The organism is Nocardiopsis prasina DSM 43845, from assembly GCF_000341265.1.
Taxonomy (GTDB): Bacteria; Actinomycetota; Actinomycetes; order Streptosporangiales; family Streptosporangiaceae; genus Nocardiopsis; species Nocardiopsis prasina.
The window spans coordinates 1-57,501 of the sequence record NZ_ANAE01000105.1 but is presented as its reverse complement, the minus strand read 5'-3'; the positions used below and the strand labels follow the sequence as shown (position 1 = coordinate 57,501).

50 protein-coding genes and 1 tRNA gene (1 of these 51 only partly in view) are annotated in these 57,501 nt (G+C 70.7%); 26 read left to right on the top strand and 25 right to left on the bottom strand.

Going from position 1 to position 57,501, the window contains the following annotated elements; all coding sequences use genetic code 11:
• The 5 genes from sepX to D452_RS30855 form a co-directional block, all read left to right on the top strand.
• A protein-coding gene (sepX, locus tag D452_RS0109540; protein WP_017543922.1) for a divisome protein SepX/GlpR crosses the window boundary here: on the top strand, positions 1 to 146 show its final stretch. It extends 523 nt beyond the left edge of the window; only the last 146 of its 669 coding nucleotides appear in the window; the start codon falls outside the window, past its left edge; its stop codon occupies positions 144 to 146.
• Between the two features lie 58 nt (positions 147 to 204).
• A tRNA-Ala gene (locus D452_RS0109535) sits at positions 205 to 278 on the top strand.
• Between the two features lie 433 nt (positions 279 to 711).
• Positions 712 to 1,329 carry a TetR/AcrR family transcriptional regulator gene (locus D452_RS0109530; RefSeq protein WP_017543921.1) on the top strand — a complete coding sequence of 206 codons (618 nt, stop codon included), beginning with the start codon at positions 712 to 714 and terminating at the stop codon, positions 1,327 to 1,329.
• Positions 1,330 to 1,331: 2 nt separating this feature from the next.
• Positions 1,332 to 1,745: a hypothetical protein gene (locus tag D452_RS0109525; protein WP_017543920.1), complete on the top strand. Its 414-nt coding sequence runs from the start codon at positions 1,332 to 1,334 to the stop codon at positions 1,743 to 1,745.
• Positions 1,746 to 2,635: 890 nt separating this feature from the next.
• Positions 2,636 to 3,172, top strand: coding sequence for a hypothetical protein (locus D452_RS30855; protein ID WP_017543919.1), 537 nt, complete (start codon positions 2,636 to 2,638; stop codon positions 3,170 to 3,172).
• A gap of 19 nt (positions 3,173 to 3,191) precedes the next feature.
• Here the strand turns inward: D452_RS30855 and D452_RS0109515 are convergent, their stop codons facing one another.
• The 3 genes from D452_RS0109515 to D452_RS0109505 all read right to left on the bottom strand — a co-directional run bounded on the left by D452_RS0109515 (position 3,192) and on the right by D452_RS0109505 (position 5,865).
• Positions 3,192 to 3,503 (bottom strand): sec-independent translocase, encoded by a 312-nt coding sequence (locus D452_RS0109515; protein WP_017543918.1) that lies wholly within the window; start codon positions 3,501 to 3,503, stop codon positions 3,192 to 3,194.
• A 202-nt stretch (positions 3,504 to 3,705) separates the two neighbouring features.
• A complete protein-coding gene (locus D452_RS0109510) occupies positions 3,706 to 3,909 on the bottom strand; it encodes a cold-shock protein (RefSeq protein WP_017543917.1) in 204 nt (67 codons plus the stop codon).
• Positions 3,910 to 4,227: 318 nt separating this feature from the next.
• Complete coding sequence (locus D452_RS0109505) at positions 4,228 to 5,865, bottom strand: dolichyl-phosphate-mannose--protein mannosyltransferase (RefSeq protein ID WP_017543916.1); 1,638 nt, start codon at positions 5,863 to 5,865, stop codon at positions 4,228 to 4,230.
• A gap of 111 nt (positions 5,866 to 5,976) precedes the next feature.
• On the opposite strand from D452_RS0109505, the gene rsmI reads away from it, so the two are divergent.
• The gene (rsmI, locus tag D452_RS0109500) at positions 5,977 to 6,852 is read left to right on the top strand and encodes a 16S rRNA (cytidine(1402)-2'-O)-methyltransferase (RefSeq protein WP_040693451.1); all 876 of its coding nucleotides are present in this window, start codon (positions 5,977 to 5,979) and stop codon (positions 6,850 to 6,852) included.
• Positions 6,853 to 6,933: 81 nt separating this feature from the next.
• Positions 6,934 to 7,593, top strand: a complete 660-nt coding sequence (locus D452_RS0109495) for an AIM24 family protein (RefSeq protein ID WP_017543914.1) — start codon at positions 6,934 to 6,936, stop codon at positions 7,591 to 7,593.
• Positions 7,594 to 7,675: 82 nt separating this feature from the next.
• Here D452_RS0109495 and secD read toward each other — a convergent pair whose 3' ends face one another.
• Together secD and D452_RS0109485 are read right to left on the bottom strand one after the other, a co-directional pair.
• Positions 7,676 to 10,327, bottom strand: a complete 2,652-nt coding sequence (gene secD, locus D452_RS0109490; protein ID WP_017543913.1) for a protein translocase subunit SecD — start codon at positions 10,325 to 10,327, stop codon at positions 7,676 to 7,678.
• A gap of 122 nt (positions 10,328 to 10,449) precedes the next feature.
• Positions 10,450 to 10,911, bottom strand: a complete 462-nt coding sequence (locus tag D452_RS0109485; RefSeq protein WP_152498550.1) for a hypothetical protein — start codon at positions 10,909 to 10,911, stop codon at positions 10,450 to 10,452.
• 196 nt (positions 10,912 to 11,107) lie between these two features.
• On the opposite strand from D452_RS0109485, the gene metG reads away from it, so the two are divergent.
• Positions 11,108 to 12,922, top strand: coding sequence for a methionine--tRNA ligase (metG, locus tag D452_RS0109480; protein ID WP_017543911.1), 1,815 nt, complete (start codon positions 11,108 to 11,110; stop codon positions 12,920 to 12,922).
• 164 nt (positions 12,923 to 13,086) lie between these two features.
• Positions 13,087 to 14,010: a TatD family hydrolase gene (locus D452_RS0109475; protein ID WP_017543910.1), complete on the top strand. Its 924-nt coding sequence runs from the start codon at positions 13,087 to 13,089 to the stop codon at positions 14,008 to 14,010.
• Between the two features lie 49 nt (positions 14,011 to 14,059).
• Here D452_RS0109475 and rsgA read toward each other — a convergent pair whose 3' ends face one another.
• From rsgA to D452_RS0109460, 3 genes are all read right to left on the bottom strand, one after another.
• Entirely contained in the window at positions 14,060 to 15,181 is a 1,122-nt protein-coding gene (gene rsgA / locus D452_RS0109470; protein WP_017543909.1) for a ribosome small subunit-dependent GTPase A, read from the bottom strand.
• Between the two features lie 196 nt (positions 15,182 to 15,377).
• Positions 15,378 to 16,235, bottom strand: coding sequence for an MHYT domain-containing protein (locus D452_RS0109465; protein WP_017543908.1), 858 nt, complete (start codon positions 16,233 to 16,235; stop codon positions 15,378 to 15,380).
• Between the two features lie 145 nt (positions 16,236 to 16,380).
• Positions 16,381 to 16,923 carry a TetR/AcrR family transcriptional regulator gene (locus D452_RS0109460; RefSeq protein ID WP_026129138.1) on the bottom strand — a complete coding sequence of 181 codons (543 nt, stop codon included), beginning with the start codon at positions 16,921 to 16,923 and terminating at the stop codon, positions 16,381 to 16,383.
• Between the two features lie 246 nt (positions 16,924 to 17,169).
• Here D452_RS0109460 and paaN point away from each other — a divergent pair, with 246 nt between their 5' ends.
• The 3 genes from paaN (at position 17,170) to D452_RS0109445 (ending at position 20,005) form a co-directional block, all read left to right on the top strand.
• Entirely contained in the window at positions 17,170 to 18,843 is a 1,674-nt protein-coding gene (gene paaN, locus D452_RS0109455; protein ID WP_017543906.1) for a phenylacetic acid degradation protein PaaN, read from the top strand.
• A 137-nt stretch (positions 18,844 to 18,980) separates the two neighbouring features.
• On the top strand, positions 18,981 to 19,685 hold the full coding sequence (locus tag D452_RS0109450; protein ID WP_017543905.1) for a carbonic anhydrase: 705 nt from the start codon (positions 18,981 to 18,983) through the stop codon (positions 19,683 to 19,685).
• A gap of 74 nt (positions 19,686 to 19,759) precedes the next feature.
• On the top strand, positions 19,760 to 20,005 hold the full coding sequence (locus D452_RS0109445) for a hypothetical protein (RefSeq protein WP_017543904.1): 246 nt from the start codon (positions 19,760 to 19,762) through the stop codon (positions 20,003 to 20,005).
• A 54-nt stretch (positions 20,006 to 20,059) separates the two neighbouring features.
• Here D452_RS0109445 and D452_RS0109440 read toward each other — a convergent pair whose 3' ends face one another.
• The 11 genes from D452_RS0109440 to D452_RS0109390 form a co-directional block, all read right to left on the bottom strand.
• Positions 20,060 to 21,064, bottom strand: coding sequence for a sugar phosphate isomerase/epimerase family protein (locus tag D452_RS0109440; protein WP_017543903.1), 1,005 nt, complete (start codon positions 21,062 to 21,064; stop codon positions 20,060 to 20,062).
• A 67-nt stretch (positions 21,065 to 21,131) separates the two neighbouring features.
• A complete protein-coding gene (locus D452_RS0109435; RefSeq protein ID WP_017543902.1) occupies positions 21,132 to 22,523 on the bottom strand; it encodes an alkaline phosphatase family protein in 1,392 nt (463 codons plus the stop codon).
• A 38-nt stretch (positions 22,524 to 22,561) separates the two neighbouring features.
• Positions 22,562 to 23,725, bottom strand: a complete 1,164-nt coding sequence (gene eboE, locus D452_RS0109430) for a metabolite traffic protein EboE (protein ID WP_017543901.1) — start codon at positions 23,723 to 23,725, stop codon at positions 22,562 to 22,564.
• Entirely contained in the window at positions 23,722 to 24,633 is a 912-nt protein-coding gene (locus D452_RS0109425) for a TatD family hydrolase (protein ID WP_017543900.1), read from the bottom strand. Before D452_RS0109425 ends, eboE begins: the two co-directional genes overlap by 4 nt.
• Positions 24,634 to 24,641: 8 nt before the next feature.
• Positions 24,642 to 25,313: an EboA domain-containing protein gene (locus D452_RS28015; protein WP_083927480.1), complete on the bottom strand. Its 672-nt coding sequence runs from the start codon at positions 25,311 to 25,313 to the stop codon at positions 24,642 to 24,644.
• A gap of 38 nt (positions 25,314 to 25,351) precedes the next feature.
• Positions 25,352 to 26,221, bottom strand: a complete 870-nt coding sequence (locus D452_RS0109415) for a sugar phosphate isomerase/epimerase family protein (RefSeq protein WP_026129137.1) — start codon at positions 26,219 to 26,221, stop codon at positions 25,352 to 25,354.
• Positions 26,218 to 27,099 carry an SCO3242 family prenyltransferase gene (locus D452_RS0109410; RefSeq protein ID WP_026129136.1) on the bottom strand — a complete coding sequence of 294 codons (882 nt, stop codon included), beginning with the start codon at positions 27,097 to 27,099 and terminating at the stop codon, positions 26,218 to 26,220. The genes D452_RS0109415 and D452_RS0109410 overlap by 4 nt, the downstream gene beginning before the upstream one ends.
• Positions 27,096 to 28,259: an inositol-3-phosphate synthase gene (locus D452_RS0109405; RefSeq protein WP_017543898.1), complete on the bottom strand. Its 1,164-nt coding sequence runs from the start codon at positions 28,257 to 28,259 to the stop codon at positions 27,096 to 27,098. Before D452_RS0109405 ends, D452_RS0109410 begins: the two co-directional genes overlap by 4 nt.
• 46 nt (positions 28,260 to 28,305) lie before the next feature.
• A complete protein-coding gene (locus D452_RS0109400) occupies positions 28,306 to 29,088 on the bottom strand; it encodes a hypothetical protein (RefSeq protein WP_017543897.1) in 783 nt (260 codons plus the stop codon).
• Between the two features lie 128 nt (positions 29,089 to 29,216).
• Positions 29,217 to 33,560, bottom strand: coding sequence for a ThuA domain-containing protein (locus tag D452_RS0109395; protein ID WP_026129134.1), 4,344 nt, complete (start codon positions 33,558 to 33,560; stop codon positions 29,217 to 29,219).
• A 446-nt stretch (positions 33,561 to 34,006) separates the two neighbouring features.
• Positions 34,007 to 35,167 (bottom strand): Gfo/Idh/MocA family protein, encoded by a 1,161-nt coding sequence (locus D452_RS0109390; RefSeq protein WP_026129133.1) that lies wholly within the window; start codon positions 35,165 to 35,167, stop codon positions 34,007 to 34,009.
• Positions 35,168 to 35,282: 115 nt separating this feature from the next.
• On the opposite strand from D452_RS0109390, the gene D452_RS0109385 reads away from it, so the two are divergent.
• Positions 35,283 to 36,512 carry an ROK family transcriptional regulator gene (locus D452_RS0109385; RefSeq protein WP_017543894.1) on the top strand — a complete coding sequence of 410 codons (1,230 nt, stop codon included), beginning with the start codon at positions 35,283 to 35,285 and terminating at the stop codon, positions 36,510 to 36,512.
• 42 nt (positions 36,513 to 36,554) lie between these two features.
• Here the strand turns inward: D452_RS0109385 and D452_RS0109380 are convergent, their stop codons facing one another.
• From D452_RS0109380 to D452_RS0109370, 4 genes are all read right to left on the bottom strand, one after another.
• Complete coding sequence (locus D452_RS0109380; RefSeq protein ID WP_239646358.1) at positions 36,555 to 37,373, bottom strand: hypothetical protein; 819 nt, start codon at positions 37,371 to 37,373, stop codon at positions 36,555 to 36,557.
• A gap of 83 nt (positions 37,374 to 37,456) precedes the next feature.
• Entirely contained in the window at positions 37,457 to 38,014 is a 558-nt protein-coding gene (locus D452_RS29220) for a hypothetical protein (RefSeq protein ID WP_017543892.1), read from the bottom strand.
• Positions 38,001 to 38,921 carry a hypothetical protein gene (locus D452_RS30290; RefSeq protein ID WP_152498549.1) on the bottom strand — a complete coding sequence of 307 codons (921 nt, stop codon included), beginning with the start codon at positions 38,919 to 38,921 and terminating at the stop codon, positions 38,001 to 38,003. The genes D452_RS29220 and D452_RS30290 overlap by 14 nt, the downstream gene beginning before the upstream one ends.
• A gap of 169 nt (positions 38,922 to 39,090) precedes the next feature.
• Entirely contained in the window at positions 39,091 to 39,723 is a 633-nt protein-coding gene (locus D452_RS0109370; protein WP_017543891.1) for a DUF6069 family protein, read from the bottom strand.
• A 90-nt stretch (positions 39,724 to 39,813) separates the two neighbouring features.
• Here D452_RS0109370 and alr point away from each other — a divergent pair, with 90 nt between their 5' ends.
• The 8 genes from alr to D452_RS0109330 all read left to right on the top strand — a co-directional run bounded on the left by alr (position 39,814) and on the right by D452_RS0109330 (position 47,800).
• Complete coding sequence (gene alr / locus D452_RS0109365) at positions 39,814 to 40,941, top strand: alanine racemase (protein ID WP_026129132.1); 1,128 nt, start codon at positions 39,814 to 39,816, stop codon at positions 40,939 to 40,941.
• Positions 40,942 to 41,052: 111 nt separating this feature from the next.
• Positions 41,053 to 41,559 carry a tRNA (adenosine(37)-N6)-threonylcarbamoyltransferase complex ATPase subunit type 1 TsaE gene (gene tsaE / locus D452_RS0109360; RefSeq protein WP_017543889.1) on the top strand — a complete coding sequence of 169 codons (507 nt, stop codon included), beginning with the start codon at positions 41,053 to 41,055 and terminating at the stop codon, positions 41,557 to 41,559.
• Positions 41,560 to 41,571: 12 nt separating this feature from the next.
• Positions 41,572 to 42,258, top strand: coding sequence for a tRNA (adenosine(37)-N6)-threonylcarbamoyltransferase complex dimerization subunit type 1 TsaB (tsaB, locus tag D452_RS0109355; RefSeq protein ID WP_017543888.1), 687 nt, complete (start codon positions 41,572 to 41,574; stop codon positions 42,256 to 42,258).
• A gap of 23 nt (positions 42,259 to 42,281) precedes the next feature.
• On the top strand, positions 42,282 to 42,719 hold the full coding sequence (gene rimI, locus D452_RS0109350) for a ribosomal protein S18-alanine N-acetyltransferase (RefSeq protein WP_051061280.1): 438 nt from the start codon (positions 42,282 to 42,284) through the stop codon (positions 42,717 to 42,719).
• The gene (gene tsaD, locus D452_RS0109345; RefSeq protein ID WP_026129131.1) at positions 42,712 to 43,743 is read left to right on the top strand and encodes a tRNA (adenosine(37)-N6)-threonylcarbamoyltransferase complex transferase subunit TsaD; all 1,032 of its coding nucleotides are present in this window, start codon (positions 42,712 to 42,714) and stop codon (positions 43,741 to 43,743) included. Before rimI ends, tsaD begins: the two co-directional genes overlap by 8 nt.
• Before the next feature lie 129 nt (positions 43,744 to 43,872).
• Positions 43,873 to 44,829 carry a zinc-binding dehydrogenase gene (locus D452_RS0109340; RefSeq protein ID WP_017543885.1) on the top strand — a complete coding sequence of 319 codons (957 nt, stop codon included), beginning with the start codon at positions 43,873 to 43,875 and terminating at the stop codon, positions 44,827 to 44,829.
• Positions 44,830 to 44,948: 119 nt separating this feature from the next.
• The gene (locus D452_RS0109335; RefSeq protein WP_026129130.1) at positions 44,949 to 45,308 is read left to right on the top strand and encodes a hypothetical protein; all 360 of its coding nucleotides are present in this window, start codon (positions 44,949 to 44,951) and stop codon (positions 45,306 to 45,308) included.
• Positions 45,309 to 45,343: 35 nt separating this feature from the next.
• Positions 45,344 to 47,800, top strand: a complete 2,457-nt coding sequence (locus tag D452_RS0109330; protein ID WP_017543883.1) for a TPR repeat region-containing protein — start codon at positions 45,344 to 45,346, stop codon at positions 47,798 to 47,800.
• Between the two features lie 81 nt (positions 47,801 to 47,881).
• Here the strand turns inward: D452_RS0109330 and D452_RS0109325 are convergent, their stop codons facing one another.
• Positions 47,882 to 50,008, bottom strand: coding sequence for a coiled-coil domain-containing protein (locus D452_RS0109325; RefSeq protein WP_017543882.1), 2,127 nt, complete (start codon positions 50,006 to 50,008; stop codon positions 47,882 to 47,884).
• 383 nt (positions 50,009 to 50,391) lie between these two features.
• Positions 50,392 to 51,663 carry a class I SAM-dependent methyltransferase gene (locus D452_RS0109320; protein ID WP_017543881.1) on the bottom strand — a complete coding sequence of 424 codons (1,272 nt, stop codon included), beginning with the start codon at positions 51,661 to 51,663 and terminating at the stop codon, positions 50,392 to 50,394.
• A gap of 227 nt (positions 51,664 to 51,890) precedes the next feature.
• On the opposite strand from D452_RS0109320, the gene groES reads away from it, so the two are divergent.
• From groES to D452_RS0109295, 5 genes are all read left to right on the top strand, one after another.
• Positions 51,891 to 52,199, top strand: coding sequence for a co-chaperone GroES (groES, locus tag D452_RS0109315; protein WP_017543880.1), 309 nt, complete (start codon positions 51,891 to 51,893; stop codon positions 52,197 to 52,199).
• A 103-nt stretch (positions 52,200 to 52,302) separates the two neighbouring features.
• Positions 52,303 to 53,907 (top strand): chaperonin GroEL, encoded by a 1,605-nt coding sequence (groL, locus tag D452_RS0109310; protein ID WP_017543879.1) that lies wholly within the window; start codon positions 52,303 to 52,305, stop codon positions 53,905 to 53,907.
• Between the two features lie 290 nt (positions 53,908 to 54,197).
• On the top strand, positions 54,198 to 54,752 hold the full coding sequence (locus D452_RS0109305; RefSeq protein WP_017543878.1) for a sigma-70 family RNA polymerase sigma factor: 555 nt from the start codon (positions 54,198 to 54,200) through the stop codon (positions 54,750 to 54,752).
• 414 nt (positions 54,753 to 55,166) lie between these two features.
• On the top strand, positions 55,167 to 56,657 hold the full coding sequence (gene guaB / locus D452_RS0109300; RefSeq protein WP_017543877.1) for an IMP dehydrogenase: 1,491 nt from the start codon (positions 55,167 to 55,169) through the stop codon (positions 56,655 to 56,657).
• A gap of 120 nt (positions 56,658 to 56,777) precedes the next feature.
• Positions 56,778 to 57,501, top strand: a 724-nt coding sequence (locus D452_RS0109295) for a GuaB3 family IMP dehydrogenase-related protein (protein WP_017543876.1), incomplete at its 3' end; no start/stop codon positions are given.

Genomic DNA, 57,501 nt, shown 5'->3' with positions numbered 1-57,501 from the left:
GCCAGGCGGTCCTGAGGGCTCGCCGAGCCGAGGTGGAGCAGGCTCGCGAGGCCGAGCGCGAGGCCGAGATCATCGCCTTCATCGAGCGCCGCAGCCAGGTCTACGACCAGTACGCGGACGCCCGACTGCGGGCCGCCGGAGACTGAGCCCGAAGATCCGGTTCGGACCACCCGCAATCTCCTGATAGTCTTTCAAACGTCTTCAGGGGCTATGGCGCAGTCCGGTAGCGCACCTCGTTCGCATCGAGGGGGTCTGGGGTTCAAATCCCCATAGCTCCACTTCACTCTGAAACGACCCTGCTCGGGGGCTTCCGGCCTCCTCGCGGGGTCGTTTCGTCTTTCCCCAAGGGGGGCGACCCCCTTGGACCCCCGGGGCTGTGAAGCGACCCTGTTCGGGGCCTCTGGCCTCCTCGCGGGGTCGTTTCGTCTTTTCCCCAAGGGGAACCCAGACACGTCGAAGGGCCCGGTTCGCTGAACCGGGCCCTTCGACGTGTCCCTGGTCGTTCCGGACGGATGCTGCTGTTCCCTGTGGCGGGCGGTCGTCCGGACCGGAGCCCCGAGTGTCACCGGCGAAGCGTCTATTCCCTGAAGCGGGCGGACCGGTGTGCGTTCCACGATACCTCGGTGGTCCCGGATGTCCTATGGGTCAGGGCGTGCGGATCTTCGCAACCGAATCTATACGATGGAAACTTTCCGGTGTATAGTCGCCCGCATGACAGACGGATACCACCATGGGAACCTGCGGGCCGCCGTGCTCGCGCGGGCGGCGGAGGTCATCGAACGGGAGGGCCCCTACGCCTTCAGCCTGCGATCGCTCGCGGCCGACCTCGGAGTGAGCCACACGGCCCCGAGGTACCACTTCGGCAGCCGGGAGGGCGTCCTCAACGCCCTGGCCACCGAGGGCTTCTCCGAGCTGGCCGACCGGTTGGGCGCCAACAGGGAAGCGGGCGGCGGATTCCTGGAGTCCGGGGTCGAGTACGTGCGCTTCGCCACTGAGCGCCCGGCCCACTTCCAGGTGATGTTCGCGCCGACCCTGCTCGACGAGGCCGACCCCGCGCTCTCCGCCGCTCGGGGCGCCGCCTTCGACGAACTCCGTTCCGGTGCGGCCTCGGTGTCCGACGAGGGGAACCGGGTCGACGACCCCGCCGCCGGGGTGGTGGCGGGATGGGCGATCGTGCACGGCATCGCCACGCTGGCGCTCACCGGGAACCTCGACAGCTCCGGGGTGCGGGCCCTGCTCGGGGACGCCGATCTGGTGACCATCACCCGCCGCAGCGCCGGGCTCCTCTTCGGCCCCTCCGGGCAACCCCCCTCACCAGCACAGGAGTGACCATGTCAGCCGCGACACTCATCACGTCCGGTGCCGTTCTGCTCACCGTGGTCGGCATCGCCTACGGGGGCACGTTCCTGCTCCGGGTGGTCAACGGCGCCTTCCCCGCCAACGAACTCCAGCGCTCCTACTTCCGCGCGGGGCACGCGCACGCCGGAGTCCTGGTGATCCTCGGCCTGGTCGTCCGGCTCCTGTTGGACCAGCCGACCGTCCCGGACTGGGGGCGGTTGCTCGGGGACCTGGTTCTCCTGGCCGCCATCCTGATGCCCGCCGGGTTCTTCCTGTCGGTGGTCGGCCGCGATCCCCAGGCCCCTAACCGGCTGAGGGTGCTCATCCCGTTGGGGGCGGCGAGTCTGGTGACCGGCCTGGTCGCCGCAGGTGTCGCGCTCATCGTGGGTGGCCTGGCGATCGGCTGAGGCCCCACCTTTTCCGGTCGTGAACGGCCTCCGGCCCCGGTGCGGACGGGGGAGCCGTTCACGGCGTAAATCGGCGGAGAATACTGCCGTTAGTGAATGGCCGAAACCCGGTCCCGGCGCGTGGGGCGGGACCGTCTTCCATGGGGAGGCGCGTTCCGCTTCCAACACGAAGCGTGATCGTCCGTCTTCTGGTGATACGCCCTGGAAGCCATGTTCTGTGCTGTTTTCTTCCGGCTTGTCCCCCTACTGGTACGCGTTGCCGCGACGGGACCCGCCCCGACGTGGCCGATTGTGCGGTTTCCCAGCGTCCAAACCACAATAGCGATACCATCACACTCTGTTATGTTCACCCTCGGGGATTTTGCCCCGCGCCGGTCTTGTCTTTGCAGGTCATCGGGGAGGGTCCGTTTGGCATGGGGCAAAGGGAACTCGTCTGAACTGCGACGACAGTGACTTCGTTGGGCTTTCCTGTGCCGCTGCTGCAATCTTCGGTCGAGGGCTGACCACGGAATGACGATTATTCGAGCATGGGTCTTGTGAAGCCCGTCCGGATGGGACATCTTGGTTGCGGGATGGGCCGGAGACATCGATGGAAAGGTGGATGCCATGACCATGCACGCGAAGGCCTCTCGCAAGAGCAACGGCTGGAGCTGGTGGTAACCAGCAGACGCTGAAAGTTCTCTCGGGAACTCACGTGTACGGGGGCCTGTCCGACCGCGTCGGCTGGCCCCTTTCGCGTGCCCGGAACGGGTGCGTTCGCGGTGCGGGGCGGCCGCCCCGCGGGCGACCGACTCCGGAAGGGGGATTCGACCCCCGACCGCAACGGGTAGGAGCCCGGTACGACAACAGGACAGTCAGGTCCGGACCGACCGTGAAGGGGCGGAACCTCCGTGTCCGACTCCCCCCAGTACCCAGGCGGATACCAGCAGCCAGAGGAACCAGAACCGCAGGGCGGGTACGTCCGCCCCACCGAATCCGAACAGGCGCCGCGCCGAGCCGCGCCCCGGCCGGAACCGAGACCGGGGGAGCACGAACCACCGGTCGCCGCCGAACGGTTCCGACGCACCACCCCGGCCAGGAGCAAGGTCATCCCGGTGGAACGGAGCCGGGGATTCTGGCGCCTGGCCACCGGCACCGTCTTCTACGTCATGATCGTCGGCGGCATGGCCGACTACGTCGATCCGGGGGTGCGCATCGCCGCCCACCTGGGCTTCTGGCTCCTGATCGGGCTGGCGTTCCTGGTCGCGACGGCCCGCGAGCGGCGTCACGACTGGGCGCCCCGACCCCGGTGGCCGTGGATCGCCGCAGCGCTGGGCGGTGCCGTGACGGCGGAGGTGCTGATCGTGCTCCTGGGCTCGCCCGCGATCATCATCGGGGGGGTGGTGCTGCTCGCCCTGGGATCGTTCTTCCTGATGCTCGTCGGCTGAGGGGCCGACGGCAGGAGCGCTACGTGGCCTCGTCGTCGAAGGGCGGGCGCTTGCCGTTGAGCTGGGAGGCGGGCCTGCGCTCCGCCTCCTCCTCTTCCTCCCAGAAGTGCTTCTGGATGAAGCGCTTGGGGTTGAGGTCCTGGACGTCGAAGTCCTTGTACTCCGGGCCGAGCCCCTCCTTGATGTCGTTGGAGGCGGAGTTGGCCATGGTACGGAGCTGGCGCAGGACCCGGCCGACCTGCTGGGCGGCCTTGGGGAGCTGGTCGGGGCCGAAGATCAGCAGCGCGATCAGCAGCAGGATGACGAACTCTGCCCCACTGATGCCGAACATGTTCAGTCCTCGCTCCTGGTGTACCTACCGGCTTCAAGCAGGTTAACCGGTATCGCCGGGCTTGGGTAACCGCGTACCCCCTTGTTGGGGATCGGCGCGGCGCGGACCTCCCGACCACCCGGCGGGCCCCCGGTCCGCCGCCCGAAAGCGGTCCAGCCCCCCGCTCACCGAGCGGAGGGCTGGGAAGACGCACGTGTGACGGTCAGACCGCGCGAACGTCCGCCGCCTGCGGGCCCTTCGGGCCCTGGATGATGTCGAACTCGACCTTCTGGTCCTCTTCCAGGTTCCGGAAGCCGGTACCCGCGATCGCCGAGTAGTGCACGAACACGTCGGGCTGACCACCCTCGACGGCGATGAACCCGAAACCCTTCTCAGAGTTGAACCACTTCACGGTGCCCTGAGCCATGTGCTCTCCCTTGGGGACTACGGCGGGACCGCACCCTGCTGGTCCCGGGTCGCCGGGCGCCAGCCGACGAACGGTAATCCCGAATCGACGAGCGCCCACGTGCAGTTCCGCGAGGCGCCTCGGGCATCCATGGAAACAACAACAGCAACCAGTTGCAGACAGTACCAGGGGGAGTGGGGCTTTGCCGAGGCTTTTCCGGCGCGAATCCGCGATTCCGGAGTGTCCTCTTTCGGCAACTCGAAACTGTTGCTTTCCTGCCCTTCTGCCACTAATGGAGATGTGTTCCGGGGAACGGTTTTCACCGTTCCCCGGAGAGTGTCAGGAAGCGTCCCTGCCGTAGACCCACACGTCGAACCAGAGTCGGTCGCGCCAGGTCTCCTCAGGTATCGGATAGGCGGACAAGACCGGATACAGATAGGCGAAGTGGGCGATGATCAGCAGGACCACCACACCGAAGACCACCCCGCCCAGCGCCCGCAGGTACGGGGCGAACCGGGGACTGTCCTCGCCAGCGCCCATCACGAGTCCCAGCGCCAGCACGATCGCTAGGATCAGGAAGGGCAGGATCGGCAGCGCGTAGAAGAGGAACATGGGGCGTTCGGGGTAGGCGAACCACGGCAGCCAGCCGGCGGCGACCGCGAGGAGCACCGCGCCCGCGCGCCAGTCCCGGAAGGTGATCCACCAGCCGAACATCACGGTCACGGCGATGATGCTGAGCCACCAGACGACCGGGGTGCCGATGGAGACCACCGAGGTCACGCAGTTCCCGGTGTCGCACCCCACGGCCTGGCCGTTGTAGTGGAACAGCACCGGGGTGCGCATGACCAGCCACTCCCACGGCGCCGAGATGTAGGAGTGGTCGCTGCTCAGGTTGGAGTGGAAGTTCATCATGCGGCCGTGGTAGTCCCACAGGCTCCACAGGGCCTCCAGCGGCGTGCGCAGGAACCCCGGAACCCAGCCGGGGACCAGGCCCTCCGCGAAGTCCCTGTTGTAGCCGCCCCGGGTGAGGAGCCAGCCCGACCACGAGACGAGGTAGACGACACCCGCCACCACCACGGTCTGCACGAACGCCGGGACGGCGTCGAAGCCGAACCACCGGCCCAGCGGACGCCGCTGACCGGCACTGCGCCGAGCCCCGTAGTCCCAGGCGACGGTGAGCAGGCCGAAGGCGGCCACGAAGAACAGAGCGGACCACTTGGTGCCGATCGCCAGGCCGAAACACAATCCCGCTGCCAGGCGCCACCAGCGCATCCCCAGCCAGCCCACCGCGGTGACGTCGGCACCGGCCTCCGCGATCCGGGCCAGCCGCTCCCGTGTCCGGTCCCGGTCGATCACCAGGCAGGCGAACCCGGCCAGGATCCACAGGGTGAGGAAGATGTCCACCATGGCGATGCGGCTGAGCGTGAAGTGCAGGCCGTCCAGCGCCATGATGAGCCCGGCCGTGCAGCCGAGCAGCACCGAGCGGGTCATCCGGGTGGCGAGCCGTACCAGGATGAGCACCGAGAGGACCCCGGCCACGGCCGAGGCCACCCGCCAGCCCTCGGGGGTCACGGCCGAGCCGAACGGCATGATCGAGTACAGCCAGTCACCGAGCGCGATCATCCACTTGCCGACCGGCGGATGGACGATGAAGTCGCCCCCGCCGGTCCAGATGTTCGCGTCCCCCTGGCTCAGCAGGTCGTCGGAGTGGTCCAGCGCGTCGTGCTCGTACCCGAACTCCCAGAGGGCGTGGGCGTCCGTGGCGTAGTAGGTCTCGTCGAAGTAGATGCGGTCGGGCTGGCCGAGGTTGAAGAACCTCAGCGCCCCCGCGAAGCCCGCGACGACGAGGGCGCCCAGCCACCCCAGCCACCACGGGCTGGGCAGGCGGGGCGAGAAACGGGAACGGAGCGTGGGCGGCTGGGCCGCGGCCGGGGGGTTCGAGGGCGGTACCTCGCTGTGAAGTGCGGTGCTGGTCATCTCGGCTCGTAGGTTGGGGTCAGAGATGGGGGTCCGTTGCGGACGGGCCGCGAAACCGGGTTTCGGGTGGCGCGATAGAGCCAACCGTAGCGCGACAGAACGGGGATCACAGTGGTTGAGGTCGTTGACGGGACGCGGCGAGTCGGGAGGCTCGTACTGGCGGGTCTTCCCATCGGAAACCAGGAGGACGCGCCGCCCCGACTCCTCCACGCGCTCGAGGAGGCACGCGTGATCGCGGCCGAGGACACCCGTCGCCTGAGGCAGTTCGCCTCCCGTACCGGTATTCGGTTGGGCGGGGCGACCGGTGCCCGGATCGTCTCCTACTACGACCAGAACGAGAGCCGCCGGGGCGAGGAACTCCTCGCCGACCTCCGCCGTGGAGAGGAGGTGCTGGTCGTCACCGACGCCGGGATGCCCGGGGTGTCCGACCCCGGATACCGCCTGGCAGCCGCCTGCGCCGACGAGGGGATTCCGGTCACCGCCATTCCGGGTCCGTCCGCGGTGACCACGGCCCTGGTGGTGTCCGGGCTGCCCACCGACCGATTCTGCTTCGAGGGCTTCCCGCCGCGCAAGGGCCTGAAGGGGTATCTCAGCGAACTGGCCGAAGAGCGCCGCACGATGGTGTTCTTCGAGAGCCCGCACCGCATCGCCGCCACCCTGGAGGCGATGTCCGGGGCCTTCGGCGCGGACCGCCGCGCGGCGGTGTGCCGTGAGCTCACCAAGACCTACGAGGAGGTGCGCCGGGGTGGCCTCGGGGAGTTGGCCGCGTGGGCGGCGGAGGGGGTGCGGGGCGAGATCTCCGTGGTCGTGGAGGGCGCCCGGCCCCGGGCGGAGCGCACCAGCGACACCGACCTGGTGGAGGCCGTGGCGGTCCTGGAGGAGGAGGGTGTGCGCCGCAAGGAGGCGATCACCCGGGTCGCCAAGGAGACCGGCGTGCCCAAGCGCCGCGTGTACGACCTGGTCCACGGGGTCGTCGAGGCTGAGTGAGACCCGCGTCGCCTTCCGGAACCTTTTCGGGCGGGCGGCGTCGAACCTGGCAGTAACGGCGACAGGAACGAGGATCCGACCATGCGCAGCGAGCTCTTCCAGCAGGCCCAGGAGACCCAGCGTCCGGGCATGCACCTACAGAACCACAAGATGCTGAGGGTGGGCCTGAACGGCGAGTTCCTCGCCCGGCAGGGCTCCATGGTCGCCTACCAGGGCAACATCGACTTCGCCTACCAGGGCTCCGGCAGCGTCGGGAAGTTCTTCAAGAAGGCCTTCACCGGTGAGGGCCTGCCGCTGATGCGCGTCTCCGGGCAGGGCGACGTGTTCCTGGCCAGGGACGCATGGGACGTCCACCTGATCGACCTGGAGGGCGACTCCATCACGGTCAGCGGGGAGAACGTGCTCGCCTTCGAGCCGGGCCTCGAATGGGACATCCGCCGTGTCCAGGGCGCCGGAATGGCGGCCGGGGGCCTGTTCAACACCGTGTTCACCGGGCACGGCCGCGTGGCGGTCGCCTGCCACGGGACGCCCGTACTGCTCAACGTCGACCAACCCACCTTCGTCGACACCGACGCGGCCGTGGCGTGGTCGAGCACGCTCCGTGCCGGTATCCGGAGCACCGTCAGGGCGGGCGCCATCATCGGTCGCGGCAGCGGCGAGGCCTTCCAACTCTCCCTGGAGGGTCAGGGCTTCGTGCTGGTGCAGGCCTCCGAGGGCGCTCCCGCCCCCACGCAGGCCTGACGGAGCGCCCCCGGAAACGGGGAGGGGCCCCGGCCCGCGCGGTGTGCGCGGACCGGGGCCCCTCCTCTGCCGGAGGCCGGGATCAGACGACGGCACCGTCGTCCGCGTCCCGGGCGGCCTTGGCGGCCACCTTCTCCTTGGCCTTGCGCTCCTTCAGCACGTGCGGCGCGGGTGTCCTGTCCCACTTCTGGAGCCAGATGGCGATCGGCACCGCGACGAACACCGTGGAGACCACACCGGTGGTGAGACCGACCAGCATCGCGATGGAGAAGTCCTGGAGCGAGGACCCACCGAGGAAGGTGAGGAAGCCCAGGATGATCCACGCGCCGACGGTCGTGTTGACCGTACGCGGCAGGGTGTTGAGCACCGCGCGGTTGGCGATCTCCTTGAACGAGGACTTCTCGTCCCTCGCCCATTCGTCTCGGACACGGTCGAACACCACCACCGTGTCGTTGACCGTGAAGCCGATGACACTCAGGATCGCGGCGAGGAAGACACCGTCGATCGGCTTGCCCAGCCAGATGAACAGCCCGATGACCAGCACCATGTTGAAGGCCAGCGACAGCATGGTGGAGACACCGAAGGACCAGCGGAAACGCCAGGCCAGGTAGATCATCTGGAGGGCCAGGGCCGCGCCCAGGGCGATCAGCGCCCGGTTGCGCAGCTCGTCGCCCATGCTCGGGCCGATCAGCTCGTCGCTGACCATCTCCACGCCGCCGGTCTCCTCGGTGAGGGCGTCGGCGATGGTGGCGGCCTCGGCGTCGGAGATGTCGCCGGTACGCACGGCGATGTCGCCGTTACCGGACTCCTGCACCACGGCGGTGTCCGAACCCGGGAAGTTCAGCCCGGAGATGACCGAACGGGCCTCGTCGACCGAGAGGGTCTGGTCGCCGGTGATCTCGTACTCCAGGACCCGGCCGCCGGTGAACTCGACACCCAGGTTGGTGTCGCGGACCAGCGGGGCGGCGATCGCGACGAGCACGATCAGCGCCGCGACGATCAGACCGGTCCGGCGGTGGTCCATGAGCTGCGGGTTCTTCTCGACCAGCCAGGTGCGGACCGGGCCGATGCGGTCGAGACCGGTGATCGACGGGTGCTTCTTGATGACCGCGCGCCGCACGGCCCACTCGACGAACACGCGCGCGATGATCAGCGCGGAGATCATCGAGGCGATGGTGCCGATGCTCAGCGTGACGCCGAAGCCCTGCACGGTGCCGGAGGCGAAGAAGAACAGCAGACCGGCGGCGAGGAACGTGGTGACGTTGGTGTCGAGGACCGCGCTCCAGGCCTTCTGCGTGCCCTGGACGAACGCCTTCTCCAGGTTGGGCGCGATGGCCCGGCGGCGACGGCGGGCCAGTGCGCCGCTCTCCGCCTTGGCGACCTCGGAGTCAGCGTCCTTCATCCCCGCGGACTTGTTGGCCTCGTACGTCCGCTGTTGGCGTTGGTACTCCTCACGCGCGCGCTCGAAGATCAGCACGTTCGCGTCGATGGCCATACCGATCGCCAGCACGAAACCGGCCAGACCCGGGAGGGTCAACGTGGCCCCCAAGGCGACCAGCGCTCCGTAGGCGATCAGCGTGTAGAACGCCAACGCGATCGAGGCCAGGAAGCCCACGAGCCGGTACACCACCGTGATGTACAGGGCGGTGAAGGCGATGCCGAGGAGCGCGGCGATGGCGCTGGCCTCGATGGCGGCGGCACCGAGGGTCGGGCCCACGGTCTGGCGCTGGACCTCGGTGACCGGAAGCGGCAGCGAGCCGCCCTCGATCAGCACGGCCAGCTCTTCGGCGCTCTCGCTGGTGAAGTCGTTGCCGCTGATGGTGGTCTGACCGCCGGACATACCGGCTTCGCAACCGATCTCCGGGGACACCTGCGGAGCGGAGATGATCTGGTCGTCCAGCACGATCGCCACGCGGCGGCGGGGGTCGCCCTCGTTGTAGCAGGCGGCCTTGCCGGTCAGTTCGCGCCACTGCTCGCGGCCCTCGCCACGGAAGCCGACGTTGACGACCCACTGGGCGCGGTTGGCGCTGTCCAGCGCGGCGTCGGCCGTGGAGACCCGGTCGCCCTGGATGAAGGTCTCACCCAGCTGGAGCATGGTGCCCTGCTCGTCGGGCAGGGTCTGCGCGACGTCCTCGGGGTTCTCCGCGGAGGGGCCCGCGGGGGCCTGGGGCATGCCGCCCTGGCCGCCGAGCATGTCCTCCAGGCCCTCCATGCCTTCGAGGCCCTCCATGCCCTCCGGCAGTTCGCCGCCGCCCTCGGGGGCGCCGTCCTGGCCGTCGGAGGGGGCGCGGGCCTCGTCCGCGGGCGGGTTGGCGAAGTCGCCGCCTCCGCCCGGGGCCTGCACGCCCTGGCCACCCTGGTCGCCGACGCCCAGGACCTCGTGGAAGGACAGCTGGGCGGTCTGGCCGACGATCTGCGCGGCCTCCGCCGGGTCCTGCACGCCCGGGAGCTCGACGATGATGCGGTTCTCACCGGAGCGGGACATGGTCGCCTCGGCCACACCGAGGCGGTCGATGCGCTGTCGCAGCACCTCGACGACCTTGTCGGTGTTCTCCGAGTTGGCCTGCGTGCCGTCGGTGCCGTCCTGGGTCTCCAGGACGATCTGCGTACCGCCGCTGAGGTCGAGCCCCAGGCGCGGTGGGATGAACCACGCCGCGCCGAACGCGACGAGGATGACGAGGAGGGAGATGAGCGCGCGCGTCCAGCGCGCCCCGGCTCCCGTTTGACTGGACAAGGGGTGAACCTCTCACTGCGGATGGTGGGTACCGGTCGCTTGCCCGGCGGCGCCGGGCAGGGGGGTGCGTGGGGCCGGTCCCGGTGCCGTCGAGGGCTCCGGGAAGCGGCCGACCGGGATGGTCAGACGAGGGTGTGCGCGGTGAGAGGCGGTGCCCGGGTGGGCGGCAGCTCCTCCGCGTCGACCTGTTCGGGAACGGGGTCGTGGTGCGGCAGGGGCAGCGGCCACCAGGGTTGGTCCCACACCGCCAGGCGCAGTGCGCACGTGGGGACGACATCGGGCAGGTCCCGCAGTACCGACCGCTGGTCGCAGACGGAGACGGGCGGCCCGAGGGAGACCGTCTGGGTGCCGCGGTAGGGATGCGCCTCCTCCGACGTCCCCGAGGGGTCGTCGTCGGCGGCCTCCGCGGCGTCGCGCTCGGGGGCGCTCTGCCCTCCGTGCGCGGGCAGGGCGACGGTGTCCCTCTCCCCGGACAGGCCGGAGGCCACCGGGAAGGACAGGATGACCAGCAGGACCACGCTGGTGATCAGCGATCCGGTCCGCAGGGCAGGGCGGGGTAGGGCACGGGTAACCGTGGGGACCACCGCCTCAGAGCCGGGTTGGAGGGTCGTGCTGGCTTCGGCCGGTGCCCCGGGGCACACGGCTCCATCCAGCAGAGCATACGGGTAGGCACCCTTCGGGGGGAATCATGTGAGTCGCCCCTGTGGACGGGGCCCTCCCGGCCGGACACCGGGCGTCCTTTGGTGCTCGGACACCCCGGGCCACCTTTAGTCTTGAGTCATGTCGTCGAATCGCCACATCCTGACCGCGGTCGCCTGGCCCTACACCAACGGCCCGCGCCACATCGGCCACGTCTCCGGTTTCGGGGTCCCCTCCGACGTCTTCTCGCGCTTCCAGCGAATGTCGGGGAACAACGTGCTGATGGTCAGCGGCACCGACGAGCACGGCACCCCGATCCAGGTGCTGGCCGACCAGGAGGGCGTGAGCGCCCGGGAGCTGGCCGACCGCTACAACCGGATCATCGCCGAGGACCTGGTCGCGCTCGGACTGTCCTACGACCTGTTCACCCGCACCACCACCGGCAACCACTACTCCGTCGTCCAGCAGCTGTTCACCACGCTCTACGACAACGGCTACGTCTTCACGCGCACCACCAAGGGCGCGATCTCCCCGTCCACCGGCCGTACGCTGCCCGACCGCTACATCGAGGGCGTCTGCCCGATCTGCGGCTTCGACGGCGCGCGCGGCGACCAGTGCGACAACTGCGGGAACCAGCTCGACCCGATCGACCTGATCTCGCCCCGTTCGCGGATCAACGGCGAGACGCCGGAGTTCGTGGACACCGAGCACTTCATGCTCGACCTGCCCGCCTTCGCCGACGTCCTCACCGACTGGCTCAAGGGCAAGGAGGGCGAGTGGCGCCCCAACGTCCTCAAGTTCTCCCTGAACCTGGTGGAGGACCTCCAGCCGCGCGCGGTCACCCGTGACCTCACCTGGGGCGTGCCGATCCCGCTGGACGGGTGGAGCGACAACGCCGCCAAGCGGATCTACGTCTGGTTCGACGCGGTCATCGGCTACCTGTCGGCCTCCATCGAATGGGCCCGGCGCGTGGGCGAGCCCGAGGCCTGGCGCCGCTGGTGGCAGGGCGACGACAACGAGTCCTTCTACTTCATGGGCAAGGACAACATCGTCTTCCACTCGGTCATCTGGCCGTCCATCCTGCTCGGGGCGAGCGGGAAGGGCGACCGGGACGGGGACGTCGGCCCGCTCGGCGAGCTGAACGTGCCCACCGAGGTGGTCTCCAGCGAGTTCCTCACCATGGAGGGGCAGAAGTTCTCGTCCTCGCGCCGCGTGGTGATCTACGTGCGCGACTTCCTGGAGCGCTACTCCGCGGACGCGCTGCGCTACTACATCATGGCCGCGGGCCCGGAGAACCAGGACACCGACTTCACGTGGGCCGAGTTCGTCCGCCGCAACAACGACGAGCTGGTGGCGGCCTGGGGCAACCTGGTCAACCGCTCCATCTCCATGGCGGCCAAGAACCTCGGCGAGATCCCCGCCGCGGGTGAGCTCACCGACGAGGACCGGGCGGTCCTGGCCGCCTCCCGGGAGGCCTTCGCCACCGTGGGCGCCCGGCTGGAGAGGTCGCAGTTCAAGGCGGCGCTCCAGGAGGCCATGCGCACCGTCGCCGAGGCCAACAAGTACATCTCCGACCAGGCTCCGTGGGCGCTCAAGAAGACCGACCCGGAGCGGATGGCGACCGTCCTGCACGTCGCCCTCCAGCTGGTCAGCGACGCCAACACCCTGCTCACGCCGTTCCTTCCGGAGTCGGCGAACAAGGTGTACGCGATGCTCGGCGGCACCGGCACCTGGACGGGCATGCCGCGCATCGAGTCCGGCCACGACACCATCGGCGGCTCCGAGGAGAAGGTGGACTACCCGGTCATCACCGGTGACTACGCCGACAACGACGCCCGCTGGGAGTCGGTGCCGATCGTCGCGGGCACCCCGCTGGGCCGTCCCACTCCGCTGTTCACCAAGCTCGACCCGTCGGTGGTGGACGAGGAGCTGGCCCGCCTGTCCGGCGACGAGTAGCGCTCGACCCCGCGCCGAGGCGGGCATCGGACCCACGCGGACCGGTGCCCGCCTCCCGCGTTCGGGGCCGTTCGCGCCCCGTGGCGCCCATCGGTGCCGATCCGGGGGGCCGGGCCGCCTAGAATCACCACGGCGCACGCGGTACACGGTGATGGGGGCATGACATGGGCAGACGCAAGGGCAGTGCGGTCAGGGAGCGCAACGCGCAGACCCCGCCCCCCGCACCCGAGGCGCTGCGGGTGCCGGTGGCCGACAGCCACACCCACATGGACATGCAGACGCCCGAGGTCAAGGAGATCATCGCGGCCGCGGAGGCCGTGGGGGTCACCCCGCTCGTGCAGGTGGGGGTCGACCTGTCCTCCTCGCGTTGGGCGGCGGAGGTCGCGGCCGAGCACCCCGGGAAGGTGTGGGCCGCCGTGGCCCTGCACCCGAACGAGGCACCGCGCGTGGTGCACGGTGACGGCGCCGAGGGCGTGGAAGCCGACGACACCGACTGGACCGGGAAGGCCCGCCCCGCCGGGGGGATCGAGGCCCTGGAGGCCGAGCTCGCCGAGATCGACGCGCTGGCGGCGCTGCCGCAGGTGGTGGCGGTCGGTGAGACCGGCATGGACACCTTCCGGACCGGGCCCGAGGGCGCCCGCGCCCAGGAGGCGTCCTTCCGCCGCCACATCGCCATCGCCAAGAGGCACGGCAAGGCGCTCATGATCCACGACCGCGAGGCACACGAGGACGTCCTGCGGATCCTGGAGGAGGAGGGCGCGCCGGAGCGGGTGGTCTTCCACTGCTTCTCCGGTGACGCCGACATGGCCCGGGTGTGCGCCGAGCGGGGCTACTACATGAGCTTCGCGGGCAACGTCACCTTCGCCAGCGCCGAGCCCCTGCGCGAGGCCGCCAAGGTCGCCCCGCCCGAACTGGTGCTCGTGGAGACCGACGCGCCCTTCCTCACCCCCAAGCCCTACCGGGGCCGCCCCAACGCTCCCTATCTCATCCCGCTCACCCTGCGGGTGCTGGCCGAGACCAAGGGCCTGGGCGAGGAGGAGCTGGCCGGGATCGTCGCCGGCAACGCGCGGCGGGCCTTCGGGTTCTGAACGGCGGGTGCCGGGGCGGGTGAACCACCCGCCCCGGCACCGCACCGGGTCAGAGGCCGCGCTTGAGCCTGCCGGCCTCCCGGCCCTCGCGGGTGTTGCGCTTCCCTTGCCGGCGGCGCTCCGCACGCAGGCGGGCGTCGCCCCGGGACCGGTTCCACTCGGACTCGCGGTGCAGCTTGGACCAGCGTTCGAGGCGCCCGGAGTCCAGTTCGCCCTCGTCCACGGCGGCCCTGACCGCGCACCCGGGCTCGGCACCGTGGGAGCAGTCCCGGAACCGGCACCGTTCGGCCAGTTCGTTGACGTCCGCGAAGGTGCGGTCCACGCCGCTCCCGTCACCGGGCACGTCGATGCGGCGCACCCCCGGGATGTCCAGGAACAGCGTGCCCCCGGGCAGGGGGATCAGCTGGCGGTGGGTGGTGGTGTGGCGGCCGCGGCGGTCGTCGCGGATCGCCCCCGTCTCCATGACCGGCCGCCCGGCCAGCGCGTTGAGCAGGCTGGACTTCCCGGCGCCCGAGGTACCGAGCAGGACCCAGGTGGCCCCTGGGCGCAGGCGGGCGGACAGCTCGTCCAGACCGGCGCCCGTGTACGCGCTGACGGTGTGCACATCGGCGCCCGTGGTGACCGACTCGACCAGCTCGACCACCTCGGGGAGGCGGTCACCGGCGAGTTCGGCCTTGGTGACGGCCACGACCGGGGTGGCGCCGCTGGTCCAGGCGAGGCTGAGGAACCGTTCCAGCCGGCCCACGTTGGGGCCCTGGTCGGCGGCCTCACAGATCAGGACGGCGTCGACGTTGGCGGCCAGGACCTGGTCGTGGGAGTCCTTGGCCACGCCCTGGCGGACGAGGGTTCCCGAGCGTTCCAGGACCGCCTCGACCAGCCAGGTGTCGCCGGAGCGGCGCACGGCCACCCAGTCCCCGGTGGTGGGTGCGGTGAAGGGGTCGGCCTCCGCCGCCCTGCGCACCTCGGGTGAGAGCGCGGCGGTCTCGTGCCCGGGCAGACGGACGCCGACGGCGCCCCGTCGGGCCTCGGAGACCCGGGCGGGAAGCAGGACGTGCGGCACGCCGCGGGCGACGGCGTCGAAGGCCGCCTCGACGCGGGCGTTCCAGCCCAGTGCCGAGAGCGGGTGGGCGGGGTGTTCTTCGGATGTGGTGCTCGTGCTGTGGTGACTCACGGTGCTCTCTCTGGGAGCGCGAGCCGCCGATCTGACGCGACCTACGGCTCGCTGACGACGGAAGTTCGGAAACCGGTGCCAGGCATGAGGTGGGCCATGGCGTGCTCCTCTCGTCAGCGGCCGGCGCGGACCGCACGGCACGCACCGACCCTAGGGCAGGGGGCGGGTGCGGTGCCAGTGGTTTTCCCGGCGCCGGTCAGCGGCGCCGGGTCCACACGTCGTCCCCGGGCCGGGGCTCCGCCGGAGCGCCGTGCCGGGGCGTGTAGGTCTCCTCGGAGCCGATCGTGTGCTCCGCCGCCCGGTGCGAGGAGCGGGAGTAGTCCCGCCGTTCGTTCTCGTCGTCGTCGCCGAGCAGAAGGAAGAGGCTACAGATGAGCAGGAGGACGAACAGCCCGGTGATCACCGGGAGCAGGAGGTCCCAGGCCTTGGCTCCGTCGGGTGGGCCGACGGGGGTGAAGTTCGGCGGGACCACGTGCGTCCCGGCCATGCTGGTGTAGTGCGTGGCGGTGACCGCGGCGGCCATCACCAGGGAGGCGAGGAGGGTCGCGGGCGGTCCCTGCACCTGGCGGGCGCACCACAGGGCGACGGTGGAGGCGACCACGGCGATCACGGCGGACAGGGCCGTGAGGAACGGGTCGTGGTGCATGGTCCCGTGCACGTTCATGGCGACCACGCCGACGTGGTGCATGGCGATGATGCCGACGCCGACCAGGAGGCCGCTGGCCAGGAGCCGCATGGCGGTGGCCTCGCGCAGGATCAGGTGCAGGGCGAACACGGTGACCACTACCGGGATCACCCCGCTGACGGCGGTCAGGAGACCGTCGTAGCGCAGGGCGGTGCCGGGGACGCTGAACCCCAGCATGGCGACGAAGTGCATCGCCCAGATGGCCATGCCGCCGAGGGCGAGCGCGGCCAGGCCCTGCCACTGCCATCGGAAGAAGCCGGTCGCGTGGCGGGCCCTGGCGGCGAAGGAGAGCCCCAGGAACGAGCCGATGACCGAGATGGCGTAGGCGATCGAGGGTGTCATCCAGTCTTGGGGGAGGAGATCGGACACGGTCGCTCTGCTTTCCATGATGTGGGTCACAGACGTGACCCCCGTTCATGGAGCGTAGGGACGCTCGCCGTCGTTGACCAGGGCTTCCGCCGCCGATTCAGTGGCCTGATGTGGCCAGTGGTGATTCCTGGGGCCAGTGGGGCGATTAGTCCCGGCTGGACCGCAACCCTTCGAAGGCGATGCGGCACAGGGAGTCGGCGATCTCCTCGCAGGACATGCCCCGGTCCGGCTTGTACCACTCGACGATCGAGTTCACCATGCCGAAGAGCAGGCGGGAGGCGACCGCCGGGTCGACGTCGCTGCGGATGTCACCGTCGACCACGCCCTCGCGGACCAGGTCGGCGATGAGGTGGTCGAACCTGCGGCGCCGTTCCAGGGCGTGCTTCTCCACCTCGGTGTTGCCGCGCACCCGCAGCAGCAGGGTGACGTGGGGCAGTTCCTCGACGAGTACCCGGACGCTGCCGCGCATCACGTGTTCGAGTCGCGCGATGGCCGGGCCGGTGGTCGCACCCTCCTCGCGGGTGACCTCGAACAGGGCGTCCATGGCCAGGTCGAGCGACTGGCGCAGGAGTTCGGACTTGCCGGTGACGTGGTGGTAGATCGCGGACTTGGTCACCCCGAGGGCGCGGGCCAGGTCCTCCATGCTCGTTCCGTCGTACCCGCGTTCGTTGAACACGCGAGCGGCCACGCGGAGCACGGAGTCGGCGTCGTGCCCGGGGCGGCCGGAGCGGCGCCTGCCGGTCTGCCTCGGGGCGGCTGGTTCGGGTGCGGAAGATCGGGACACGGTTGTCGAATCTACCTCGTGACGGGGGCGAACGTGCGCGGGGTCGGTGGTCCGACCGCGTCGGCCGCCCGAGGGTTTGCTAACTTAACGAACGGTCGGTTGGTAACCCACCCTAGACCCCGCACCACCACCCGAGGAAGGGCGCGCGCCGTGTCGAAATCCCACCCGGACCTGCTGGAACGACACCGGGCCACCCTCGACGACGCCGTGGCGGCGGTCCGCGGGCGGTACCACCACTCCGCCTTCCCGGAGTCGCCGAGCCGGTCGGTCTACGGCGAGGACGCCGCCGCCAGGGGGCGGGCCGCCTTCGAGGCGCTTCTCGACCGGGACTTCCCGCTGTCCGGACCGGGAGAGAGGGGCCGCGTGGCCACGGAACGCTCCCCCTACGGCCCGGAACTGGGCGTGGGCTACCCGCACGCCGACCCCGACGCGCTGCTGGCCTCCTCCCGCCGGGCCCTCGCCTCCTGGCGCCGCGTGCCCCTCGACGTGCGCACGGGTGTGTGTCTGGAGATCCTCGACCGTCTCAACCGGCGTTCCTTCGAGATGGCGCACGCGGTGCGGCACACCACCGGTCAGTCCTTCGTCATGGCCTTCCAAGCGGGCGGACCGCACGCCCAGGACCGGGGGCTGGAGGCGGTCGCCCTCGCCCACGACCTGATCACGCACTACGCGGGCGAGTCCCGGTGGGAGAAGCCCCGACGCCGGGGCGGCCCGATCACGATGGCCAAGCGGTACACCGCGCGGGGCCGGGGGGTCGGTCTGGTCATCGGCTGCAACACCTTCCCCACCTGGAACTCCTACCCCGCGCTCTTCGCCAACCTGGTCACCGGCAACACCTCGATCGTCAAGCCGCACCCGGGCGCGGTCCTGCCGTTGGCCATCACCGTGTCGGTCGCGCGCGACGTGCTCACGAAGCAGGGGCTGGACCCCGACACGGTCCTGCTGGCCGCCGAGGCCCCCGAGGACCGCCTCGCCGCCGACCTCGCCACGCGCCCCGAGACGCGGCTCGTGGACTTCACCGGCTCCACGGAGTTCGGGGACTGGCTGGAGGAGCACGCGCGGCAGGCCTTCGTCAGCACGGAGAAGGCCGGGACCAACACGGTGGTCGTGGACTCCACGGACGCGTACCGTCCGATGCTCGCCAACCTCGCCCACTCGCTGGCGCTGTACAGCGGCCAGATGTGCACCACCCCGCAGAACGTCTACGTCCCGGCCGGGGGCGTGGCCACCGACGAGGGGCACCGGAGCGCGGAGGAGTTCGCCGCCGACCTCGCGGCCGCGGTCTCGGAGGTCGCCGCCGACCCCGCCCGCCTCGTGGGCGTGCTGGGCGCCGTGGTCAACGACGGGGTGCGGGAGCGGGTGGACGCCGTGGCGGACCTGGGAGAGGTCCTGCTCGCCCCGACGGCGCCCGCGCACCCGGAGTTCCCGGAGGCCGTCGTCCGCACCCCGGCCCTGGTCCGACTGGATGCGCGGGACCGCGACGTGTACGGGCGCGAGCACTTCGGCCCGGTCTCCTTCGTGATCACCACCGCCGACACCGACGAGTCCCTGCGCCTGTTCGGGGAGACCGTCGCCGAGCGCGGTGCCATCACCGCCTCCGTGTACTCCACCAGTGAGGACGTGCTGGAACGCGCGGAGGAGACGGCCATGGAGGCGGGGGTCAACCTGTCCGCGAACCTGACGGGCGAGGTGTTCGTGAACCAGTCGGCGGCCTTCAGTGACCTCCACGGTTCGGGCGCCAATCCGGCGGCGACCTCGTCGCTCACCGACCCCCGTTTCGTGGCGGGCCGGTTCGACTTCGTGCAGGCCCGGAAGCACGTCTGATTCCCGCTTGGCTGAATGTGGCCATACGGCGTTAGGAACGCGTCAATCCCCTTGTGAGCGCTCTCGCGCCAGGAGTAGCTTTTACCCGCTTTGCTGGCAAAAGTCATTTTGTTCGTAAAACGGAAAAAGAGCCCCAAATGGCTATAACCCGTCGCGGCGCCTTCAAGGCGTCGCTTCTCGGCGGCGTCGGCGCCGCCGTCGCCACCACCATCCCCGCCTCCGTCGCCTGGGCCGACGCCGCCCCCGCGGCCCCCGCCGCCCGGAACGCCAGGGAGGCCCTGCGCCTGCTGAAGGAGGGAAACCGCCGCTGGTCGCGCTACGTCTCCAGACACCCGAACGAGGGCAGAGCCCGCCGTGCCCAGCTGGTCGAGGGTCAGGCACCCTTCGCGACCATCCTCAGCTGCGCCGACTCCCGTGTCCCCCCGGAACTCGTCTTCGACCAGGGGCTGGGCGACCTCTTCACCGTCCGTTCGGCCGGCCAGGTCCTGGACGGCTCCGTGCTCGGCAGCCTCACCTACGCCGTGGAGCACCTGCACACACCGCTGATCGTGGTCATGGGTCACCAGAGCTGCGGCGCCGTCGACGCCGCAGTGGAGGCCCACCGCACCGGTGAGCTCCCGCACGGACACATCGGTGGTCTGGTCGCCGAGATCCTGGAGGTCGTCGAGTCCACCCCCGACGACGGCGAGGACTTCCTCGACGACTGCGTCCGGGCCAACGCGGAGCACATCGCGCGGCTCCTGCGCGAGGACAGCGAGCTCGGCGACTTCGTCTCCGACGGCAGGGTCGAGGTCGTCGCGGCCCGCTACGACCTGGAGGACTCCAAGGTCGCCTGGCTCTGACCCCCACTGGCCAGTCCGCCGAGTATGGGGGAGAATGCCGGTGACCATCCCCCAGCAGTGCAGGGAGACCCGGAATGTTCCGGATCGCGATCAGTCGGCTCACCGACGGCGGCCAGCGCATCACCCCCGAACACCGGGGAACCGCGCTGTCCGTCGACGAGGCGGTCCTCGCCCTCCGGGAGCACCTGCCCTCGGTGGACACCAGTGCCTTCGGCAGTGACGCCGTGCAGCGCTCGGTCAACCGGGTCAACGACTTCCGCCACGACGTGGCGACGTCCGACGGCGGACACTACCGGGTGGTCATCGCGCCGATGATGTGAGTCCGGTGCCACGGGGGCCGTGGCACCGGACGGTCCGCTCCGGCGTCGGGCCGGTCAGTCCGACCCGAAGGCGGAGTCGAAGGACGCCTCGGGCGCGTCGAAGGCGTTCGCCCTCACGAACCGCACCGCCTCGGCGGCCCCGGCCAGGCGGTCCATCCCGGCGTCCTCCCACTCCACGGAGATCGGCCCCTGGTAGCCGATCGAGTTGAGTACGCGGAAGCACGCCTCCCACGGAACGTCGCCGCGACCGGTGGACACGAAGTCCCAACCCCGGCGCGGGTCGCCCCACGGAAGGTGGGATCCGAGCCGCCCGTTGCGGCCGTTGCCCACGCGCTTGCGGGCGTCCTTGCAGTCCACGTGGTAGATCCGGTCGCGGAAGTCCCACAGGAAGCCGACCGGGTCGATGTCCTGCCACACCATGTGGCTGGGGTCCCAGTTCAGCCCGAACGCCTCCCGGTGTCCCACGGCCTCCAGCGCCGCCTGGGTCGACCAGTAGTCGTAGGCGATCTCCGACGGGTGCACCTCGTGCGCGAACCGCACGCCGACCTCGTCGAACACGTCCAGGATCGGGTTCCAGCGGTCGGCGAAGTCCCGGTAGCCCGCCTCGATCACGTCCGCGCCCACCGGCGGGAACATCGCCACGTACTTCCAGATCGCCGAGCCGGTGAAGCCCACCACCGTGGACACACCCAGTTTCGCGGCGGCCCGGGCGGTCAGCTTCATCTCCTCGGCCGCGCGCTGGCGGACCCCCTCGGGGTCGCCGTCGCCCCAGACGCGGGAGGGCAGGACGTCCTGGTGGCGGTGGTCGATGGGGTCGTCGCACACCGCCTGGCCGAGGAGGTGGTTCGAGATCGCCCACACTCCGAGGCCGTGCCGTTCGAGGATCTCCAGGCGCTCCCGGACGTAGGAGTCGTCCACGGCGGCGCGGGTGACGTCGAGGTGGTCGCCCCAGCAGGCGATCTCCAGGCCGTCGTAGCCCCAGGAGGAGGCGAGCGCGCACACCTCCTCGAAGGGCAGGTCGGCCCACTGGCCGGTGAAGAGGGTGACCGGTCGGGTCATCGGACTGCCTCCAGGGTGGTCGGGGGTGGGGCGGCGCCGGACGGCCCGCCCCGGATCGCCGGTGGATTCAGCGCGGGGTCGGCCCCGCCGGTGCCGGCACACCGACGAGGCCGAGCATGAGGTCGCGCACCTCGGTGGCGGCGACGCGTTCGCGGGCGAGCGCGGGTTCGGTGCACAGCACGAGGGGCCCGTCCCGGGGATCGTCGTGCGGGCGTCCGTGCGTGCCCCGGACACAGCCCGGGTCCAGGGGGACGACGTTCATCGTGTAGCGCAGGCCCGCCTTCTTGCGGACCAGGTTGGCCGCCGCCCGGGCCTTGACCAGGGGGTCGGCGGGGTCCAGGAAGAGTTCGGCCGGGTCGTAACCGGGCTTGCGGTGGATGTCCACACCGCGCGCGAAGTCGGGGGCCGACCCGTCGTCCAGCCAGTAGTAGTAGGTGAACCAGGCGCCGGGCCGGGCGAACAGGACCAGTTCCCCGGAGCGTTCGTGGTCCAGCCCGTACTCCGCCTGGGCTCCGCGGTCCAGGACGAGGTCGACCCCGTCCAGCCCCCGCAGGAGTTCGGTGACCTTCGCCAGGTCGTCGGAGTCGTGGACGTACACGTGGGCGCACTGGTGGTCGGCGACCGCGAAGGCCCGCGAGGCCCACGGATCGAGGTACTCCATGCCCTCCTGCGTGTACACCTCCAGGAAGCCCTCCCGGCGCAGCAGCCGGTTGACGTCCACCGGCTGGTCGGCGGGGGTGATCCCGTACTCACTGAGCACCAGGACGGCCGCTCCGGCCGCCTCGGCGTCGTCCAGCAGCGGGGCGAGCGCGGCGTCGAGGTCGCGCACCGCCTGCCGCGCCCGGTCGGAGTCGGGTCCGAACCGCTGGAGGTCGTAGTCCAGGTGGGGGACGTAACAGAGGGTGAGGTCTGCCCGGGGCAGCAGCTTGCGGGTGGCGGCGACGATCCATTCGGTGGAGCGGATCGAGGCGGTCGGTCCCCAGTAGTTGAACAGGGGGAAGGGGCCCAGGTCCGAGGTGAGTTCGTCGTGCAGCCCGACCGGCCTCGTGTAGCAGTCGGGGGACTTGCGGCCGTCCGCGTGGTAGACCGGCCGGGGTGTGACGGTCCAGTCGGTGGTGGCCCCCATGGCGTACCACCAGCAGACGTTGGCCGTGCGGAAGTCCGGGCGGTGGCGGCGGGCGGTCTCCCACACCTTCTCGCCCTGGACCAGCCGGTTGTGCTGGCGCCACAGGTACACCTCGCCCAGATCCCGGAAGTACCAGCCGTTGGCGACGGCGCCGTGGTCGGCGGGCGCGGCCCCGGTCAGGAAGGTGGACTGCACGGTGCAGGTGACGGCGGGCAGGACGGTGTCCAGCGGCGCCCGCCACCCGCGCTCGGCCAGGCGGCGCAGTCGTGGGGCGTGTTCGAGCAGCCGGGGGGTGAGCCCGACCGCGTTGACGACGAGGAGGCGGCTGGTCATGGGTGGCGGTCCCTTCCTTGGTGGGCCGTGGTGGGCCGTCAGAGCGGGGTGAGCCCGAGCGCGGTGAGCCGGTCCCGGGCCCAGGCCAGTTCGGCGGCGATCCCGGCGATCAGCCCCTCCTCACCGACCGGGCGCCGGTCCTCGGGCAGCACCGTCCAGGTGTAGGTCTCCACCTCCACGTGGTCGGTGCGGGCGCCGTCGGGGCCGAACAGGCGGGACAGGGTCCGGTCGAGGTGGTCGGTGGTGCCGCGCAGGGGAGCGGCGGCCGGCGAGTGCAGGGGCGCGTGGAAGTGGGTGCGCCAGGGGCCCCCGCCTTCCAGGGGACGGGGACCGTCGAGGGCCTCGGGCAGGTCGTCCCGGGCCCGGGTGCGGTCGTCGTCCAGCTCGCGGGTCTGGTGCAGGAACCGGTCCTCGGCGAAGGCGGCGAGGGCGGCGCGCGTCCCCGGGGCGGTCGGGTCGGGCGCCTCCACGGCGGCCGACGCCTGGGTCTTGACCACCGGGAGTCCGGCCCGGTCCAGTCGGTCCAGCGCGGCGCCCGGCTCCTCGAACTCCACTGCGAGGTGGCAGGTGTCCAGGCACACGCCCACGTGCGGGGGCGGGTCGGCGAGGAGGCGGGCGGCGTCCCGCGTGGTCTCCACGGCGCAGCCGGGTTCGGGTTCCAGGCCCACCCGGACCGGGCGCCCCGCGTCGGCCAGACCGTCCAGCACAGCGGAGAGCTCGGTGAGGTGGCCCCGCGCGGCGGCCTGACGCCCGGCGTCCCAGGGTTCCCGCCACGCCAGGGGCAGAGTGGAGACGCTGCCCCTCGCGGCGTCGTCGGGCATGAGCCGGGCCAGCACCCGCGCGCAGTCCACGGTGTAGTCCAGGCGGGCGCGCTCGGTCCAGTCGGGGGAGTACACGGCGTGCTTGACGACGGGCGCGTGGAACCCCGTGTAGGGGAACGCGTTGAGGGTGACGGTCTCCAGCCCGGCGGCCGCCAGCCCCGTCCGCAGCCGGTCGGTGAGCGCGGGGGAGCGGGCCAGCTCGCGGGCCAGGGGCGCGGGCAGCCACAGGCCGAGCCCGAGCAGGTCGGTGTCCAGGGCAGCGCGGACCCCGCCGCCGAACACCCGGATCTGGCGCAGGACGCCGTCCAGGTCCTCGGCCGGGTGGACGTTGGTGCAGTACGCGAGGTGGACGACGGTGCCGTCGGGGTGCCGGAACCTCACTCGGCGCCCCCTCGCGGGTCCTCCGCCGCGCCCTCCGGCGGCCCCGCTTCCGGACGTTCGCCGCGCAGGATCGAGTTGCCCGAATAGGTGGCCGCGGTCGCCGGTCCCGCGCCCTCCTCCAGCAGCAGACGGCCGCTGCGCCCGTAGAACTCCACGGGGTTGCGCCACAGCACGCGGTCCACGTCGTCCTCGGTGAACCCGGCCTCCAGCATCCGCTGACCCGTGTACAGCGTGGTCAGCGGGTCGCTGTGCCCCCAGTCGGCCGCCGAGTTCACCACCATGCGGTCCAGGCCCCACTCGGACAGCACGCGCACCATCCGCTCCGGGGACATCTTGGTGTCCGGGTAGATGGAGAAGCCCAGCACGCACCCGGAGTCGCGCACCATCTCCACGGTGGTCTCGTTGAGGTGGTCCACCAGGACCATCTCCGGGGCGATCCCCGACTCCTCGACCAGCCGCAGGGTGTGCCGGGTGCCCTCGACCTTGTCCCGGTGCGGGGTGTGCACCAGCACCGGCAGACCGAACTCCCGGGCTAGTTCCAGCTGGTGCCGGAAGGCCTTCTCCTCCTCGGAGGTCCGCGAGTCGAACCCCACCTCGCCCACGGCCACCACCCCGTCCTTGGCCAGGTAGCGGGGGAGGAGGTCGAGCACCCCGGCCAGGCGGGGGTCGTTGGCCTCCTTGGGGTTGAGCGCGATCGTGCAGTGGTGGCGGATACCGAACTGGGCGGCGCGGAAGCGCTCCCACCCGACCAGGCCGTCGAAGTAGTCGCGGAAGGAGCCCACGCTGGTGCGCGGTTGTCCCAACCAGAACGCGGGCTCCACGAGGGCGCGCACTCCGGCGTCGTGCATCGCCTGGTAGTCGGCGGTGGTCCGCGAGGTCATGTGGATGTGCGGGTCGAAGATACGCATGACGCCTCCTATGAGCGGGGGGTCGGGTCCTGTGGGCGGTCCGGGCCGGCGACCCGGGGGAAGCGCTCCAGAACCCGGTGGACGTCGGCGGGCACCGCGCGGCCCGCCCGCTCGCGTTCACGGGCGAAGTCCGCGCACATGCGGGCCAGCTCGGCGTCGGCGCGCTCGTCCACCCCCGCCACCAGACGCAGCGGCACCCCGACGAACAGGCACTTGAGCACGGTCTGGCGCCAGGCGTGGTCGTCCAGCAGGGCCTGGGTCCCGCTGGCCGCGGCCGCGGCGACCAGGCGGGTGTCGTTGGTGCGCAGGGCGTCCGCGAGCAGGCGTCGGGCGGTGGCGGCGACCTCGGGCTCCCGGGTGTCCAGGCGGTCCAGCCCGTGCAGGACGGCGCGACGTTCCTCGGCGTCCCCGTACTCGTAGAGGGCGTTCACCTCCCCGGCCAGGTCGCCCGGAGAGAGCGCCTGGGCCAGGACGCGCAGCAGGTCAGCGCGCACGAGGTCGTCGAGGGTCGGCCCCTCCGCCCCGGTGGGGTCGCCGGAGGGTCCGGCGCCGCGCGCGACCCGGCGCGCGGCGGCGGGGAAGAGCACCGCGACGCGCTCCGGATGCTCGGCCACCTCGGCGCGCAACGCGGCCAGCCGCGTACGCGCGTCCTCCTCCAACAGGTCACCGACGTCCGCCACGGTGCCTCCCCTCCCGGCTCGCTCTCCGCCCGCGCTGATCACTCCGTCTTCCCCCGTTCCTCCAGCACCCGGGACCAGGCCGCGTCCAGCGCCCGCTTGGAGCGCTCGGCGACCAGCGGGGCGGCGTGCCCGTGCCGGGGCAGCTCCACCGAGGCCAGCCCCGTGTACCCCACACGGTCAAGGGCGCCCAGCACCCCGGCCAGGTCGAGGTCGCCTTCACCGAACTCCAGGTGTTCGTGCACACGGGGGCGCATGTCATCCAGCTGCACGTTGGCGATCAGGTCCCCGGCTCGGGCCACCGTTCCCTCGGGGCCGTCGGGTTCGTTGCACACGCCGTGCCCCACGTCCAGGGTCACTCGGAGCCGCGCGGGGTCGCCCAGCGCGCGTCGCAGCTCCAGGACGTCCTCCAGGCGTTCGGCGAACATGCCCGGCTCGGGCTCGAAGGCCAGGTCCACGCCGAGCTCCTCCGCCGTCACCAGGACCTTCTCCACACCGGAGAGGAGCCGTTCGCGCCCCTCCTCCCGCGTGGCCCCGGCGGGCAGGATGCCCGACCAGAAGGACACCGCCTCCGCGCCGAGGGTGTCGGCGATCCGCACCGCCCGGCGCAGCAGATCGACGCGCACGTCGCGGTCCCGGTCGGAGACCAGGGTGGGTTCGTGCTTGCGGCGCGGGTCCAGCAGGTACCGGGCGCCGGTCTCCACGACCACCGCCAGCCCCAGCTCGTCCAGCCTGTGGGCGACCGCCGCCACCCGGGCCTTCACGTCCAGGGAGAACGGGTCCAGGTGCGGGTGGTCCAGGGTGAGGCCGACCCCCTCGTAACCGAGGTCGGCGATGATCGCCAGGGCGTCGACCAGCCGGTGGTCCCAGAACCCGTTCGTCCCGTACCCCAGCCTCAGCTGTTCGCTCATGTCACCGACACCGCCCTCGCCGCCCGCGCGGTCACCGGTGCCCCGGCGGCCAACGCGCACGCGGTGCCCACCGCCCCGTACCGGGAGAGCAGCGCCGCCTGGAGCGGGATCATCCCCCGGATACCGGTCCCGGTCGCCGCGCGCGCGTGGTCCGCACTGGGTTCGGCCAACGCGCGGGCCTGGGCCGTCCCCACGGTGGTCGCGAACGACCCCGCGAAGGCCCCGGCCGCCAGCTCGCCCAGCGAACCGCGCACGGTGGCGGGAGCCGTGCGCGCCGGGTACGCCGCCAAGGTGGCCCCGGCCAGGGTGCAGGACAGCGCCCCGGCGGCCACCTCCGACCGGGTTCCGTGGACCTCTCCCCGGCTCAGCGTCGTCACCCCGTAGGTGTGGACGGCCATAGCGGCCGCGGGCAGCGCGGCCGCGCCGGTCCGGTCACCGGCACCGAGCAGCACGTCCAGTCCCCGGTTGACCGCCATGCCCAGCGGGGCCAGCGGCGTGGGTTTGAGGACGAGGTCGTAGGTCCACACGGTGGTGGCCAGGGCGGTGGCCACCAGGGCGGACCGGCGGCCCCCGGCCAGCGCGGCGATCCCCACACCGGCCGCCGTGAGTCCGGTCGCCACGGCCAGGGCCTCGCCCGGGGTGACCTCACCGGAGGGGATCGGGCGTTCGGGGCGCTCGACCGCGTCCAGGTCGCGGTCCGCGTGGTCGTTGAGGGCCATCCCGGCCCAGTACAGGCACACCGAGGCCGCGGGGAGGGCCCACGTGCCGGGCCGGTCCAGCCGACCCGCGGCGGCCGCGCCGGTGAGGGAGTCGCCGAGCACGGTCAACGCGGCGGGCAGGCGCACCAGCCGGGCCAGGGACCTCAGCTTCCGGCTCATCCGCGCCCCGCCCCCTCGGCCGGTCCGGCGCACCAGGCGGTGAGTGCCTCCCACTGCGCCACCAGCCCGTGCACGTCGCTCCCGGCCGGGTCCTTGAAGAAGAAGCCCAGCTCCGGGACCGGGCCCGACCGGCGGGTCCGGTGGGCGTGGGCGGCCAGCCGAGCCAGGTCCAGGACCAGGGGCGCCGCCAGCGCCGAGTCGTAGCCGGACCAGGTGAACTGGAGGCTCATCCTGGTGCCCAGGAACCCCTCGAAGGACACGTGGTCCCAGGCGGTCTTCGCGTCACCCAGGTCGGGCACGTAGTCGATGTGCAGGGGCCCGTCCACCGGGTGCCCCAGCAGGTGCTCCAGGCCCCGGGCCTTGGAAGCGGTCTTGTTGTCGTTGCTGGCGGGGTCGGCGAGGGTCGCGCCGTCGCCGCCGCCCAGGAGGTTCATGGAGGACCACGAGCGCACGCGCAGCGCCCGGGCCGCGAACATCGGCGCGAGCACGCTCTTGACCAGGGTCTCCCCGGTCTTGCCGTCCGAGCCCGCCCACGGCAGTCCCAGTTCCTGTGCCAGGGCCGCCAGCGCGGGCGGGCGCGGCCCCGCGTTCGGGGTGAACTCCACGAAGGAGCACCCCGCCCGCAGGGCCGCGTAGGCGTACACCGAGCTGGCCGGGATCCGGGCGGTCCCCGCGTCCAGGGCCGCCTCCAGCTGTTCGGGTTCGTCCAGCTCGGGAACCCGCTCCGGGGCGGGCTCCGTGCTGGACAGGTCCACGACCACCACGCGCTCCACGGCCTCGCGTTCGGCGAACGCGCGCAGGTCCTGTTCCAGACGGTCCACATGACACCGGGCGAACCCCTCGGGCCGAGGCTCCACGCCCCGGCGGACGCGCCGGTCCACCGCGTCGAGCTCCTCCGCGAAGGCCTCGGGCAGGTGCGGGGGGACCACTCCGGACCTGGCCAGCGGCTCCGCGCTCTTGGACAGGTGGGTGTCCGAGAGGTCGTGGCCGCCGAAGACCAGGTCACCGAGGCCGGGCAGGCCCGCGTCGGCGAACTCGGGGCGTTCGGTCACACACCCCGTCCGCTCGGCGGCGCCCGCCCGCACTGCCAGCGCGCCCAGGACGGCCGTGGTGGCGACCGACCCGCGCGCCCCGACCAACCACACTCCGATGCGTGTCATGTGCTCCCCTGCTGGTTGTCGTGCTGGTGCTGGTGGAGGCCCCGGGTCAGTGGCCGTCGTGGGCGGGCGGCGGCCCGTCCCCGGTCGCGCCGTCGCCGTCCTCGGCCTCGTCGGGTTGGAGGGCGCCGCTGCCCGGTTCGGAGGGCAGGTACAGGTGGATGTGGCCGTGCCCGGCGTCGATGCTGACCATGTCGAGCTGGGTGGCCGCCACCGACCAGGCCTTCACGGCCTGGTCGCGCAGGTCGGCGGCCAGTTCCAGAAGCTCGGTCCGCTGGTCCCCGTCGGCCTGGGAGGCGGACTGGTAGGCGCTCACCGCCGAACCGAGCAGGTCCACGGAGCCGTCGAGCCCGGCGAGGGTGACGTTGAAGTCGGTCTGGCCGGAGTCGCCGAGGTCGAAGTGGGCCCCGGCGTCGCGGATGGTGCCGAGCCAGGCGTCGATCTCCTCGGAGTCCGGGAAGTCGTCGGAGGGTGCGGAGCCGTCGGCGGGCAGGACCCCGTTCAGGGACTCCAGCGCCGGGACCAGCTCCTCGTGGGCGGCCCTGGTGTGGCCGATCAGGCTGGACACCTGGTCCACGTGGCGGGCGTCGGCGGAGGCCTCCAGCTCGGCCACCCGGGCCGGGTCCGGGGAGACCTGGTCGTCCCCGCCCCCGAAGAAGAGCACCACCGCGGCGACGACGGCGCCGACCAGCAGAACGGAGCCGCCGGTCAGCCACCAGGTGGTGGGATTGGAGTTCGCGGAGTGGACCCCCGCGGTCCGGTCCGGGGCGGCCTCGCCGCTCTCCGGGTCGGGGGTCTTCCCCTGCTTGGTGCTCAAGGGGTCGGTGCTCACGGGCACCTCCTGTCAGGTTGACACTGGCCTGGTGACGGGCGGCGCGTGCCGTGCGAACGACGCCGCGGGGGTGTGGCGGGGCCGGGGACGGCCCCGCCACGGTTCGTCGCGTTACTGCTGATCCGGGACTACTCGGGTACTGCGGTCAGGTGTTCGAGGCCGTCGGCCAGGCGCCCCAGCTCCTCTCGGGTCTCGGGGTCGGCCACGGTCTCTGCGGTCGTCCGGAACCGGTCGAGCGAGCGTCCGGCCTGCGCGGGCCGGCCCACGCTCACGTTGTGCTCGGCCAGTTCCAGCTGGCGGGTGAGCCGGGTGGCCTCGGAGGCGGTCAGAGCGCCCGCCTCGGCCAGTTCCCCGACCCGTTCGTGGACCTCGGCGAAGGTGAACGTCTCCGTCTCGTCCTCCAGGTCGGTGACCTGCACGTCGCGGAACCACACGAGGTCGTTCGCGCCGTGGTTCTGGATCCCGACGTGCCCGGCCGAGAGGTCGCGGGCGGGGTCGGTGCTCTCGAACTCGTTGACCAGCTCGCCGTTGATCCACACGCGGATCATCGGGTCGTCGACCTCGATCTCCATCGTGTTCCACTCGCCCACGACCTCCGGGTGGGAGGTGGCCGCCTGGAAGGTGTAGATGGCCCCGGTCTGGGTGAGGGGGTCGCCCTCGGGGGCGCCGTACGGGTCGATCTGGATCTCGTAGCCCTCGTTGACCGCGACCCACGGGTCGTCGCCCGGGTCCGGGAAGCCGACGAAGACACCGGAGTTGTCGGACTCCTCGTGGGTGAGGTAGTCCAGCTTCAGGCGGTAGGAGCCGAGCTCGTTCTCGTGCCAGAGCAGGCCCATCCCGCCCTCGGTCTGGAGGACGCACCCGTCACCGTCGTCGACGATCTCGAAGCCGCCCGGACCGGCCATGTTCCAGCCGTCCAGGGACTCCCCGTCCCACAGGGCGCGGTAGCCGTCGTCGAGGTTGGGCGGCGCGCACTCCACGGGGGCGGGCTCGTCGCCGACCGTGATGGTGTGGGTGGCGGAGGTGCCGGTGCGGCCCTCGCCGTCCGTGGCCACCGCGCTGACCGCGTACTCGCCGTCGGGGACGTCGGACCAGGTGGCCTCGTAGGGGCCCTCGGTCACCGTGGCGACCGCCTGCCCGTCCACGAGGAACTCCACTTCCTCGATCCCGGCGTCACCGTGGTCGGTGACGTCGGCCGCGAGCGGGACGTCCTCGCCCGACCCGAAGGCCGCGCCGTCGTCCGGGCTGGTCAGCTCGGCCTCGGGCCTGTCACCGTGGCCGCCGTCGTGGTCCGCGTTCACGTCGAAGTAGTTGACGTTGAACAGCGCCTCGTCCCCGGCTTCGTCGTTGACGAAGACCAGGTGGAGGTCGATGGTGCCGCCGGGGTCGGTGACGTCCTCCATCGTGACGTCGGTCCACTCCTGCCAGCCGCCGGTGGGCTCGACGTCGACCGAGCCGACCAGTTCGCCGTCGGGGGAGTCGGCGCGGGCCTCGATGGTGCCGCCCGCCCCTTCCGAGGCCACACGGAAGCCGATCTGCTCGACCCCGTGCAGGTTCACCGGGTCGTAGGCGACCCAGCTGCCGTGGTGGATGCCGCCGAGGTTGCGCAGGCCCCCGTTGGGGTCCTCGGTGGCGTCGGTGACCACTCCCTCGCTGCCGGTGAAGTACTGCGCCTGCATCCGCGACGGGTTGAGCTTGATCCCGTCGCTGCCGGTCAGGGACGGAACGCCGTCCCCGCCCTGGTCGGTGTACTCGGCCTGGAGGACCCAGAAGATGTTCATGTCGTGGCCGTGACCGCCGTCGGTCCCGGTGACGCTCACACCCTCACAGCCCTCGTACTGGGTCCAGGGGTGGGCATGGGTGTCGTGGCCCAGCGACGAGGTGACGTCCACCTCACCGCAGTCGATCCCGTCGCCGATCGACCCGTCCTCGGCGTCCTCCACGGTCACGTCGAACGGGATCTCGTCGCCCCAGTCGAAGAACTGACCGTCCCGGGGCGTGTCGAAGGCGACCTCGGGCGCGGTGTTGCCCGCGGTGATCGTCACGGTGGCCGTGCCCGTGCGCTCCTCGGTGTCGGTCACCGTGAGGCTGACGTTGTACCGGCCCGCCTCCTCGAAGGTGTGCGTGGGAGCGGGATCGGTCGAGGTCGTGCCGTCCCCGAAGTTCCACGCGTAGTCGAAGGCCAGGCCTCCGGGGTGGAAGGAGTTCTCGCCGGAGAACTCCACGGTCAGCGGCGCGGGGCCGGAGGTGGTGCTGCTGCTGATCCGGGCCACCGGGCTGTTGCCCGACCCGGAGTAGTCGATGCGGGAGATCGCCGAGTCCTCGGCCCCGCCGAACCAGCCGGAACCGTACTCCAGCACGTACAGGGCGCCGTCCGGGCCGAACTCCATGTCCATGGGGTTGGCCAGGTCGATGTCCGGGACGGTCTCGGTGATGTCGAGGACATCACCCTCGTCGTCCAGGTGCACCTGCTTGATCCACTGGCGGCTCCACTCGTACAGCAGCGGGACGCCGTCGTAGTACTCGGGCCACTTGTTGTCCGACTCCAGCTCCGGGTCGAAGCTGTACGCCGGACCGCCCATCGGGGCGCCGCCGCCGGTGCCCAGGTGCGGGAACTCCTCGGACTCGTCGTAGCCGTACCAGATCGCCGCCGGAGTGACCGGGGGCAGCTCCGTCAGGCCGGTGTTGCGCGGCGACTCGTTGACCGGGGCGTCGCAGTCGAACGGCTCCCCGGACGTGCCGGATCCGAAGTCGTACTTGTTGTAGGCGGAGTTGTTCCCGATGCAGTACGGCCAGCCGATGTTGACCGGCTCGGTGATGTGGTGCCAGGTGACCGTGTTCTCGGGGCCGCGCTCGGGGTCGGCCACGGGGGAGTCCGGTCCGTAGTCGGCCAGGTAGACGCTGCCGTCGTTCTGGTCCACGGAGAACCGGAACGGGTTGCGCAGACCCATCGCGAGGATCTCGGGGCGGGTCAGGTCGGCGTCGGAGGTCTCCGGCGGGAACAGGTTGCCCTCGGGGATCTCGTAGCCGCCGTCCTCGTCGACGGCGATCCGGATCAGTTTGCCGCGCAGGTCGTTGGTGTTGGCCGAGCCGCGCTGGGCGTCGAAGGCCGGGTTGCGGCTCTCCCGCTCGTCGTGCGGGCTGAAACCGTCCGAACCGAAGGCGCTGGTGTCGTCGCCGGTGGAGAGCAGGAGGTTGCCGTCCGGGTCGAAGTCGATGTCGCCGCCGACGTGGCAGCACATGCCGCGGGTGGCCTCGACCTCCAGGATCACCTGCTCGCTCTCCAGGTCCAGGGACGGCTCGTCACCGTCCACGAACTGGAAGCGCGACAGGTTGTTGTGCGCCTCGAAGGGCTCGAAGTCCTCCGCTGTGCCGTTCTCCGGTGCGGCACCCGAGGGGACGCCGTCGATCACGGGCGCGTAGTACAGGTACACCCACCCGTTCTCCTCGAAGTCCGGGTCGAGCGCGATGCCCTGGAGCCCGTCCTCGTCGTGGTCGTAGACGGGCACGTCCGCGAGCGCGTTGGTGCTGTAGGTCTCGGGGGACCACATGGACACCTGGCCGTTGCGGGAGGTGTGCATGATCCGGCCGTCCGGGAGCACCGCCATGCCCATGGGCTCGCCGACGTTCTCCTCGCCCTGGGCGAGCGTGACCTTCTCGAAGTTGTCCCACTGGGTGGCGCCGCAGTCGCCCTCGACCTGTCCGGCGGCCCACTCGAGGCCTCCGAGGAGGTGGGCGGTGAACTCCGGCTCCGAGTACGACTCGACGGTGTGGCCGCCGCCGGTGTACCAGGACCTGCCGCCGTCGTACACCTGACACCAGGCGATCGGGTGGTCGAAGCCCATCTGTCCGGCGGGGTCGACGACGTCCTCGTAGGAGGCCTCGTTCAGGCCCGCCAGGACGTGGACGTCACCGCGCGGGCTGACGTCGTAGTCGTACCACTCGTCGTGCCGGTCCCAGCTGGCCGGGAGCATGGACGTGGAGGGGTGGGTGCGGTCGTTGACCATCACCTCGGCGTCCTGGGTGCCGGGCGGGTGGCTGGCGAAGTACGCCCCGACCAGGTCGCCGTACCACTCCCAGTCGTAGTGGGTGTCAGAGGCGGAGTGGACGCCGACGTAGCCGCCGCCGCCCTGCACGTACTCCTCGAACGCGGCCTGCTGGGTCTCGTCCAGGACGTCGCCGGTGGTGGAGAGCCAGATGACCGCGTCGAAGCGGGCCAGGTCCTCCGGGTTGAAGATGTCGGAGTCCTCGGAGTGCTCGGTCTCGAAGCCGTGCTCCTCGGCGAGCGCCTCGTAGAGGGCGACGCCGTAGGGGATGGAGTCGTGCCGGAAGCCGGTGGTCTTGGAGAAGATGAGCGCGGTGAACGGGTCCTGTTCGTCCGCGTCGGCTTGGGCCGGGACCGACGTCAGCCCGAGGGCCAACGCGACGCTCGCCGTCAGGGCGCCCAGCGTTCGTAGGGATCTTCTGATCACGGGAAACCTCACCTGGGGGTGGGGGGTCGATGAGTCCGTGCGGCGTGCCGGCGCCGACGGCAGGGACGGTGGCCGCGTTCGCGTGCACGGCGGGGGCCGTGCGGCGGGTGCGAACCGTCGGGGAGTACCTGCTATCGCGTTCGGAAGCGGGGGGTGGCCGCCTCATCGGTGTGATCAGGTCACGGCGGCTCCTTTCGTCGGGGGCAGGGACGAGCGTGGGCAGGACGGACGGCTCGCCGCGTTCGCGTGCACGGCGGGAGGCGCCGCACGGACGCGACCGTGGCGATGTCTGCATTGTCCGTCGTGGCGGTCACGATGAACAGGGGCCCTGAGTGACCTGTTGAGGCCCCTGGGTTCACGTTCCGTAACAGTTCCAGGTGAACGGGGACGAGGGCGTGTCGGTCATTCGTACAAACCTGGACGAGGCCGACCCTTGGGGCGGCCATTCAGTGCCCCGTCCGGGACTCGACCGGGGGTACGTCGACCCAGCGGCGTTCCCGGGCGGACTCCAACACCGCCTCGGCGAGCACGGCGGCCCGAAGACCGTCCGCGAAGACGGGAAGACCCTCGGGTTCCCCGCCCGCCACGGCGGCGCCGGTGTCCTTGACCAGGGCGTTGAAGCAGTCCTGGTAGCCCTGGGGGTGGCCCACCGGAAGGGTGACCAGACGGGCGGCGTCCGGGCTGAGGCCGGGGTCGTCGCGGGAGACGATCCCGGTGCGGTCGCGCCCGCCCGCCCAGAGGGTCTCGGGCCGTTCCTGGTCGAAGCGGAGCGACCCCTCGGTGCCGGAGACCTCCAGCACGAGCTGGTTCTTGCGGCCGGGGGAGACCTGGCTGATCACGGCGTTGCCGACGGCTCCGCCCGCTGTGGAGAACTGGAAGGTCACCAGGTCCTCCGTGGTGACCGCGCGGCCTCCGCCCTCGCCCCGGTGATCGTTGAACCGGGAGGTCTGGGCGCTGACGGCGGTGATGCGGTCGCCGGTGACGAACTCCAGCATGTCGCACCAGTGGGAGCCGATGTCGCCGAAGGCCCGGGAGGGGCCGCCGATCTCCGGGTCCACGCGCCAGTTGTCCTCCTGGGGGTAGAGGAGCCAGTCCTGGAGGTAGCCGCCGTGGGCGAGGCCGACCCGGCCGACGGCGCCCGCGGCCACCTGGGCACGGGCCTCGCGGGCCATGGGGTGGAAGCGGTAGACGAAGGGGACGACGGCCACGCGGTCGGCCTCGTGCGCGGCTTGAGTGAGGCCGCGGGCCGTCTCGGCGTCGGTGGCCAGGGGCTTCTCGCAGACCACGTGTTTTCCGGCTGCGAGGGCCGCCTGGCTCAGGGGGGCGTGCAGGTGGTTGGGGGTGCACACGTGCACCACGTCGACGTCGGATCGGTGGATGAGTTCGAGGGCGTCGGCGTGGGCTCGGGGGAGGCCGTGCGCGGCGCGGAAGTCCTCGGCTTTGCCGGGGGAGGATCCGGCCACCCCGACGACCTCGCCGCCTGAGGCGCGGACGGCGTGGGTGTGGACGCGTCCCATGAAGCCGGTGCCGATCACCGCTGCTCGATAGGCCGAGGGGGCTGTCAGTCCGGGCGTTGGCGCATCACCCAGACCTGTGACTTTTTTCACTGACATGTCCGAGACGTTACGTCTGACTTATGTCGAAGGTCAAGCATAAGTTGCCGGTTGTGGACAAAATAGATGAATGACGGCCACTCAATAGATCCTGTGCTTCACTGGTCCCATGACGGAAGACGCGCTGACAGCCCCAGGGGGACCGGGGGCGACACCTCTGCGAGCCCCGGCCGCCACAGCCGCGCCCGGTGCCGGGACCCTGCTCCGGCTGCTGCGCGACGGCCGCCCACGCACCCGCTCCGAACTGGCCGCCGTCACCGGCCTGGCCCGTTCCACGGTCACCCAGCGCGTGGACGCGCTCCTGGCCAGCGGACTCATCGGCCCTGCCGGGGAGGCCGTCTCCACCGGAGGACGGCCGCCGACGACCTTCTCGTTCCGCCCCGACGCGCGCGTGGTCCTCGCCGCCGACCTGGGCGCCACCCACGCCCGGCTCGCCCTCACCGACATGTCGGGGACCGTGCTCGCCGAGGACCGCGCCGACATCGACATCGCGCTGGGCCCCGAACCCGTCCTGGACTGGGTGCTGGACCACGGTCTGTCCCTGCTGGAGTCAGCCGGACGGGCGACCGGGGACCTGCTCGGCGTCGGGGTGGGCCTGCCCGGCCCCGTGCAGCACTCCACGGGACGCGCGGTCAACCCGCCCATCATGCCCGGCTGGGACGGCTTCGACGTGTCCGGCCACGTGCGCGGCCGCATCGACCGGCCCGTGCTGGTGGACAACGACGTCAACATCATGGCCATCGGCGAGCACCACGTCGCCTGGCCCGGCGCCAGCCACCTGCTGTTCGTGAAGGTGGCCACGGGCATCGGCTGCGGGATCGTCAGCGAGGGCAGCGTCTACCGGGGCGCCCAGGGGGCGGCCGGGGACATGGGGCACATCCACGTGCCCAACGGCGCCGACCGGCCGTGCCGCTGCGGCAACACCGGCTGCCTGGAGGCGGTGGCCAGCGGACACGCGATCGCCGAGACCCTCACCGCGGAGGGGGTCCCCGCCTCGGGAGCCCGCGACGTGGTGGAGCTGTCCCGCAACGGGTCCGTCCCGGCGCTGCGCGCCCTGCGCCAGGCCGGTCGCGACGTCGGCGAGGTCCTGGCCGCCTCGGTCAACATGTTCAACCCGTCGGTGATCGTCATCGGCGGCGCGCTCGCCACGGCCGGGGACCACCTGCTCGCGGGGGTGCGCGAGGTCATCTACCAGCGGTCGCTGCCGCTGGCCACGGAGAACCTCAGCATCGCCTCGTCGAAGGCCGGTGAGAGCGCGGGCGTGATCGGCGCGGCGGTCATGGTCATCGAGCACTGCCTGAGCCCCGAACACGCGGAGTCCCTCGTCATGGGCGCCTGACCGGGAGCGGGCCCGTGGAGGGTCCCGCTCCCCGGCGGTGGATCAGGAACGGGCGAACGGAGCCCGCCACCACCAGTGCCCCTCCGGTACACCGGCCGGGACCGCCTCGGGAACGGCGCCCTCGGCCTGCGGCAGCCCCTCCTTCAGCTCCTCGTCGACGTCGTCGATGTCCTCCGACTTGACTACGGCGAACGTCACCGCGCCCAGGAAGCCCTCGAACAGGTTCTCCAGCATGGAGCGGTACAGGCAGGCCGCGTACCACTCGGGGCCGGAAGCCAGCTGCTCGGCGCGGGCAACCGTCCTGCGAATCTCCCCGCCCCGCACAGCGGCACGCTCCGCGACAAGGAGCCGCTGCTCCTGCGTGCCGACGAGGTCGGCCGAACCGATCCGGGCTCCCCATAGCAGCAGCAAGGACTGGTCCAGGGGCACCTCCGGGTCAGCGAGGCCGACCCGGGCCTGTTCCAGCAGCTCCTCCGGCCTACCGGAGAAGGCGTGCACGGGGCGTTGCGGGAGCGCGGGCCAGCCGTGCTCGGCCAGGTAGGCCGTGCCGTCGCCCATGATCCGCACGCGGGTCACCAGCGTGACCGTTGCCAAAGGGGTCAGCTGCGCCTGGCGTTCGAAGAGCAGGTTCAGAGTCCCGTCGGTCACCCCTTCGGACTTGGCTCTTCCCTTGCGCACGGTCTCGGAAGCTGAGGTGTGGTAAGCGGGGATCGGGTTCCCGCGTTCTGCCGGAGGGAGTTCCTCCAGACGTCGCATGACGTGGGTCGCGGCGTCGATGGGGGATTCGAAACCGAGCACGTCGGCGGACTCGCGCAGAGCGCCCACCACGGCCTTGGGCCCGGCGCTTGGATTGACTCGCACGCCGCCCCGCCCGAGGGCGTTCACCACGGCTAGGTCTCGCTGAAGCCGGTTCTCCACTGGGGAGCGGTGATTGTCGGGGTTGGTCATCGGGTTTCCCAGTCCTCGGCGTAGTAGTCGTGGAGCTTCTCGTCGATTTCCTGCTGACTCATGTCAAGGCGAGTGGGAGCCCGCCACCACCAGTGGGACTCGGGCACCCAGGACGGAATGTCCTCCGAAGGGATGGGCGGGATCTCGTTGGCGTCATTGACGTACAGTTCGTCAATTTGTGCCAGTGTGCCCACGTCAGCTGGATGCACAAGTTCAGCGAACGGAACGAATTCTTCGACGAGAACCTGTATATGGCTCCGGTAGTAGCAGGAGCGCTCGAAGCCGTCCTGCATGCTTCGCAGTGCGAGCATCTCACACTTGCCGACGTAGGACATGAAGCCCTGCCGATTTCTCGTCGACCGAACGAGATCGGACACCTTTTCCGCAAACCCTGGAGTCCACTGTCGATCATCGATCCGGTTATATGCCCACTGAGTGACAAGTCGATCCAAGGCCTCATCGAAGATCTGCGCGATTACGGTTCCGTTGGTTTGTGCGGAGGTGCTTTCGAGGAGGCGTACAATCACGGCCTCTTCTTGGTTAACCTCGTTCATGATCGTTGCTCCTGTCTGATTTCTGTCTCATGTGAGTGGGAGCGACGGCACCTGTTTGAGGGCGGACAAAAATCCTCGCGCGAAGTATGGATGTCTCTGGTCTATCATCTTTGGATTCTCTGTTGCGCGCATCGGGCTTCTTCGGCGGACCATTTTTATTGCGGGCCAGAGGGCGGTCCATGGTCAGGCCGGCTGCTCTGCCCTCGTCTAGTCTGTCGAAGCTACTGACTTCGCCTTCTCGAATCGTCGTCGCCAGGCTCTTGAGGTAGGCAGCGACGGGGTGTCCCTTCTGTTCCTCCTTGGGTAGTTCGAGGAAGTGTTTTCTGGCATGGTAGGCAGTTGAGGTATCGTGGCCCATTCCGATTTCTTCGGCCTGGCTGCGAATAGAGGCCACAACATCTTCGTCGCTGGCTTCGAGGTCGATCTCGACTTTTTTGTTCGTCCGCTCGCTTTGAATTATTTCAGTATCTGCGTCGAGAATCCCCTGAACGTCGGTGGTGGCCAGTCTTCTGTGGGTTAGGGCGTACTTCTCTGTATTTGACAGGTCGTTTCTGTTGTCAAAGACATCCTTTCTTTGTTCGTCGTAGAGGGCCTTGTAATATTCGTATCTGTATGCGAGCTCCTGGAGGCTGGAGCCTCCCTTGTAAGCGAAGCGAAGACTTTCGAGGACAGCTGGGCGGACGGCGTCGGCTTCCTTCGACTCACGCCCCATGGTGGGATATTTGTTTTGTACCGCTTTGGCCAGGCGTTGCCAGCCTGGTCCGGTCCGGTCCTCGCCGTTCCGAAGCTTCTCGATCCCACGGTCGCTCATACCGGCCCAACGGAGCGTGTCCTCCAGTTGGGTGGCCTTTTCTTCCTTTACGCTCTGTTGTGCTTGGGAGTCGGGACTCTGTGGGGGTTGGTTCATGGGGGTGGGCTCTCCTGTCGGGGGCGGAGGGCTGCTTCTTTCAGGGGGCTGAACGGTTCGACGCGGGGGCGCGTCGGCTGGTTCGACGAGGCTGCGCACTGCGCATCCTGGCACGCGAAGGGGGCGGGGCCCTCTTGGGCCCCCGCCCCCGGCGGTGTCGCGTTCTCGGTCAGTCGTCGCGCGTGCCGTGACGGGCGCGGTCCTCCTCCGCCCGCTGGGCCTCCGCGCGGCCGCGAGCGGCGTCGTAGTCGGCGTCCTCCTCCATCGCGCGGTAGCGCGTGGGGTCGTACTCCCGCTGTCCGACGTCGGGCAGGACGCCCTCGTGCCTCAGGGCCGGGCCCCCGTCACTCCTGGCCTGCCGGGGAACCCGGCTGACGACCGCGGTCCGCCCGACACCGCGCAGCAGTGAGGCGATGGCGATACCGCAGACCAGGTTGATCAGACCCGTGGCGATCTGGCTGGAGATCTCGGCGCCCTGTGTGAAGGGCGTGACGGCCGCGATGGCCGTGGCCAGACCGACGATCCAGCCGAAGAACGAGAGCGCCCGGGGTGCGGACAGCAGCAGCAGGTGCAGCAGCGCGGTCGCCAGCAGGGCGACCACCCCCGCCAGGAGCGCGTAACCGACCGTCCCGGCGTCCCCGAGGTGTCCGGCCTCCTCCGGTGCGAGCACCGGAATGCCGAAGATCCCGCGAACCACCAGGGTGCCCGCGAAGATGACCAGTGCGGCGACCACCGCGGTGGCCAGTCCGCCGGACCAGAGCCGGGTCACGTTGACGGCTCGTTCACTTCCGATTTCGTTCATACCGATATCCCCAAAATAGGGCTCGAACTCGGTCGTAGGCCACATACCCGCAGCTCCGCAGCGGTAACCCACGCGTGGAACACTGTGGTCATGGCTCCTTTCGCGCACGCTCGCGTCGATCTCGACGCGATCACCTCCAACGCCCGGCTGCTCCGTGAATCGGCCGGGGGGACGCCCCTCATGGGGGTGGTCAAGGCCGACGGCTACGGCCACGGGATCCTTCCGGCCGCGCGTGCGCTGATCGCGGGCGGTGCCTCCTGGTTGGGGACCGCGCTCATCAAGGAGGGGCTGGAGCTGCGTGGGGCGGGCATCACGGTGCCGGTGATGTCCTGGATCATCCCCCCGGGGGAGCCCGTCGGTGAGGCGATCGAGGCCGACATCGACCTCGGGATCAGCGACCGCGCCGTCCTGGACACCGTGGTCTCCGAGGCCCGCCGCCTGGGCCGGGTCGCGCGGGTCCAGCTCAAGGCGGACACCGGCCTGAACCGGGGCGGTGTGACCCGGCGCGAGTGGGCGTCCGTGGTCGAGGCGGCCGCGCGCGCGGAGGAGGAGGGCGCCGTCCGGGTCACCGGTGTGTGGTCGCACTTCGCCTGCGCGGACGAGCCCGGCCACCCGTCGATCCAGGCACAGCTGGACGTTTTCCACGAGGCCCTCATGGTGGCGGACAAGGCGGGGCTGACCCCGGAGGTTCGGCACATCTCCAATTCGGCCGCGCTGCTGACCCTGCCCGAGGCGAGGTTCGATCTCGTCCGGGCCGGAATCGCGAGTTATGGTCTCAGCCCGATTCCGGGTTTTGGTGTGCCCGGATTGCGTCCCGCGATGACCTTCGAGTCGAGCATCGCGCTCACCAAGCGCGTCCCCGCAGGCAGCGGGGTCTCCTACGGGCACCGTTACGTCACCAAGGACGAGACCACCCTGGCCCTGGTGCCGCTCGGCTACGCGGACGGCGTGCCCCGCGCGGCCACCAACCGGGGCCCCCTCCTCGTGGGCGGCGCCCGCCGCACCATCGCGGGAACAGTCTGCATGGACCAGTTCGTTGTGGATATGGGGGACGACCCGGTGAAGGCGGGCGACCTCGCGGTACTGTTCGGCGACCCGAGCGCGGATCGGGCGGTGCCCACCGCGCAGGACTGGGCCGACGTCCTGGACACCATCCCGTACGAGATCATCACGCGGATCGGCGCCAGGGTGCCCCGCGAGTACGTGGGCGGGGCCTGACGCACTCCCCGATATCGGTCACGAACCTTCCCCACCCGGCCTAACCTGGGTGAAGAGGGACCTTCGGCGCGCTCCGACGCTGACCACCACACGGACCAACCTGTGAGAGCGATGACAGACACCACAGCCACCACCGCGTCCCACGTCCACGCGGTCACCGCCGCGACGGACGAGGACATGCGCGTTCTGGGCCGTGACCTCGCCGCCCTCTCCCGCCCCGGGGACCTGCTGATCCTCTCCGGGCCGCTGGGAGCGGGCAAGACCACCCTCACGCAGGGGCTCGGACAGGGCCTTGGCGTGCGAGGGTCGGTCACCTCGCCCACCTTCGTCATCTCCAGAATCCACCCGTCCCTGGTCGGCGGTCCCGCCCTCGTGCACGTGGACGCCTACCGGCTCGGCGGCCCCGACGAGGTCGACGACATCGACCTGGACATGACCCTCCCCGAGTCGGTCACCGTCGTCGAGTGGGGTGAGGGCGTGGCCGAGGGACTGGCCGACGACCGCTTGGAGATCCGGATCGAACGCCACCCCGACGACACCCGCACCGTCCACCTGCGCCCCATCGGCGCCCGGTGGACCGACATCGACCTCCCCGGCACCGCCGCCGGGAACGGATAGGGCGGAACACCCGTGCTTCTCCTGGCCTTCGACACCGCCACCCCGGCGGTCACCGCCGCCATCGGGGAGACCACCCCCGACGGCTCCTTCCTGCTGCGCGCCAGCGCCAGCTCGGTGGACGCCCGCCGCCACGGCGAACTCCTCGCGCCCACCGTCCAGGACCTGCTCACCGAGGCCGGTCTGGTGCTGGGCGACCTCGACCACATCGCGGTCGGCATGGGCCCCGGCCCCTACACCGGTCTCCGGGTCGGTCTGGCCACCGCGTACGCCCTGGCCGACGCGCTGGACGTCCCCTGCCACGGGGTGACCACGCTGGACGCCCTGGCCTTCGCCACCCGGCGCACCGGGCCGTTCCTGGGCATGACCGACGCCCGCCGCAAGGAGGTGTTCTGGGCGCGTTACGACGACCACCTCACGCGGGTGGGGGAGGTCCACGTCGACCGGCCCGCCGAGATCGACACCGAGGGCCTGCCGCTGGTCGGCGACGGCGCCCGGATGTACGCCGAGGTGCTGGGCGCCGACCCCGAGGACACCGCCGCCCTGGAACCGCTCCACCCGGACGCCGCCGCGATGGCCGAACTCGCCCTGCTGCGCCTGCACCGAGGTGAGAAGCTGCCCGAGCCCACCCCGCTCTACCTGCGCCGTCCCGACGCGGTCGAGCCCGGCGCCCCGAAGAAGGTCCGCCAGTGGGTGAGGTGACCGCGCCGGTGGGACTGCGCCGGATGACCGCCGCCGACGTCCCTGCCGTCCTGGAACTGGAACGCGCCCTGTTCCCGCTCGACGCGTGGAGCGAGGGCATGTTCCGCGACGAGCTGGGCGAGGCGTCCACCCGCCACTACGTGGTGGCCGAGGCCGAGTCCGGGATCGTCGGCTACGCCGGGCTGCGGTTCGTCCCGCCCGAGGGGGACGTCCAGACCATGGCCGTCGCGGAGGACGCGTGGGGCAGGGGGATCGGTCGGGCCCTGCTCACCGAACTCCTCGACCAGGCCGCCGCCCGGGGCGTCACCCACATGTTCCTGGAGGTGCGCTCGGACAACCCGCGCGCCCAGGACCTCTACACACGTTTCGGCTTCCAGGCGATCGGCGTGCGCCGGGGCTACTACAAGGGGGCGGACGCCATCGTCATGCGCCGCGTCGCGGAGAAGGGGAGCCATGAGTGAGCCGTTGATCCTGGGGATCGAGTCGTCCTGCGACGAGACCGGCGTGGCGCTGGTCCGGGGCTGCGAGCTGCTGGGCGAGTCGGTCGCCTCCAGCGTCGACCAGCACGTGCGGTTCGGCGGCGTGGTGCCCGAGGTGGCCAGCCGCGCCCACCTGGAGGCCATGACCCCGACCGTGCGCCGCGCCCTGGACTCCGCCGGTGTGAAGCTCTCCGACGTGGACGCCGTCGCGGTGACCGCCGGGCCCGGCCTGGCCGGTGCACTCCTGGTGGGGGTGTCCGCCGCCAAGGCCTACGCGATGGCGCTCGGCAAGCCGCTGTACGGGGTCAACCACCTGGTCGGCCACGTCGCCGTGGACCAGCTGGACCACGGACCCCTGCCCAAGCCGTCGATCGCCCTCCTGGTCTCCGGCGGCCACACGTCGCTGCTCCTGGTCAACGACCTCGCCACCGACGTGGTCTCGCTCGGCGACACCGTCGACGACGCCGCAGGGGAGGCCTACGACAAGGTCGCCCGTCTGCTGGAGCTGCCCTACCCCGGCGGCCCGCCCATCGACCAGGCCGCCCAGCGGGGCAACCCGAAGGCGATGCGCTTCCCGCGCGGCAAGTGGGGCGACGGGACGTACGACTTCTCCTTCTCCGGGTTGAAGACCGCCGTGGCCCGCCACGTCGAGGACGCCGACCGCCGGGGCGACCCGCTGGTCGTCGCCGACATCGCCGCCGCCTTCCAGGAGTCGGTGGTGGACGTGCTCACCCGCAAGGCCGTCGACGCCTGCGTCGAGCACGGCGTCAGCACCCTGGTGATCAGCGGAGGCGTGGCGGCCAACTCGGCGCTGCGCGCCCTGGCCGGACAGCGCTGCCAGGAGGCCGGGATCGAACTCCGCGTCCCGCGCCCCCGCCTGTGCACGGACAACGGAGCGATGATCGCGGCCCTGGGCGCCGAGGTGGTGGCGGCTGGCCTTCAGCCGTCGACCCTGGACCTGGCCACCGACACCTCCCTGCCGGTGGAGTCCTCAATGGCCCTGTAGCGACCTTTCCGAGCCCCTCCGAGCCCCGCCGAACCACCGGTCCGGCGGGGCTCGGACGTCTCCTGGCGTGCTCTGGTCCGCCGCACCCGGCAGGGAGGACCGCCCGGGGCCTGTGGTTGGGTGCGGGGTATGTTCGCGATCACGGCAGCACGCATCTCGTTCGACGACCCCCTGTCCGGGCTGGAGGCGGGTGAGCGGCCCGACCCCGAGCCCCGAGAGGGGTGGACCACCGTCCGGGTCAGGGCGGCCGCGCTCAACCACCACGACCTCTGGAGCCTGCGCGGGGTCGCGCTGCGCGAGGAACACCTCCCGATGGTCCTCGGCGGCGACGCCGCGGGCATCGATGAGGACGGCAACGAGGTCATCGTGCACGGGGTGGTCGCCGAACCGCCCGAGCCGGGCCGCTCCCCGCGCTTCTCCCTGCTCTCGGAGATCCACGACGGAACCCTCGCGGAGAAGGTGCTCGTCCCCCGGGAGAACCTGGTCCCCAAGCCCCCGGAGCTGTCCTTCGAGGAAGCCGCCTGCCTGCCCACCGCCTGGCTGACCGCCTACAGCATGCTCTTCGGCAAGGCCGACCTGCGGCCCGGCTCCACGGTCCTCGTGCAGGGCGCCGGGGGAGGGGTCTCCGCCGCCCTCGTCGCGATGGCCGCGCAGGTCGGGCACCGCGTGTACGTCACGAGCAGGAGCGAGCACAAGCGCGCCCGCGCCCTCGAACTGGGCGCGCACACGGCGCTGCCCTCAGGAGAACGGCTTCCGGAGAAGGTGGACGTGGTATTCGACTCCGTCGGCCAGGCCACCTGGAAGCACTCGATCCACTCGCTCAAGCCCGGTGGCGCCGTCGTCACCTGCGGCGCGACCAGCGGCGACGCCCCCTCCGCCGAGCTCACCCGGGTCTTCTTCCTCCAGCTTCGGGTGCTCGGCTCCACGATGGGCACCAAGGAGGAGCTGGTCGGCCTCACGGAGATGTGCGTGCGCACCGGGCTACGCCCCGTGATCGACCGGGTACTGCCGCTCAAGGACGCCCCGGAGGCCTTCCGGGCGCTGGCGGCAGGAGAGCAGTTCGGCAAGATCGTCCTCGTTCCCTAGCCGGTTCGGGACCGGAAGGCCCTGAACCATCGGGGCCTTCCGAGCGTCTACTGACTGACTGGGGAGTGCCACGGTCAGCCGGGAACGGTTCCCGGCGCGTGATGGAGGGGCGTGAGCACATGTCGGGCGAAGTGGCGGCCAACACCGGGGACGCCGACAGCGGGGGCGAGCAGTCGCAGAACGCCGCCTCCTACCTGCGGGAACTACCACGCGACTTCCAGGACGCCGTCGACGAGGCCAAGCGCCTGCTCAACCACGACCCGACGATCGGCGGCTGGGGCGGCTTCGGCGAGGAGCACGGCACCCACATGGAGCAGGTCCAGACGCACGCCGCGACGCTCGCGACGAACATCCGCGGCGGTGCCAGCCGGGTCAGCAGCACGGACCAGTCGGCCGAGGACGACTTCACGGGGGGCAGGGCGCAGGCTCCCATCGACGGATTCCAGCACCTCAACCCCAACATCCAGGTGAACCGGTAGACGGTCCGGTCCAGGAAGATTCGGGAGTCACAGACGTGTCTCTACTGAACTACACCGAGTGTGAGTTCGACACGGGGCAGATCGAGAAGGCCCGGGACGAGTTCGAGTCACTGCACGCCAAGATCGCGGGGAGGTCCGAGTCGTACAAGTCGATCACCTCCCCTGTGGGTGATGAGTTCAGCGACCTCATCGGTGACGGGCTGAGGCAGCTCGCGACCGCGAACCAGTCGGCCTGGGGCAGTGCGCTCCTGGCCTGTCTCCACGGCTACGGCGTCCTCGACAAGACCCTCACGGACACCAAGTGGTACAACGACGAGATCGACCGGATCCAGGCGCGGCTGGCCAGTGCTCTCAACGCCATTCCCGTCACGGACCAGGACAACTTCACCCGGGTCCGGGCCACGCGTGAGCCCTTCGACCGGGAGGCCGCCGCCCTGTGGCCCAAGTTCGTGGAGCGGTGCGACGCGACCGAGGAGATCCTCAAGGACGGTCCCACCCCCAGGCGTATCCGTGAGCTGGCCGAGGGCGGGTACTTCGGCCTCAACGAGCAGGCCGGGTACAAGAGCACCGGCAAACTGGACTTCTACGCCATCGAGAAGGACTTCAACGCCGACCTGACCATCGAGCACCTGTACCAGGCGGTGGTCAACGGACGTGAGGGCAGCATCCAGATGCTGGAGTCCGACCCGAGGACCCTGGCGCTCCTGGACAACATGTTCCACAGGGCGGAGGAGGCCCGCCGGGACGGCGTCCCGCTGAGCGACCGCGAGCTCGCCTACCTGGAGGAGATCTACCGGGTCCTCGGCTATGGAGATGACGGCGGGGGCGACGGGTTCCTCAGGTTCGCCGACCAGGTCCAGAACAGCGACCACATCAGCGACGGCCTGCGCCGGGACATCCAGCGCGGGTTGGCCAACGGCATGCTCGTCCTGTCCGACGAGCAGGTCGGCGGTGGCATGTCCAAGCTCCCCGAGGACGTCCGCGAGGCAGCGAACGGCCCCGAGATGATGCCCGTCTCCGAGTTGACCGACGACAACACCGACGAGTACATGGACGCCTACCGGGAGTGGGGCGGCGATTTCTCGACCCTGGCCGACTTCCTCGACCACTCCGGTCCCGGCGTGCGGGGCGGCACCGAGTTCTCGACCACGCTCCTGGGCACGACAGTAAAGAACGTCCAGCTCGCCCAGTTGTACGGGCGGGAGCCCGAGATCGAGGACTACCAGACCATCGTCGACGTGGCCACACGCAACGACGAGGCCAACAACATCATCCTCACTGGCAAGGACTTCGACGGCAGGACCTACGAGCACCACGAGAACCACGGCGGCCTCACCCCGGAGCACGCGCTGAAGGTCCTCTACACGGTCGACTGGGAGGACGACGGCCAAGCGGTGCGAGGCCTCACCGACTGGATCGCGCACGACGCGGACTCCAGTGACGCGGAGGCACGCGACAGGGCCGGGAACGCGGCCGAGGCGCTCATCAGGATCCTGACGCAGGCGGACGAGGACGGCAAGGTGGACCCTGACGCGGAGAACCCGTTCCTGGACACCCCGGTCGGCGACAAGGGCTACGACATCTCCATCGCGGAGATCAATCCCGACGTCCTCAAGGGCCTCGCCTCCGTCTATGGCGCCTACCTCGACGACATCTCCATCGACACGAGCGAGTTCGGCTACAAGAAGGTGGGCGGAACACGGGACGACCTGCACCTCTTCCACGAGAGCGGGGACACGGCGCTGCACCTGCCCCAGGGAACGCACCAGAAGTTCCTCCAGCTCCTGCTCTCGAACGAGGAGTACTCCGCGCCGATCGTCGGCATGGTCGAGACCCAGGAACGCCGCATCCTGGACACCTATCTGGACCACACGCAGCTGGGGCACCAGGTGGCTGGTACCGCCACCGCCGACCTGCGGACGGCCATGTCCAACGCGCTCATCACGGAGTACACGGACCGGTACGACGACGTCGAGGAGGCCCGTACGAAGGCCGACCAGATGGTGCAGACCGGCTACAACATCCTGATCGCCAGCACCGTGCAGGCCACGGGGGCCAAGGCGACCCCCGCTGGCATCGCCCTGGAGACCTTCCTCCGTGTCATGGAGCAGCCCACCAAGGACTACTTCAGTGAGCGGAACAAGGAGAACATCGACTTCACGTACATCGAGGACATGAACGACCACCTGCTCGGCAATCCCGCGAACATCCGCAACCACGCCAACCTCCAGATCCTCGAGGGCATGGTCGATCGGGGCATGGTCGACATGGACACGCTGGAGCAGGAGGGGTTGCTGGTCGATGACGGTGACGGCGGCAAGCGGCTGCCCATCGCCGTGGCGGAGTGGACGAGCGGCACATCCGGCTACACGTCCGCCGTGGAGAGGATCGTCCAGGACACGGACCCGGAGTTCGGCAGGCTCGCCACGGACTACATCACGAGCTTCCAGGAGAAGTACGAGGAGAAGCTCTCCGAGAAGTGGGAGGAGTAGTGGCCGCTGGTTCCTCCTGAGAACGTCGAGGGGGCCCGGGGCGATCAGCGCCCCGGGCCCCTCGTTCACACTGACGGGTGGTTACTCGTCGTCGTCCTCGTCGCGGCGGCGCTTCTTCTTGCCGTCGCGGCCCGGGCGCAGCAGCGCCTCGGCCAGGGCGAGCACGGTCTCCTCCAGCGAGGAGAACCGCTTGGTGATGTCGTCGTGCGAGTTCTCGACCGCCTCGGTGACGGTCTCCTCCAGCTCGTGGCGGTCCGGGCGCTGCTTGAGCTCGCGGATGACCGGGTCCACCGCCGTGGTGACGTGCGAGTCGATCTCGTCGAGCCTGCCGGAGTGGTCCAGCAGCGGACGGTCCACCAGCTCGGTGAGGCGGCGGTGCAGCTCACTGACCTCCAGGGTCTGCGGCAGCTGGTTGAGGCGCTGGTTGAGCGCCTCCAGGCGGTCGTCGATGGCCTCCATGCGGCCGTCGACGCCCTCGAAGTGACCGCTGACGCCCTCGAACTGGCCCTCGACCCCGTTGACCCGGCCGTCGATCCCGTCCAGGCGGCCGTTGAGGCCGTCGAGCCGTCCGTCGACCCGGTCGATCTTGCCCTCGACGCCCTCGAAGCTGCCCTCGAAGTGGCCCTCGAAGGTGTCGAAGCGGTCGGTGAGACGGCCCAGCTCGTGGTCGACCTTGCCGGTGATCTGCGACAGGTGGTTGTCCACCTTGCCGTTGAGCCCCTCGCGGTGACGGTCCAGCCGCTCGTCGAGCGCGGTCCGGTGGGCGTCGGCCTGGTCGGTCAGCGCCTCGGTGAGCGTCTGGTGCCGGTCCTCGGCCTCCGAGGCCAGCTTGGCGTTGTCCTCCTGGACGAACGTGCGCAGCTCGGCGAGGTCCGCGGCGACCTTGGTGGCGTCCTCGGCGATCCGGGCGGCGAGGGAGTCGGTGCGCTTGGCCAGCGACTCGCGCAGTCCTTCGGCGGTGCTCTCGGCGTGCTCGCGGGTCTCCGTGCGACCCAGTTCGATCTGCTCGTCGAGCTCCGCCAGGCGCTGGCGCATGTGCGAACGCAGGTCGTTCAGGGACTTCTCGTGGTTCTCCCGCAGCTTGGCGAGCGAACCGGTGACGTCGGCGACGGCCGCGGTGGCCTCGGCGTGGTTCTCCTCGGCCTGGGTGTTGAGGTGCCCCACGCTCTCGGTGACCTTGCCGGTGAGCTCCTCAAGGCGCTTGAGCGACGCGGCGGCGTTGTCCTTGAGCTCCTGGGTGAGGGTGTCGTGGCGCTCGCCGGAGGCCGTGGCCAGGGCGCCCAGCTCCTCGGCGAGGGCGGTGGTGCGCTCGCCCAGTTCGCCGGTGTTCTCCTGGAGCTTGGAGAGCAGCGTCTCGTGCTGTTCGGCGGTGCGCTCCTCGACGAAGCCGCGCAGTTCGGCCGTGCGCTCCTCCAGGGAGGAGGTGAGGCCGGTGGTGACGCGCTCGCCGAGCTCGGTGGTGGCGGTCTCCAGGGCCTCGCGGTTCTCCTGACCGGCCGTTTCGAGGGCCTCGCGGCTCTCCTTCACGGCGGTCTCGATGGTCGCGCGGCTCTCGGTGACGGCCTCGGCCAGCTCGTCCCTGCTCTCGGCCAGGGTGGTGCGGACGGTGGCGGTCAGTTCCTCGTGGCGCTCGCCCAGGGTGGTGTCCAGGGCCGCCAGTGAGGCCTCGATAGCGTCCGCGCGGGTGCCGAGGTCGGCCAGGGCCTTGTCGAGGGAGTCCAGACGGGTGCCGACGGTCTCGCCCAGCTCGGTGACGCGCTCGCTGACCTCGGTGACCTGCTCGGCGGTCCGCGTGCCGGTCTCGGCCATGCGCTGGAGGCGGGTGAGCGCGGTGTCCAGGTGTCCGGCCACGCGCTGGGTGTCGGCCCGCAGGGACGACATCTCCGACAGCGGCTTGACCTGTCGGCCGACCACCTCTATGTGCTCGGCGAGGGCCTCGGCCCACTCCGGGGGACGGGCCAGGAAGTCGTCGATCCGACCGTCGACGGAGGTGATCGCCTCGGCGAGCGAGATGAGTTCCCGCTCGCGCAGCTCGCGGAGCAGCCACTCCATGCCCTCGAGGCGCTGGCGCATCTCCTCGCTGACCGCGCCCTGGGACTTCTGCTCGGAGACGTGCTCCTGGGCGGCCTGGGAGAGCAGGTCACGCATCCGGTCGGAGACTCCGGCCTGACCTCCCCCATTGAGGAAGTTGTGATTGGTCTGTTCCACCGAGGTGCTCCTTATGGTTCTGGCGCTCCCGTCCGCTTCGCCGCACGGTGGTCGCACGGACGGGTTCTCGATGGTCCCCGGGCGGACGTTGCTCCGCGCCAGTTGAGCCCCAACGTGATTGAAGTGTGACTGTGTGTATACACGGGGGGCGTGGGCCGAGTGCCGACCGAACCGCTGAGCGGATCAAACAGGCACGGCCTTCCGGGAGAACCCATGAGAAGGGAAGTGAATCTGCGGCGCCAGTTTAACGACTTCGCCCCGCGCGACCCCAGGGGTCCGCGAAAGATATGGGTGTGGGAGATAACGATATGGTCTGCGCGGCCTGTTCCGAATGTGGCGCGGGCCGCATCGGGGGGCCGGTGCGGCGGTGGTTTCCGCAGGCCCTACGCCGCCCCGGTTTCACGGCATAGCAGGTAGAACGGTTTCTCGCCGATTCTCGTCAGCACCACCGTCACGGATTCCGGCCCGGAGGCGCGAAGGTCGCGCCGGAGTTTCTCGGTGTCCACCGCCGAACCGCGTTTCTTGATCGTTACCGTTCCGGCCTTGTGCGCACGCACCGACGAGCGCAGCCGTTTCAGTGAGAACGGTGAGAACTCCAGCACCTCGAGCACCCGCCACAGCGGTGAGCGCTCGGCCCGGTCCGAGGTGAAGTACGCGATCCGCTCGTCCAGCAGCGCGCCGTCCACCCGGGCCGCCGCCTCCGCCACCAGGTGGGAGCGGACCACGGCCGGGTCCGGGTCGTAGAGGTAGCGCCGCGCGGGGGCGACCGGCGCGGGCCCCGGGGCCGGCTCCTCGTCCAGGTGCGCCACAGCGCCCTCGCTCGCCAGCAGGCCCTCGCGCTCGTGCAGCACCGTCGCGCGCCGCCGCGGCCCACCGGGACCGAAGCCCAGGCCGCCGAACCACAGCGCGGTCTCCTTCAGTTCGCCGTCCACCGAGATCCACTCGGCCGAGGCGGCGGGGGAGAGGGCCTCGTGCGGGATGCCCGGGGCGGCCTTCAGGCAGGCGGCTTCCGCACCCTCGGCCAGTCGGGTGGCCACGTCCCACGGCGGTGAGTACGCGGACGGGTCGAACACCCGCCCCCTGCCGCCGCGCCGGGCCGGGTCGCAGAACAACAGGGGGTGGTCGCCCACTCCGACCGCGTTCACGTCACCCTCCCGGACCCGGGCGTACTCCGTGAGCCCCATCGCCTCGATGTTGGCGCGGGCCACCGCCACGGTCAGGGGGTCGGCGTCCACACCCTCCACCGGCACGCCGTGCGCGGCCAGGGCCAGCAGGTCCGCGCCGATCCCGCAGCACAGGTCACCCGCGACGGCGTCCCCGCCCACCGAGGAGGGCAGGTGTCGGGCGGTGCGCTCGGCCCGGTACTCGGCCACGGTCCGGCGCGTGGACTGCTCCAGGCCGTTCGGGGTGAAGAACATTCGCCCGGCGTTCTCCCCGAATTTGGCCCTGCCGCGCTCCCGCAGGCTTACCTGGGTCATCACGGCGTTGACCAGCTCGGACACCGGGAGGTCCGGGTCGAGCGCGGCCACCCTGGGATCGGTGCGCAGCTTGGAGGCGGTGGCGAGGGGGTCCCTGGCCGCCGCCGCGGGGTCGACCCCGCCGAGGACCTCCCGACCCGCGTCGGTGAGCAGCGCCGAGAACGCGGGCACGTGCATGGAACCTCCTGCTGTGGGCACGACGGTGTGGCGGGTCCGCCCTTCGGCCCGAGTCCCCCGCCACATTTCCATTCTGGCACTCTCGGGGGTAGAGTGCTAAACGCGACGAGGCCGGTCTGGCACCCGCGACGACAGGCCGCCGCGGTCGCCCCTTTTACGTGGTTGGTCCGTGCTCACGCATGGGCCGACGTCAGATACACCGAGACTTTGAAGGGGGAGGTCACACCGTGTCGACCGCCACCAAGACCGTGCTGAAGCCGCTCGAGGACCGCGTCGTGGTCAGGACCCTGGAGGCTGAGCAGACCACCGCCTCCGGTCTGGTCATCCCGGACACCGCCAAGGAGAAGCCCCAGGAGGGCGAGATCCTGGCCGTGGGTCCCGGTCGCCTCGACGACAACGGCAAGCGTGTCGCCCTCGACGTGAACGTCGGCGACGTCGTCCTCTACAGCAAGTACGGCGGCACCGAGGTCAAGTACGACGGCCAGGAGTACCTGGTTCTCTCCGCCCGCGACCTCCTCGCGGTCGTCGAGAAGTAGCTCTCGGCGCAGAGCCTTCGAACATCCCGCACCGGTCGGCCTCCAAGCCGGGCGGGGCGGGATGTTCTTTTTCGACCCGAACCGTTAGAGGAAGTAGTCACACATGCCGAAGATCCTGGAGTTCGAGGACGACGCCCGCCGCGCCCTCGAGCGGGGCGTCGACCGCCTCGCCAACGCCGTCAAGGTGACGCTCGGCCCGCGCGGCCGCAACGTCGTCATCGACAAGAAGTTCGGTGCCCCCACCATCACGAACGACGGCGTGACCGTCGCCCGTGAGATCGAGCTGGACGAGCCCTACGAGAACCTGGGCGCCCAGCTGGTCAAGGAGGTCGCCACCAAGACCAACGACGCCGCCGGTGACGGCACCACCACCGCCACCGTGCTCGCGCAGGCGCTGGTCCGCGAGGGCCTGCGCAGCGTCGCCGCCGGCGCCTCCCCGATGTCCCTCAAGAAGGGCATCGACGCCGCGGCCGCCCGGGTCTCCGAGATCCTGCTCGAGCGCGCCGTGCCGATCAAGGAGCGCGCCGACATCGCCTACGTGGCGACCAACTCCGCGCAGGACGCCCAGATCGGCGACCTCATCGCCGAGGCCTTCGACAAGGTCGGCAAGGACGGCGTCATCACGGTGGAGGAGTCCCCGACCTTCGGTCTGGAGCTCGACTTCACCGAGGGCCTCCAGTTCGACAAGGGCTACATCTCGCCCTACTTCGTCACCGACGGTGACCGTCAGGAGGCCGTCCTCGAGGACGCGCAGATCCTGATCAGCCAGGGCAAGATCGGCAACCTGAACGAACTGCTGCCGCTGCTCGAGCAGGTCGTGCAGAGCAAGAAGCCGCTCCTGATCATCGCCGAGGACGTCGAGGGCGACGCCCTGGGCGCCCTGGTGCTCAACCGCATGCGCGGCACCCTCAACGTGGCCGCGGTCAAGGCGCCCGGCTTCGGCGAGCGCCGCAAGGCCATGCTCCAGGACATCGCCGTGCTCACCGGCGGCCAGGTCATCTCCGAGGAGGTCGGCCTGTCCCTGGAGAACGCGGACCTGTCCGTGCTGGGCTCGGCCCGCCGCATCACCATCACCAAGGACACCACCACCGTCGTCGACGGCGGCGGCCAGCAGTCCGAGGTGGAGGACCGCGTTCGCCAGATCCGCAAGGAGATCGAGGCGAGCGACTCCGACTGGGACCGCGAGAAGCTCCAGGAGCGCCTGGCCAAGCTCGCGGGCGGCGTGTCCGTGCTGAGCGTCGGCGCGGCCACCGAGGTCGAGCTCAAGGAGAAGAAGCACCGCCTCGAGGACGCCATCTCGGCGACCCGCGCGGCCATCGAGGAGGGCATCGTCGCTGGTGGCGGCGCCTCCCTGGTGCACGCCTCCACGGCTCTGGACGACCTCGGCCTGACCGGCGACGAGGCCACGGGTGCGGCGATCGTCCGTCGCGCGCTGGTCGAGCCCGCCCGGTGGATCGCGGAGAACGCGGGCGCCGAGGGCTACGTGGTCACCCACCGCGTCTCCGAGATGGAGGTCGGTCACGGCTACAACGCCGCCACCGGCACCTACGGCGACCTGACCGCCGAGGGCATCCTCGACCCGGTCAAGGTCTCCCGCTCGGCCGTCCAGAACGCCGCGTCCATCGCGGGCATGCTGCTGACCACCGAGGTGCTGGTCGCGGACAAGCCCGAGGAGGACGAGGGCGACGGTCACGGCCACGCCCACTAGGACGTTGGTCGGTGTCCGGTAGGACCCGGTCCGGGGGTGGGGCGCTCCGTCGCCCCACCCCCGTCCACTACCACGAGAGAGCCGATTCACACTCGCTACTACGTACCGTTTTCGGGCTATTTTCCCAAAATGTAACCATTCTGTAGTTGCTGATTGGAGTGGTTGGGTCCCCAACTGCGGGCATCATTCCTAACGTGACGGATGCAGGCGCCCGAACGGGCGTTACCGCGCAGCGGCCAGGTACGCCCCCAGGGCACGACGAGGCGGACCCCGCTCCGCGCGACACGGGGTTGAACCGTCTGGGCACACTCGCCGTTCAGGGGGACGACGGGGCCCTGGACTCACTCCTGCGCGAGGTCAGACCCATGGTGGTCCGGTACTGCCGGACCCGCCTGGCCCGGGTGTCGGGGCTGGCTCACTACTCGGACGACGTGGCGCAGGAAGTGTGCATCGCGCTGCTCACGGCCATCCCGCGCTACCAGGACCGGGGGAGGCCCTTCGCCTCCTTCGTGTTCGGCATCGCCGCGCACAAGGTCGCGGACACCCTCCGCGTGGCCGGCCGGGTGGAGACGGTCCCCACCGACACCGTGCCCGAACAGCCGGACGACGACCCCGGACCCGAGGAGTCGGCGGTACGCGTGTCCGAGGCCCAGCGGGCCAGGGCGCTCCTCGACGAACTGCCCGAACAGCAGCGGACGCTGCTGGTCATGCGGGTGATCACAGGACTTACAGCAGACGAGACGGGACATCTCCTTGGCATGTCGGCAGGTGCGGTACGGGTTGCCCAGCACCGAGCTATTGCTCGGCTTCGGAAGGTGGCCCTGGCGAACCGCGTCCTCCCCTGAACACCGTCGCTCCGCCCGGCCGGGGCGGCGCCGGTGCCCCTCGCGCCTCCGTCAGCGCGGTTACTGCCGTTACCCGCGCTGAGCCGGGCCCGGTTCTCGACGACGCGCGGAAGCAGCGCCCGCCCGCTGGAGGACACCCGGCTCAGCAGGTCTGCTCCCCGCGACGCCGGGACGGCCCTCGCGAGGGTGCGGCCACCGTCCCCGCCCTCACCCGCTCCCCAGTGTCGCGGGGCCGGGAGGAATGACCCGGCGTGGCCGACTTGCTGTCATGGGTGAGGGCGGTGGCCGTTTCGTGACCGAGGTGACCGGGCGAACATCGCATTCCACCTGGCCGGTGTCGGACGACGACCTAGGATGAGACGACACGCGGGGGCGATCCGCGCAGTTGTTGCCGGGAACAGCGGAGGTTGTGTCATGAGCCAGGACTACAGCGACTACGGGACCAAACTGCTCCCGCCGGGGCTGACCTACGACGACGTCCTGCTGGTACCGGCCTACTCGGACCTCCAGCCGGGTGACGTGGACACCACCACCAAGCTCTCCCGCAACATCAGCCTCAGCATCCCGCTGCTCTCCGCGGCGATGGACACCGTCACCGAGGCCCGCATGGCCGTGGCGATGGCCCGCCAGGGCGGCGCCGGTGTACTGCACCGCAACCTCTCCGCCGAGGACCAGGCCGCCCAGATCGACCTCGTGAAGCGCTCCGAGGCGGGCATGGTCACCGACCCGGTCACCTGTCACCCGGAGGACGACCTCGCCGAGGTCGAGCGCCTGTGCGCCCACTACCGCATCTCCGGTGTCCCGGTCACCGACGCCCAGGGCTCCCTGGTCGGCATCGTCACCAACCGCGACATGCGCTTCGAGAACGACCGCTCCCGGCTGGTCCGCGACGTCATGACCACGGAGAACCTGGTCACCGCCCCCGTCGGCGTCAGCCGCGAACAGGCCTTCGAGCTGCTCCGCAAGCACAAGGTCGAGAAGCTGCCCCTGGTCGACGGCCAGAACCGCCTGCGCGGGCTCATCACCGTCAAGGACTTCATCAAGAGCGAGCAGTTCCCCGACGCCACCAAGGACTCCAACGGGCGTCTCGTGGTCGGCGGCGCCGTCGGCGTGGGCACCGAGGCGGAAGAGCGCGCCAAGCTGCTCATCGACGCCGGGGTCGACTTCATCGTGGTCGACACCGCGCACGGCCACTCCTCCGGGCTCGCCGACATGGTCGCCAAGCTCAAGGCCAACTCCCGCGCGGACATCGTCGCGGGCAACGTCGCCACCCGCGCGGGGGCCCAGCTGCTCATCGACGCCGGTGCGGACGCCGTCAAGGTCGGCGTGGGACCGGGCTCCATCTGCACCACCCGCGTCGTCGCCGGTGTGGGCGCCCCGCAGCTCACCGCCATCCTTGAGGCTGGCCTGGCCTGCGGCCCCGCCGGAGTCCCGCTGATCGCGGACGGCGGCCTCCAGTACTCGGGCGAGATCGCCAAGGCGATCGTCGCCGGTGCCAGCACCGTCATGCTCGGCAGCCTCCTCGCCGGTGTCGAGGAGAGCCCGGGCGAGCTCATCTTCATCAACGGCAAGCAGTTCAAGGCCTACCGGGGCATGGGTTCCCTGGGCGCCATGCGCGGCCGCTCCTTCTCCAAGGACCGCTACGCGCAGGCCGACGTCTCCTCCGAGGACAAGCTGGTCCCCGAGGGCATCGAGGGCCAGGTGCCGTTCCGCGGCCCGCTGTCCGCCGTGGCCCACCAGCTGGTCGGGGGTCTGCACCAGTCCATGTGGTACGCGGGCAGCCGCACCGTGCCGGAGCTGCGCGAGCGCGGCCAGCTCATGCGCATCACCAGCGCCGGGCTGCGCGAGAGCCACCCGCACGACATCAAGATGACCGTGGAAGCGCCGAACTACAACGCGCGCTAACCAGCACGGGGACGGTGCCGGAGCCGCGCCGACCACGGCCGGATAGACTCGCGTCCGCGGTCACGCGACGGTCGACCGACCGGCGCCGCACGTCAGAGGGGAATCGAACAGTTGGCTCAGGTGGAGATCGGGCTGGGCAAGAACGGGCGTCGCGCCTACGAGCTCGATGAGATCGGGATCGTGCCCGCACGACGGACCCGCGACCCGGAGGAGGTGTCGATCGCCTGGCAGATCGACGCCTACCGGTTCGAGACGCCCCTGGTCGTCAGCCCCATGGACAGTGTGGCCTCGCCCAGGACCGTCGTGGCCGTGGGTGAGCAGGGCGGCCTCGGCGTCCTGGACCTCGAGGGTCTGTGGACCCGTTACGAGGACCCGGAGCCCCTGCTCCGGGAGATCCGCGAGCTCGACGACGTCGCCGCGACCAAGCGTCTCCAGGAGATCTACGCGGCACCGATCCAGGAGGAGCTGATCGGCCGCCGGATCGAGGAGATCCGCGACGCCGGTCTGGTGACGGCCGCCCGGCTGTCGCCGCAGCGCACCGCCCAGTACCACAAGGCCGTCGTGGACGCCGGGGTCGACATCTTCGTGATCCGCGGCACCACGGTCTCGGCCGAGCACGTCTCGGGCCGCGCCGAACCGCTCAACCTCAAGCAGTTCATCTACGACCTCGACGTGCCCGTCGTGGTCGGCGGCTGCGCCACCTACACCGCCGCCCTGCACCTGATGCGCACCGGTGCGGCCGGTGTGCTGGTCGGGTTCGGCGGCGGCTCCGGCCACACCACCCGTTCGGTGCTGGGTGTGGCCGTCCCGATGGCCAGCGCCATCGGCGACGTCGCCGCCGCCC

Bases quoted from the DNA above. Each gene is read 5' to 3' on its own strand.
- D452_RS0109530 (WP_017543921.1), top strand. From the start codon at position 712: ATGACAGACGGATACCACCATGGGAACCTGCGGGCCGCCGTGCTCGCG.
- D452_RS0109525 (WP_017543920.1), top strand. From the start codon at position 1,332: ATGTCAGCCGCGACACTCATCACGTCCGGTGCCGTTCTGCTCACCGTG.
- D452_RS0109515 (WP_017543918.1), bottom strand. From the start codon at position 3,503: ATGTTCGGCATCAGTGGGGCAGAGTTCGTCATCCTGCTGCTGATCGCG.
- D452_RS0109510 (WP_017543917.1), bottom strand. From the start codon at position 3,909: ATGGCTCAGGGCACCGTGAAGTGGTTCAACTCTGAGAAGGGTTTCGGG.
- D452_RS0109505 (WP_017543916.1), bottom strand. From the start codon at position 5,865: ATGACCAGCACCGCACTTCACAGCGAGGTACCGCCCTCGAACCCCCCG.
- D452_RS0109495 (WP_017543914.1), top strand. From the start codon at position 6,934: ATGCGCAGCGAGCTCTTCCAGCAGGCCCAGGAGACCCAGCGTCCGGGC.
- metG (WP_017543911.1), top strand. From the start codon at position 11,108: ATGTCGTCGAATCGCCACATCCTGACCGCGGTCGCCTGGCCCTACACC.
- D452_RS0109475 (WP_017543910.1), top strand. From the start codon at position 13,087: ATGGGCAGACGCAAGGGCAGTGCGGTCAGGGAGCGCAACGCGCAGACC.
- D452_RS0109450 (WP_017543905.1), top strand. From the start codon at position 18,981: ATGGCTATAACCCGTCGCGGCGCCTTCAAGGCGTCGCTTCTCGGCGGC.
- D452_RS0109445 (WP_017543904.1), top strand. From the start codon at position 19,760: ATGTTCCGGATCGCGATCAGTCGGCTCACCGACGGCGGCCAGCGCATC.
- D452_RS0109440 (WP_017543903.1), bottom strand. From the start codon at position 21,064: ATGACCCGACCGGTCACCCTCTTCACCGGCCAGTGGGCCGACCTGCCC.
- D452_RS0109435 (WP_017543902.1), bottom strand. From the start codon at position 22,523: ATGACCAGCCGCCTCCTCGTCGTCAACGCGGTCGGGCTCACCCCCCGG.
- D452_RS0109425 (WP_017543900.1), bottom strand. From the start codon at position 24,633: ATGCGTATCTTCGACCCGCACATCCACATGACCTCGCGGACCACCGCC.
- D452_RS0109415 (WP_026129137.1), bottom strand. From the start codon at position 26,221: ATGAGCGAACAGCTGAGGCTGGGGTACGGGACGAACGGGTTCTGGGAC.
- D452_RS0109410 (WP_026129136.1), bottom strand. From the start codon at position 27,099: ATGAGCCGGAAGCTGAGGTCCCTGGCCCGGCTGGTGCGCCTGCCCGCC.
- D452_RS0109405 (WP_017543898.1), bottom strand. From the start codon at position 28,259: ATGACACGCATCGGAGTGTGGTTGGTCGGGGCGCGCGGGTCGGTCGCC.
- D452_RS0109385 (WP_017543894.1), top strand. From the start codon at position 35,283: ATGACGGAAGACGCGCTGACAGCCCCAGGGGGACCGGGGGCGACACCT.
- D452_RS29220 (WP_017543892.1), bottom strand. From the start codon at position 38,014: ATGAACGAGGTTAACCAAGAAGAGGCCGTGATTGTACGCCTCCTCGAA.
- D452_RS30290 (WP_152498549.1), bottom strand. From the start codon at position 38,921: ATGAACCAACCCCCACAGAGTCCCGACTCCCAAGCACAACAGAGCGTA.
- D452_RS0109370 (WP_017543891.1), bottom strand. From the start codon at position 39,723: ATGAACGAAATCGGAAGTGAACGAGCCGTCAACGTGACCCGGCTCTGG.
- alr (WP_026129132.1), top strand. From the start codon at position 39,814: ATGGCTCCTTTCGCGCACGCTCGCGTCGATCTCGACGCGATCACCTCC.
- tsaE (WP_017543889.1), top strand. From the start codon at position 41,053: ATGACAGACACCACAGCCACCACCGCGTCCCACGTCCACGCGGTCACC.
- rimI (WP_051061280.1), top strand. From the start codon at position 42,282: ATGACCGCCGCCGACGTCCCTGCCGTCCTGGAACTGGAACGCGCCCTG.
- tsaD (WP_026129131.1), top strand. From the start codon at position 42,712: ATGAGTGAGCCGTTGATCCTGGGGATCGAGTCGTCCTGCGACGAGACC.
- D452_RS0109340 (WP_017543885.1), top strand. From the start codon at position 43,873: ATGTTCGCGATCACGGCAGCACGCATCTCGTTCGACGACCCCCTGTCC.
- D452_RS0109335 (WP_026129130.1), top strand. From the start codon at position 44,949: ATGTCGGGCGAAGTGGCGGCCAACACCGGGGACGCCGACAGCGGGGGC.
- D452_RS0109320 (WP_017543881.1), bottom strand. From the start codon at position 51,663: ATGCACGTGCCCGCGTTCTCGGCGCTGCTCACCGACGCGGGTCGGGAG.
- groL (WP_017543879.1), top strand. From the start codon at position 52,303: ATGCCGAAGATCCTGGAGTTCGAGGACGACGCCCGCCGCGCCCTCGAG.
- guaB (WP_017543877.1), top strand. From the start codon at position 55,167: ATGAGCCAGGACTACAGCGACTACGGGACCAAACTGCTCCCGCCGGGG.